Raw genomic sequence first — 56,194 nt, forward strand, 5'->3', positions numbered from 1 at the left:
GCCAGCGGCCGGCACTACCGGTCTGCAGGCAGCTTCGCGATCACCTTGATCTCGAACTGGAACCCATACAGCCAGGTCACGCCGATTCCGGTCAGGGTCGGATGCGGCGCCTCGCCCCAGTACTCGGGCACGATCGCCCACGCCTTCTCGAAGTTCTTCTCGGGGTCGACCAGGAACACGGTCACGTCGACCACGTCATCGAAGGTGCAGCCGGCGGCAGCCAGCACCGCGTTGAGATTCTCGAAGGCGCGGCGCACCTGGGTTTCGAAGTCCGGCTCGGGCGAGCCGTCCTCGCGGCTGCCGACCTGGCCGGAGACGAACAGGAAGCCATTGGATCGGATCGCCGGCGAGTAGCGGTTGCGCTCGTACAGGGCCTGGCGACCGGCGGGGAAAACGACATCACGCTGTGACATGGGGAAGATCCCGTGGGAGAGAACGCCCATCCTCCGCGCCAGCGCTGTCTGGATAAACCGCGATGATCGGCCTAAATTGATTGCCGATCCCAAACAATCATGGTCAGCCATGGACCGTTTCGAGGCGATGCGGGCCTTTGCCCGGGTGGTGGAAACCGGCAGCTTCACCCGCGCCGCGCAGACCCTGCAGATCAGCCGCACTACGGCCACCCAGCTGGTGCAGCAGCTGGAGGCGCACCTGCGGCTGCGCCTGCTCAACCGCACCACGCGCCGGGTCAGCGTCACCGCCGATGGCGCGGCCTACTACCCGCGCATCGCCCGCCTGCTGGCCGAGCTGGAAGAGGTGGAGGCCGGGCTGGGCGACGCGGCCACCCAGCCGCGCGGACGCCTGCGGGTCGATGTGCCCGGGCCGTACGCGCGCTTGCGGCTGGTGCCGGCGTTGCCGGATTTCCAGGCGCGCTACCCGGAGATCCAGCTGAACATCGGCGTGAGTGACCGCGAGGTCGATGTCATCGCCGACAACGTCGACTGCGTGATCCGCGGCGGCACCCCGGCCGATCCGGCACTGGTGGCGCGGCCGCTTGGCGCGCTGCCGATCGGCTTCCATGCCAGCCCGGGCTATGTGCAGCGTTTCGGGCTGCCAGCCGATCCGCGCGCGCTGGAAGGGCCCGATCACCACATGGTCGGCTTCCTCAGCCCGCGCAGTGGCCGGGCGCGGGTGTTCAGCGCACAGCGCGGCGATGAGCGCGTCGAGGTGCAGGGCCGCTACACGGTCGGCTTCGACGACGGCAACGCCTATCTGGCCGCTGCGTTGGCGGGTCTGGGCGTGGTGGCGTTGCCCAGCTACATGGCCGAACCGCACGTGGCGCGCGGCGAGCTGCTGCCGGTGCTGCCGGACTGGCAGCTGCCGCCGATGCCGATGCATGTGATGTTCCCGCCGAACCGGCACATGAGCCAGCGGCTGCGGGTGTTCATTGATTGGGTGGTGGAAGCGTTGGGGTGAGTGCATCGGTCGCGTGCGAAAATCCGGCTGCCCGTACTGGAGAACGCACACCCTGATGAGCCGCATCGTCGCACTGGATACCGAAACCACCGGCATCTCCCACCGCCTGGGGCACCGGGTGATCGAAATCGGTGCCGTCGAACTGATCGATGGCCAGCTCACCGGCCGCCAGTTCCACACCTACCTGCAGCCGCAGCGCAAGGTCGATTGGGGCGCACAGCGCGTGCATGGCATCAGCGATGCGATGCTGGTGGGCAAGCCACTGTTCTCCAGCAAGGCCGCCGAACTGCTGGACTTCCTGCGCGGCAGCGAAATGGTTGCGCACAACGCCACCTTCGACGTGGGTTTCCTGGACAACGAGCTGCGCCTGGCGGGCATCCCGGGCACGCTGGCCCAGCATTGCCGCATCACCTGCAGCCTGAAGCTGGCGCGCGGGCGCTGGCCGGGCCAGGGCAACAAGCTGGATGATGTGCTGCAGCGCCTGCGCATTCCCGGCAACCGGGGCCTGCACGGCGCGTTGAAGGATGCCCATCTGCTGGCCCAGGTGATTCCGCACCTGCGCTGAGCCAGTCCTTGCCGCTCCGGTAGAGCCGAGCCCACGCTCGGCTGCTGTGTCCCGGAATGCCTGAGCCGAGCATGGCTCGGCTCTACAGGGGGCGGCCGTCGCGTTCAGCCCCAGCCTGTGGGTAACTTGCGCAAGTGCTTGAACCCGTGCATAATGCGCGGCTCGCTGTGTCCGGTTTTCTACCGGGCGGCGCCCCCGGGAACACGTCCCCGGCCGCCCAAAGCCAGCGTAACCCTTTGATTCTCTTGACGTGTGGTGGGCAACCATCGAGGCCGCCGTCTCCCGGGCTACGGGCTGACAACTACTACTATCGAGGTGCGCAATGTCCCGCGTATGCCAGGTTTCCGGCAAGCGAGTGCAGACGGGTAACAACGTCTCGCACGCCAACAACAAGACCCGTCGTCGTTTCCTGCCGAATCTGCACGAGCGCCGTTTCTGGGTGGCCAGCGAGAACCGCTGGGTCAAGCTTCGTGTTTCCGCGCATGCACTGCGCACCATCGACAAGAACGGCATTGATTCCGTTCTGGCTGAGCTGCGTGCGCGCGGCGAAAAGGTCTGAGGAGTAAAGCATCATGGCAGGCAAGCGCGATAAGGTCCGTATGATTTCCTCGGCCGGTACCGGCCACTTCTACACGACCGACAAGAACAAGAAGAACACCCCGGGGAAGATGGAATTCCTGAAGTACGATCCGGTCGTGCGCAAGCACGTCCTGTACAAGGAAGGCAAGATCAAGTAATCCGCAAGGATTGCTGGTCCCCGCGAAGAAACCCGCCCTTGTGGCGGGTTTTTTCATGTCTGGCATCCAGGTGGTGGGTACTTCCTGCATTGCCGTGGTGGGTGCCGACCGTTGGTCGGCACTGCAACACTCCCCGCGCAGGCTGTCGCCAATGGCGCCCTGCCTGGTGTGAAGGGCCGAATGCGATAAGTGATTGTTCCTACCGGTTCCGGCGCCTCGCGCGGTTCAAATCGATTGGAACCACGAACGTTGCCATGCCCATGATGGCGAGCCGCTGCGGTTGCAGCGGTCGGGCTTGCAATCCCGTGAAGTCAATCAATCAGTAGACTCGCCCGCCGTCGCCGGAGATCCCTCCGGCGACGGTTGGTGACCTATCCGCCTCTATGGCGGACGGTGCGAGGGGGCCCTGCGCCCGCCGGTTCGTTTGCTGATTGATTGCTTCCCGGTATTGCAACCACGCATCGTCCGCCACCTTCACGGCGGCCAGATCCGTTGAAGGAGGTTGCATGAACACCCCATCACACCGGCAGGACCTGGAACTGGGCTGGCTGCGCCTGCAGCGCATGCTGCAAGGCATCGAGGGCATGGCGCTGCTGCTGTGCGACCACCACCTCGCGCTGGCCAACGGCGCGCCGTCGCCGCTTCCAGAGGCGCAGCTGGAACGGGCCGCGCAGGCGATCGCCTGCATGGCGCTCAACGGCCGCCGCCACGCCGAATCGGTGCGGCAGCTGTGCGAGGTGCCGGTGCGGCATTGAGCCGTCCTGTAGAGCCGAGCCCATGCACGGCTGCTCTGCCGTCGGAACGGAAGGCCGTCGAGCGCGGCTCGACTCTACAAGGGCCGGTGGGCAGAATGGCCCATCACCTCCCGACGGGCGACGCGATGCTGTTCGAGTGGTTGCTGGGTTCGTACCTGCTGCTGATCGACTGGCTGATCCGGCTGGTCGCGCTGTGCTGGATCCCCACCCGCACCACGCCGGGGGCGGCGCGCAGCTGGCTGCTGCTGGTCGGCTTCGTGCCGCTGCTGGGCCTGCCGCTGTACCTGCTGTTCGGCCACCCGTGGCTGTCGCGCGAGCGTATCCGCCGCCAGGCGGAGGCCTCGCAGGTGATCCGCGAGGAACAGGCGCTGCAGCATCGCCTGCGCTGGGCCCCGCAGCCGGACACCGCCAGCGCCGAGATCGTGCCGCTGGTGCAGCGCCAGGGCGACTTCATGCCGGTGCACGGCAACGCGGTGGACCTGCTGACCGACTACGACGAATCGCTGCACACGCTGATCGCCGACATCGACCAGGCCGAAGACCGCGTGCACCTGCTGTACTACCTGATGTTCGATGACGCGGTGGGCGAGGCGGTGGTCGAGGCGCTGCAGCGTGCAGCGGCGCGTGGCGTGCAGTGCCGCGTGCTGCTCGACGCGGTGGGTGCCAAGCGCGGCCTGCGCGCCTATCGCAAGCGCCTGGAAGCGCGCGACATCGAAGTGCGCGCGATGCTGCCCGGCGGCCTGCGCTGGCGCCGCAGCGGGCGCATGGACCTGCGCAACCACCGCAAGATCGCGGTGATCGACAACGAAGTGGCCTACGTCGGTTCGCAGAACCTGGCGGGCCCGCAGTTCGTGCCCGGCCACCCGAACCGAGAGCTGGTGGCGCGCGTGCGCGGCCCGGCGGTGGCGCATCTGGAAGCGGTGTTCGCCAGCGACTGGTACATGGAAACCGGCCAGCGCCTGGACGTGATCGCCGATGTGCCCGAGTGCAGCGACGACATCGCCACCCAGCTGCTGCCCAGCGGCCCGGCCTACCCGTACAGCAACGCACGCGACGCGGTGGCGGCGCTGATCCACCTCGCACGGCGCCGGCTGGTGATGGTCACCCCGTACTTCGTGCCCGACGAAGCCACGCTGAGCGCGCTGCGCATTGCGGCGCTGTCCGGTGTGGACGTGCAGCTGATCCTGTCGGCCAGCAACAACCAGCGGCTGACCTCGTGGGCGCAGGAGGCCTACTACGACGAGCTGCTGCGCTGTGGCGTGCGCATCGCGTTGTACGAACCGCAGTTCCTGCACGCCAAGCACATGAGCGTGGACGAAGACATTGCCGTGCTCGGCTCGATCAACATGGATATCCGCTCGTTCGCGCTGAATGCCGAAATCGGCCTGATCTGCTACGACCGCGCGCTGGTGCAGCAGCTGTGCGCGATCGAGGACGGCTACCTGCGCGAGTCGCGGCAGCTGGACCTGCAGCAGTGGCGCAGCCGCCCCACGTGGCGGCGCAGCCGCGAAGGCATCGCACGCTTGGCCGATGCGTTGATGTGAGGCAAGGCCGGCCGCCCATTTCGGCAATCCGGCCTGTCATCGCCGATGGCCTACAATCGGCACATGACTGACTCACCGCGTAATGGCGAACTGGACCTGGCAATCATCGGTGGTGGTGCGGCCGGCGTGCTGGTGGCGATCCAGGTACTGCGCCAGGCCAAGGCGCCGCTGGCGCTGGCCATTTTCGAACCGGCTTCGCAGCTGGCGCAGGGCATCGCCTATGCCACGCCGTGGCCGGAGCATCTGCTGAACGTGCCGGCGGCGAAGATGAGTGCGTTTGCCGACCAGCCCGGCGATTTCCTCGACTACCTGATGGACGCCGATGCCTACCCGGACGAGGCGCGCGAGGTGCTGGGCGAGCGTTACGTGTGCCGCCACTACTTCGCGGCCTACCTGCAGCAGCGCCTGCAGGACGCCGCCACAGCCAGCCCGGCGCAGCTGCAGGTGATCGCGCAGCCGGTGCTGGGCCTGCAGCCGGATGACCACGGTTACCGGCTGCAGCTGGGCGATGGCCAGACGCTGCACGCCGCACAGGCGGTGCTGGCTACCGGCAACAGCATGCGCCCGCTGCCGGTGGCCGGTGCCGACGCGCTGCCTGCCGACGATGTGATCGAGGCCTGGGACTACGACGGCGTACGCACCCTGGCTGGTGAACAGGCCGTGGCCATTGTCGGTTCCGGCCTGAGCATGGCCGACACCGTGCTGGCATTGGTCGCCGCCGGCCACACCGGACCGCTGCACGTGATCTCGCGCCACGGCCTGCTGCCGTTGCCGCACGCGCATGGCGGCCTGCCCACGTTCGACCCGGCCACGTTGCTGCCGATGAACCTGCGCCAGCGCCTGCACGCATTGCGCGGGTTCGCACGCCAGGCGCAGGCCGACGGCCTGCCGTGGCAGGGCGTGATGGACCGCATCCGCCCGCACGGGCAGGCGCTGTGGTGCAGCCTCGATGAGGCCGACCAGCGCCGCTTCCTGCGCCATGTGGTGCGCTACTGGGACGTGCATCGCCACCGCATCGCCGAAGAGGTCGACGCGCAGCTGCAGACGCTGCAGGACAGCGGCCAGCTGCGTATCCACCGGTCCCGCCTGCAGCGCGTCTGGCGCGACGGCGATGCGCTGCAGCTGTCCGGCCGCGATGCCTTGGGCAATGAACAGCAGTGGACGATCAGCGGGGTGATCAACGCCACCGGCGTGGAAACCCGTGCCAGCGCGTTGCGCAATCCGTTGCTGCAGCAGCTGCAGGCTGATGGTCTGGCGCGTCCCGGCCCACACGGGCTGGGCCGGGACAGCACGGTGCCGGGCGATCGCCTGTGTGCCGCCGGTGGCCAGCCGCAGGCACGGCTGGGCGTGCTCGGCAGCCTGCGCATCGGCAGCCTGTGGGAAAGCCTGGCGGTGCCTGAACTGCGTCAGCAGGCGCACGCACTGGCAACCCAGGTGGTCGCAGGAGCCGCGACGGCGATGCCGTAAAATGGGGGCATGGATGTCTCCCACCTGCTTGATGGCCTGAACCCGGCCCAGCGCGAAGCCGTCTCCGCTCCCCCCGGCCACCACCTGGTGCTGGCCGGTGCCGGTTCCGGCAAGACCCGCGTACTCACCCACCGCATCGCCTGGCTGCATGAAGTCGATGGCGTGCCGACCCACGGCATTTTCGCGGTGACCTTCACCAACAAGGCGGCCGGCGAAATGCGCCACCGCATCGACGCACAGCTTCCCAATGGCAGCCGTGGCATGTGGATCGGCACCTTCCACGGCCTGGCCAACCGCCTGCTGCGCCTGCACTGGCAGGACGCGAAGCTGCCGGAAGGCTTCCAGGTGATGGATTCGGACGACCAGCTGCGGCTGGTCAAGCGCGTGGTGCAGGCGCTGGAACTGGACGACGGCAAGTACCCGGCCAAGCAGATCGCGTGGTGGATCAACGCGCAGAAGGACGAAGGCCGCCGCCCGCAGCACATCCAGCCCGAGCCGCACGACGCCTGGCTGGAAACCATGCGCCAGGCCTACATCGAGTACCAGGCACGCTGCGACCGCGCCGGCCTGGTCGACTTCGCCGAGCTGCTGCTGCGCGCGCACGAACTGCTGCGCGACAACCCGGCCCTGCTGGCGCACTACCGCGCCCGCTTCCGCGAAATCCTGGTGGACGAGTTCCAGGACACCAATGCCATCCAGTACGCCTTCGTGCGCGTGCTGGCCGGCGATTCCGGCCACGTGTTCGTGGTCGGCGACGATGACCAGGCCATCTACGGCTGGCGCGGTGCCAAGGTCGAGAACGTGCAGGGCTTCCTGCGCGACTTCCCGGGCGCGCAGACCATCCGCCTGGAACAGAACTACCGCTCCACCGCCAACATCCTCGGCGCCGCCAATGCGGTGATCGCGCACAACCCCGACCGCATCGGCAAGCAGCTGTGGACCGACAGCGGCGACGGTGAGCCGATCGACCTGTACGCCGCGTACAACGAGATGGACGAGGCACGCTACATCGTCGAGCGCGCGCGCCAGTGGGTGCGCGACGGTGGCAGCTATACCGAAGTGGCCGTGCTCTACCGCAGCAATGCGCAGTCGCGCGCGCTGGAAGAAGCGCTGCTGAGCGAACAGGTGCCGTACCGCGTGTACGGCGGCATGCGCTTCTTCGAACGTGCCGAAATCAAGGACGCGCTGGCCTACCTGCGCCTGCTGTCCAACCGCAACGATGACGCGGCGTTCGAGCGCGCCGTCAACACGCCGACGCGTGGCATCGGCGACCGCACGCTGGACGAAGTGCGCCGCGAGGCGCGCGCGCAGGGTATTTCGCTGTGGGAAGCGACCATGCTGGTCACCCAGGGCAGCGCGCTGGCCGCACGTGCGCGCAATGCGCTGGCCGGCTTCCTGGTGCTGGTCAACGAGCTGCAGGCGCAGACCCTGCACATGACCCTGGCCGAGCGCGTGGACCACGTGCTGGTCCGCTCGCAGCTGCGCGAGCACTGGAGCAAGGAAAGCCGCAACGCGCTGGACTCCGAATCGCGCACCGACAACCTCGACGAACTGGTCTCGGTGGCCTCGCGCTTCGTGCGCCGCGCCGACGACATCGAGGAAGTGGGCGAGGACATGGACGAGCTGGTCGCGTTCCTGGCCTATGCCGCGCTGGAGGCCGGTGAGGGCCAGGCGCAGGCGGGCGAAGAGGGTGTGCAGCTGATGACCCTGCACTCGGCCAAGGGCCTGGAGTTCCCGCTGGTGTTCCTGGCCGGCCTGGAAGAAGGCCTGTTCCCCAGCGCACGCTCGCTGGAGGAAAGCGGGCGGCTGGAAGAAGAGCGCCGCCTGGCCTACGTCGGCATCACCCGCGCGCGCCAGAAGCTGGTGCTGAGCTACGCCGAATCGCGCCGCATCCACGGCCAGGACAACTACAGCCTGCCATCGCGCTTCCTGCGCGAGATCCCCCGTGAGCTGCTGCACGAAGTCCGCCCCAAGGTTCAGGTCTCGCGGCCGGCCTCGATGGGCGCCAGCCGGGTGATGGGCCATGCCTCGATCGAGGCACCGCCGATCAAGCTCGGCGCATTGGTCACCCATCCCAAGTTCGGCGAAGGCATGGTGACCGACTACGAAGGCAACGGTGCCCACGCCCGCGTGCAGGTCGAGTTCGCCGACGCCGGCAGCAAGTGGCTGGTGATGGCGTATGCCAACCTGACGGTGATCTGATCGCCGTCAGGGGGCGGGAATTCCTGTAGAGCCGAGCCATGCTCGGCTGCTTCAGGCGGGAAAACCAGCCGAGCATGGCTCGGCTCTACAACAGCGGTCGGCTATCAGCCGATGGTGAACTTCTCCACGGCTGCCACCAACCCGGCGCGATCCATCGCTTCTTCATCCTGGCGGTTGCGGATCAGCGCGTAGTGGCCTTCCGCCGGCGACAACACCTCGATCACTTCGCCGCGGTAGTTGGTGATCTCGATGAAACCGTTGCTCACTCCGCTAACGTTGTCGATCTCCGCTATCAATGTCTCCAGGCTCACAATGGCACCGTCCTTGTCCGTGCCGCCACCAGTGCGGGGATTGTCGAAGTACACGCTGATCTTCGGCTGCCTGGTCCTATGCCAGTTGTTGACGTCAACGATGTGATGTGTGGACCACCTGAAATCCTCTGCTGATTCGTTGCCGTTGAACTCACACCGGAAGATCGGCAGGCACAGGAACAGACCCGTGCGCTTCTCGATCCCATTCAGAAGCCCGTGATAAGTGCTGGGAACCGCCATCGCATGAGTGAACCCATAGGCGTTGGAAGGAATTTCAAAGATCGTTGGCCCATCATGTGAAAGGCGGGGCGGCGCGTTCAGCACAACGCTGGCGGCGAACTCCGGATCATCGACATTTTTGGACGCGATCGCGAGGTCATGTTCCTTGGCATTTCTGATGCAGCAATAGAGCACGTACGTCGCGACTACGTACTTGCTGAAGTAGCAGTCGTGCGCCTCGGCTACCTCTGCGAACGTCGTTAACAGGTCATCCTTGGTGATCATGGGCATCTGGACGGTGGAAAGGCCCATGATGGTCTTTCGAGTGTTTTCCGGCCATGCAACTTGTCCGAATGTACCTGAGTGGGGTCAGAGCCCTTTTCCGTTGGTAAAGGGATCCGACCCCGATTAGGCTGCGGGCATGACCCGCAACGTGCTCTTCCTCTGCAGCCAGAACCGCCTGCGCAGCCCCACGGCCGAGCAGGTGTTCGCCGATTGGCCAGGCATCGAGACCGCCTCGGCCGGGCTGCTGGCCGACGCCGAGGAAGTACTCAGCCCCGAGCTGCTGCGGTGGGCCGATATCGTGTTCGTGATGGAGCGCGCCCACCGCAACCGGCTGTCCAGCCGCTACAAGGCATGGCTGAACGGCAAGCGGGTGATCTGCCTGGATATTCCCGACGACTACGAGTACATGGACCCGGTGCTGGTGGAGTTGCTCAAGCGCAAGGTCACGCCGTTCCTGCGCTGAGCGCAAAGGGTATGTAGAGCCGAGCCCATGCTCGGCTGATTCTGGTGGGAAAGGCAGTCGAGCATGGCTATGCCGGTCGTCCTGACCGGCCCCTTCGGGCCGTCGCAAGCGACGTTGGCAGCGGCGCCTGCCGCTACCTTCGACTCTACAATGGGGCCTGACATCTTCCAGGAACGCCCTCATGACCGAACCCACGCTGCACGTCACCGTGAAGTTGAATGCCCGGCTGCAGCCGGAGCACCGCCACGAGCTGTTCGAGGATCCGCTCGATGCGCTGCTGCAGGCGGCCCAGGTGGGCGAGCTGACTGGTGGTGGTACCGCGATCTCCGACCTGGGTGAGGTCGAATACGGCGATATTGAAGTGGCGCTGGTCGATGCGGCCGGCGTGCCGAAGCTGATCGACCTGCTGGAGCAGCTGGGTGCGCCGAAGGGTTCGCAGCTGCAGGGTGCGGGCGGGGCCGACCGCAGCTTCGGCGTGACCGAAGGCCTGGGCATCTACCTGGATGGCCTGAACCTGCCGGACGACGTCTACGAACAGTGCGATTCCAACCACGTGTTCGAGCAGCTGTCGGAGAACATCGACGGCCTGGGCGAGATCTGCAGCTGGTGGCAGGGCCCGACCGAGACCGCGCTTTACATGTATGGCGAATCGTTCGAGGCGATGCGTGATGCGATCGCTGAATTCGTGGCCAGCTACCCGCTGTGCCAGAACGCGCGCGTGGTGCAGATCGCCTGAGCGACGTTGTTGTAGAGCCGAGCCCACGCTCGGCTCATGCACCCGAAGCCGAGCATGGGCTCGGCTCTACAGAAGAGGGCGGGCCGGGCCCGTCCCCCGGACCACGTGACGATGCGCACACGCCGCTGCGCGGCGCCGGATTGATCCTGCTCAAGGCGCGGCCTGCACATCCGGTGTGCAATGGTGTTGTTCCCATCTGGCAGACCGCCACGGAGCCCCACCATGTACAAGCGCATCCTGATTGCCACTGACGGGTCCGAGCTGGCCGACAAGGGCCTGGCCAAGGGCCTGGAGCTGGCCAAGGACCTCAATGCCGAGGTCGATATCGTCACTGTTTCCGAGCCGTGGGCCGTCGGGATGTACGACGCCATGGGCTGGAGCGTGGGCTACATGAACAGCCCCGAGTACAAGGCCGACCGCGAGGAAGGCGCACAGAAAGTGCTGCAGCCGGCGCTGGCCAAGGCCGCCGAGCAGGGCATCACCGCCAACCCTGTGCATGTGCTGGACCGCTACGCCGCCGACGGCATCATCGAGACAGCAGGGGAGCGCAACAGTGACCTGATCGTGATGACCTCGCACGGCCGCCGTGGCGTGACCCGCGTGCTGCTGGGCAGCCAGACCGCCGAGGTGCTGGCACGCAGCACGCTGCCGGTGCTGGTCATCCGCTGATCCATACCCGCTGATTCAAGCGTTCCCGGGGAGGGGACCCGACGCCGGCCGCAGGATGCGCGCCGGCGTTGTTTTTTGTGGGGGGATCGGGAGGCTCATATCCACGCATGGCGTGGATGGGCCGTGCCGATCGCCTTGATGGGGTCAGAGCCCTTTCCTGTGAAAAGGGATCCGACCCCGGCCACATCACCAGCTGTACAGCTTCCAGTACACCGGCGACACGCCGTCCTTGTCGTTGTCCATGCGGCCGTCGCCGTTCTTGTCGTACATGTAGAACGGGGCACCGCGCGACGGGGTCACCTTGACCATGCGCAGCTGGCCGGACACGCGGTATTCCTCGATGGTGTCACCGTTGTCCATGGTGCGCTTGGACACATCCGCGCCCTTGACGTCCACCGGGGGAGCGCCCGCGCCACCCATGCTGGCGCAGCCAGCGAGCAGGAGCAGGGAAGCCAGCATCAGGGTCTTCATCGGCGGGGGCCTTTGCCTGGAAAGAGCCCTGATTATGCCCCATCGCGGTGTACGGGCCGTGTCGCCGCGATGCAGGCACGGGCGCGTAGAATCGACCCATGAGCAGATTAGTCCTGATCGACGGGTCCAGTTACCTGTACCGCGCGTTCCACGCGCTGCCGCCCCTGTCCAATGCACAGGGTGAACCCACCGGCGCGCTGTTCGGCGTGGTCAACATGCTGCGCTCGACGCTGAAGGAGCGCCCGGCCTACGTGGCGTTCGTGGTCGACGCACCGGGCAAGACCTTCCGCGACGACCTGTACGAGCAGTACAAGGCCAACCGCCCGCCGATGCCCGATGAGCTGCGCAGCCAGGTCGAGCCGATGTGCCGCATCGTCGAGGCGCTGGGCATCAGCATCCTGCGCATCCCCGGCGTGGAAGCCGACGATGTGATCGGCACGCTGGCCCTGCAGGGCCTGGCGCAGGACCTGAAGGTGACCATTTCCACCGGCGACAAGGACTTCGCCCAGCTGGTGCGCCCGGGCATCGAGCTGGTCAACACCATGACCGGCAGCCGCATGGATTCGGACGCGGCGGTGATGGAGAAGTTCGGCGTGCGCGCCGACCAGATCATCGACCTGCTGGCGCTGATGGGCGACACCGTCGACAACGTGCCGGGCGTGGAGAAGTGCGGGCCGAAGACCGCTGCCAAGTGGCTGGCCGAGTACCAGCACCTGGATGGGGTGATGGCGGCCGCGCCGACCATGAAGGGCAAGATCGGCGAGAACCTGCGCGCCGCGCTGGAGCGCCTGCCGCTGAACCGCGAGCTGGTGACCATCCGCACCGACGTGGAGCTGGACGCCAGCCCGACCACGCTGGCCCTGCGCGAGCAGGACGTGCCGGCGCTGACCGAGCTGTATACGCGCTACGGCTTCACCCAGGCGCTGAAGGAACTGGGTGCGCCGCTGCCGGCACCGACGGCGGCCAGCGAAGCCACCCCGAGCCTGCGCGGCACCGCCGCCGGCTTCGCCCGTGGCAGTGCCGAGGCACCGGCCGCCGGCACGCTGGATCCGGCGCTGGCCGCACCGGGTGAATACGAGACCGTGCTGACCAGCGCGCAGCTGCAGGCCTGGGTCGAGCGCCTGCAGCAGGCCGATCTGATCAGCTTCGATACCGAAACCGATGCGCTGGACGCGATGCGCGCGCGCCTGGTCGGTGTCAGCCTGGCGGTCGAGCCGGGCAAGGCCGCCTACATTCCGGTCGGCCACGATTACCCGGGTGCGCCGGCCCAGCTGCCGATGCAGGAGGTGCTGGATGCGCTGCGCCCGGTGCTGCAGGACCCGGCGAAGAAGAAGCTGGGCCAGCATGGCAAGTACGACCTGCATGTGCTGCGCCGCCACGGCGTGGACGTGCAGGGCTACCACGACGACACCATGCTCGAGAGCTTCGTGCTCAATTCCACCGCCACCCGCCACGACATGGATTCGCTGGCCCTGCGTTACCTGGGCTACAGCACCATCAAGTTCGAGGACGTGGCCGGCAAGGGCGCCAAGCAGATTCCGTTCTCGCAGGTGGGCATCGACGAAGCCAGCCGCTATGCGGCCGAGGACGCCGACATCACCCTGCGCCTGCACCACGCGTTGCAGCCGCAGCTGCTGGCCGAGCCGGCGCTGGACAGCGTGTACCGCGACATCGAGATGCCGCTGGTGCCGGTGCTGACCACGATCGAAGCCAACGGCGTGCGGATCGACACCGACGAACTGCGCCGGCAGAGCCAGGACCTGTCCTCGCGCATGCTGGCCGCACAGCAGAAGGCCACCGAGCTGGCCGGCCGCAGCTTCAACCTGGATTCGCCCAAGCAGCTGCAGGCGGTGCTGTTCGACGAGCTGAAGCTGCCGGCGGTGGTGAAGACCCCGAAGGGCCAGCCCAGCACCAATGAAGAGGCACTGGAGGCGATTGCCGACCAGCACGAGCTGCCGCGGGTGATCCTGGACTACCGGGGCCTGGCCAAGCTGCGCAGCACCTACACCGACAAGCTGCCGGAGATGGTCAACCCGGACACCGGCCGGGTGCATACCAGCTACCACCAGTCCGGTGCCGCCACCGGCCGCCTGTCCTCGTCGGACCCGAACCTGCAGAACATCCCGATCCGCACCGAGGATGGCCGCCGCATCCGCCGCGCGTTCATCGCCCCGGAGGGCTTCCAGCTGCTGGCGGCCGACTATTCGCAGATCGAGCTGCGGATCATGGCCCACCTGTCCGAGGACCCGGGCCTGGTGCGTGCCTTCGAGCAGGGCGCCGACGTACACCGTGCCACCGCTGCCGAGGTGTTCGGGCGCACGCTGGAGGAGGTGACCCCGAACGAGCGCCGTGCCGCCAAGGCGATCAACTTCGGCCTGATGTACGGCATGAGCGCCTTCGGCCTGGCCCGCAACCTGGGCATCGACCGTGGCCAGGCGCAGGACTACGTGGCGCTGTACTTCAGCCGCTACCCGGGCGTGCGCGACTTCATGGAGCGGATGCGCCAGCAGGCCCGTGACCAGGGCTACGTGGAAACCCTGTTCGGCCGTCGCCTGTACCTGAACGACATCCACGCCCGCAACCAGGGCCTGCGTGCCGGTGCTGAACGCGCGGCGATCAACGCGCCGATGCAGGGCACCGCTGCCGACATCATCAAGCGCGCGATGGTGGACGTGGACCAGTGGCTGCGTGACAGCGGGGCACCGGCGCGGATGATCCTGCAGGTGCACGATGAACTGGTGTTCGAAACCGAAAGCAGTTTTGTTGAAGACTTGCGTTTGCAGGTGGTGGAGCGCATGTCGCAAGCGGCCAAACTGCGGGTGCCGCTGGTGGTCGATACCGGCATCGGCAACAACTGGGACGAAGCGCACTGACGGCATTTCAGGCCGAAAACGACGTGAATTTGTTCATGAGTCGGGGGTTTCTGACTCGACCATGAATGTTGCCCCGATTGAAATTCATTAAATGGGGCCCCTTCACGAACCGTTAGTGTTCGGAGTGCTTCTATAACTCTCGACAGGCGCAATGCCTGTTGTGGATCTCTCCCATCCCCTGGAGCAGATCTCGGAACGGGGACTCCTCCCCAAGTGCCCGTTCCCCGGCCCCGTTGACCTCCCCCTGGTCAGCGGGGCTTTTTATTTGTGCCGCCGGAACCTCTCGGATGGGGTCAGATCCCTTTGCCCGGTGGGCAAAGGGATCTGACCCCAGGTGCTAGGCTGGGCCACTGTCCAGCAGGGGAACCCGCAATGCCCGATCTGTTCGCACTGGCGATGCCGTGGTGGGAGTTCATCCTGCGCGCGGTGGTGGTGTATGTCGTGGTGCTGGGCATGGTCCGGCTGAGCGGCAAGCGCCCGCTGGGGCAGATCACCCCTTTCGACGTGCTGCTGGTGGTGCTGCTGGGCAATGCGGTGCAGAACGCGCTGCTGGGCACCGACACCTCGCTGGGCGGCGGCCTGCTGCTGGCCGCGACCCTGATCCTGCTCAACTACGGGGTGGGCTGGGTGAGTACCCGCAGCCGGAGGGTCGAGCGCCTGGTGGAGGGAGAACCGGTGGTGATCGCACGCAATGGGCGCCTGTTCGACGCCGTGCTGCGCCGCGAACAGGTCACCCGCGCCGATTTCGAAGCCGCCATGCGCCAGCAGGGCTGCCTGGGCGTGGAGGATGTCGAGCTGGCGCTGCTGGAGATCAACGGGCACATCACCATCATCCCCAGGAAGAGCACCTGATCCTGCAGAGCCGGGCCCATGCTCGGCTGCCTTGCGCCCGGCTCTACAGTTGGCGGGCGTCAGGGCGCGGCTTCGGCCTTCAGTGCCGGCCAGTTGCGGGTGGCGTCCACATCGCAGGCCACATGCGTGCCCTTGCCGTCCTTCGCGCAGATCGCCGCCATGGCCTGCGGTACCTTCGGGTCACCGGTATGCGCGTACAGCGCCGCCAGTGCCAGGCAGCCTTCGCGCACGCCCGTGCGGCACAGGGTCTCGAAATAGGGTTGCGACGCGGCCCATTGTTCGTCCTTGAACAGCGCTTCGCCGGCCACCTTGCAGCCAAGTAGTTTGCCCTCGGCACAGCACGCCTGGGCGCCGTCCTTGCGGGCCAGGGTCGGGCAGTCCAGCGGCAGCGGGATCTCCACGAAGGCCACCGGCGGCTTGCAGCTGGCCCCGCCGGCAGAGGGCTTGCGCTGGTAGTAGGCGAAGCGGTTGCCGCTGTCGATTCCGATCAGGTTGCCGTTCTGCAGCGCCTGCAGCACAAAGTCGCTGCCGACGTCGCGACGGATCAGGATGCGCCCGCCTTCCAGGCTGGCGCGCAGGCGCTGGCTGCGGCCCTCGACATCGACCACGCCGCCGTCGAGGAAGTTCAGCTGCGAGAGCACGCTGTGCTCGGCTTCGTAGCGGCCGCAGGGCAGGGTGATGGCCGGTACCGGTGCCAGCGACGTGGCCGGCACCGTGTCCAGCACCGCGAGACGTCTGGCGGTCTCGCACTCGGATGCCTCCGCGCGCTGTGCGCAGGCCAGCTGCACCGCGTCGCGGGCCTGCAGCGTACGCCCGGCACTCCACAGTACATCGGCGACCTTGCTGCAGAACGTCTCACCGTGCTGCTGCCGGCACAGCGCAGACAATTCATCGAGCTGCGCGGCCGGCAGCAGTGGCGCCATCGCGTGTTCCAGCCCGAACACCAGCTTGCCCATCTGCTCCCAGGCCACCACTGAGGCCATCGCCTCGCATCCTTCTGCGTCGAACGATGGGGAATCTTCCTTGCAGAGTTCAGGCATCGGTGGCTCTGCCCGCGCGGCCTTCGGGGCCGCGTCCTTGGCCTGCTGCTGGTAGGTTTCCAGCAACTGCACGCAGGCCGCGCCCACGCCTTCGGCGCACCAGGCGTGCAGCTTCGGCGGCGCGGCCTCGGGCAACGCCTCCAGGCAGTCGGAGGTATTCATCACGCAGCCGCCCTCGATCGGTTCCGGCATCGCCTTGCAGGCCGCGGAGCGCTGGCGGGTGAACTCGCCATAGGGAGTGACGATGTTGCGGTCGTCGTTCTCGAAGAACCAGTTTTCCAGGCGGCCGGTGCTCAGGTTGCCGGTGCCGAGCACCTCCTGCTCGCGGGCCACGCGCAGTTCTTCGGTCGCCTGGTAGGGACCGGACAGGTATCCGTGGCCCTCGCTCTCGAGGGTCAGCGTGGTGGTGCCGCTGCTGTTGGTGTAGGTACCACAGGCCATTGACTGCGCCGCTGCCGGCAGCGCGGCTGAGGCCAGTGCAAGCAACAGCAGGGAGCGCCAGCCCGCAGCGCGGGGACGGAAGGAAACAGCGACAGGCATTGGGGGATCATCCTTGAAGGAGGCAGAGCAGGACCTGTCCGGTGCTGGACGCACTACATGCGGTGAAGGCGCCACGCGTCAGGCGTGGCGTCGGAAGATCAGAGCCAGTCGCGCGGCACCAGGTAGTCGGCCAGGCGCGCCTCGGCGCTGCCGGCCTCCGGGCTGAAGCCGTATTCCCATCGCACCCGCGGCGGCAGGCTCATCAGGATGCTTTCGCTGCGGCCACCGCTCTGCAGCCCGAACAGGGTGCCGCGGTCGTAGACCAGGTTGAATTCCACGTAGCGGCCGCGACGGTACAGCTGGAACTCGCGTTCGCGCTCGCCATGGGCGGTGTCCTTGCGCTGCTGCACGATCGGCAGGTAGGCGTCGAGGAAGCCATCGCCGACCGCGCGCAGGTAATCGAAATCGCGTTCGAAGTCGCCGTGCAGGTCGTCGAAGAACAGGCCACCGACGCCGCGCGTTTCATTGCGATGGCGCAGGAAGAAATACTCATCGCACCAGCGCTTGTGCGCGGCGTAGCGTTCGTCGCCGAAGGGTGTGCACAGGTCGCGTGCGACCCGGTGCCAGTGCTGCACGTCTTCGTCGAACGGATAGAACGGGGTCAGGTCGAAGCCACCACCGAACCAGCTGGCCACCACTTCGCCGTCGCGCTGCGCCTGGAAGAAGCGCACGTTGGCATGGGTGGTCGGCACATAGGGGTTGAGTGGGTGGAACACCAGCGACACGCCGGTAGCGCGCCAGGAGGCGCCCGCCAGTTCCGGGCGGTTGGCCGAGGCCGACGGTGGCAGGCGGCTGCCGGCCACGTCGGAGAAGCCGATGCCGGCCTGCTCGAACACTGCGCCATCGCGCAGCACGCGGGTACGCCCGCCACCGCCCTCGGCACGCTGCCACAGGTCTTCCTGGAAGCGGGCCTGGCCATCGACGGCCTCGATCGCCGCACAGATGCGGTCCTGCAGGTCGGTGAGGTAGGCGCGCACGCGCTCGAATTCGTTCATGGCGCGTACTTTACCGCAGGGCTTGCCCGGGCCGTGCGTCGCACCGCGGTCAGCGTCGTGGTGGGCGGCACCGGCCCGCGCCGGTCACCGGCCGGTAACGCTGGTAGGCGGTCTGGATGTCCATGCCGAGCAGGTCGCCGTTGCCCAGCTGGCGCAGCACGAACGTTTCGCCGTTCTGCTGCAGCTGGACGGCACCTTCGTGCAGCCGGGCCTGCCTGCCATCACCGAAGTCGAACCTGTCGAACTGGCCGCCGTCGGCCTGGTAGCGGCCACACGGCACCTGCTGCAGCGGCACCAGGCGCAGATCGGCGCCGAGTTCACGCAGCGGCGCGGTACGTTCGCAGGCACTGACGCGGCCGCCATCGCAGGTGACCTGCAGGGCCTGCACCGCCAATGCGGGCTGCAGCGCGATCAGCTGCTGCGCGGCCACTTCGACACAGAAGCGGCCACCCCGGTGCTGCAGGCACAACTGCTGCAGGCGATCGCGCGCAGCGGCCGGAAGTGGCGAATCCAGCGTGTCTTCGTCTTCCTGTGCGAGCCGTTGATCCACCCGCCGCATGGCGGTGGCCAGTGCATCGTCGGTCATGGCTTCGCAGGCCTGCCGATCGTGCCCGACGGTGTGTTCGCGGCACGGCGGCGGGCGCTCGAAGACTGCCGGGGCTGCGTCATCGGCTGCATCCGCCGCACCGCCCTCACGCATCAGCCGCAGCAGCGTCGAGCAACCCGCACCCACGCCCTCGTCGCAGGCGCGCCGGGCCTGGCCGGGCGAGGCCGTTGGCAGCTGCACCATGCAGTAGCTGCCAGCAGCGCGGCAGCTGCCGGCCACAGCGCTGGGTTCGGCGGTGCAGGCCCGGGACTGGCGCAAGGTGTAGACCACCGTCACGCTGTCCTCGATGCGCTGCCCATCGGCGCTGATCCGGATCGGTTCCGCCACGCCATCGTCGAGCATGACCAGGCGGGTCTGTTCCGCACTGCGATCGACCCACAGCGGCTCCGGCTCACCGATGCCGTTGTGGCGGTAGCCGCTGCTGTGGGTGGTGAACACGAGGGCCATGCCGTCGTCGACACTGCGGTACTCGCCGCATTGCAGGGCATCGGCGCTGGCAGGCTGCGCGGCGAACAGCAACAGGGCAGGGAAAAGAGTCAGCAAGCGCATGCGACGGTCCTTGTCGGAGCAGATGGGAGGGCAGGCTCAGTGGAAGCGGGAGCGGATGTCCGGCCGCAGCAGGCGCCAGGCCAGCCAGCCCTGCAGGCCGAGGAACAGGATGGAGGTGCCGACCACGATGAAGGTGACCATCCAGCGCCGTGGCTGCAGCTCCTGCTGCAGGGCCGGGTCATCGGCCAGCAGCGCGATGAGATCGCGCATGCACGCGTCCAGCCACCAGGCGATCGCGAAGTTGGCCAGGGCGCCCAGCAACAACAGCGCCACGAAGCTCCACAGGCCCCAGCGGCGTTCGCGCAGCAGGCCCCAGCTGGCTGCGGTCGAGGCCAGGCAGACCAGCGCGGTGATCATCGAGGCGCCCACCGGGTGGGCCAGCAGCCAGGTGACGCTGTGCATCCGGTAGGCCTGCGCCATTCCGGCCAGTGACTGCCACAGCGCGGTACCGTGCAGCGGCCACAACAGCAGCGCCTGCAGCACGAAGTAGAGCGTCAGCAGCAGGCACAGCCAGAACGAAGCCTGCGCCATTGGCCGCACCCAGGCATGAGCGGCGGGTGCGGCGGGCGTGGGAAGTGGCGGGAGCGGCACTGACATCCGATGTCCTTGCAGTCGGCGCCCGCCTGCTCAGCGGGCCGTCACCCGGGTGGCGACCGCCGGCAGGATATGGTGTTCGCTCAAGGGTGCCAAGGGCAGGCCATGCGGCGGTTGCAGTGGAGCCCAGGCCAGTTCAGCGATCTCCGCGCGTGCCTGTGGCCTGCCGTCCACCTGCACCCACCAGGCCTGCGCCTGCACGCGGTGGCCGGGCTCATTCACTGCCCAGTCCTCGAATGTACCCAGCGCGATGGCCGAAGCGATGCGCAGCTGCACGCCCAGTTCCTCGTCCAGCTCACGGGCCAGTGCCTGCAGCGGTGCTTCGCCGGGTTCGGGCTTGCCACCGGGCTGGATGAAGCGGCGGGCGCCGTGCTTGCGCACCAGCAGCGCCCGGCCGCGGTCATCCAGGATGACCGCGGCCACGATCCGTATCGTGGCCGCGGCGTTGCTCACTTCAGGTTCTGCTCGAACAGCTTGAGGATGCGCTTGTACTGGTCCAGCCAGGAATCGGCGCGGACGTAGCCGTGGCGCTCCAGCGGGTACGGTGCGATCGACCAGTTGTCCTTGTGCAGTTCGATCAGGCGCTGGGTGAGGTGCACCGAGTCCTGGAAGAACACGTTGTCATCCATCATGCCGTGGGCGATCAGCAGGTTGTCCTGCAGGTTCTGCGCGTACTCGATCGGCGAGGACACGCGGTACGCCTCCGGATCGATGTCCGGGGTGTTGAGGATGTTGCTGGTGTAGCCGTGGTTGTAGTTGTGCCAGTCGACCACCGGGCGCAGCGCGGCGCCGGCCTTGAACGTGCCCGGTGCACGGAACAGCGCCATGAAGGTCATGAAGCCGCCGTAGGAACCGCCGTAGATGCCGGCGTGGTCACGGTCGCCCTGCTGGGTGTCGACCAGCCAGTCCAGGCCATCCTTGTAGTCTTCCAGTTCCGGGTGGCCCATGTTGCGGTAGATGGCCGTGCGCCAGTCGCGGCCGTAGCCCTCGCTGCCGCGGTAGTCCATGTCCAGCACGATGTAGCCCTTCTCCACCAGCAGGTTGTGGAACATCTGCTCGCGGAAATAGGCCGGGTAGCGCTGGTGCACGTTCTGCAGGTAGCCGGCGCCGTGCACGAACATCACGATCGGGTACTTCCTGCCCGGTTCCTTGTTTTCCGGTTCGTAGTACTTGGCCCAGACCACGCCGGCGCCATGCTTGGACGGCACTGCCACCAGCTTCGGCTGGATCCACTCACGCGCCTTGTAATCGGCGGTGCGGGTATCGGTCAGCACGCGTGCCTGGCCACCGGTGCTGGGCAGCACCGCCAGCTGCGGCGGCAGGTAGGCACCGGAGTAGCGCACCAGCAGCTGCTGGCCGTCCGGCGACAGCGAGAAGTCTTCCACGCCGTTGAGGCTGGTCAGCTCGCGCACCTGGCGGTTGCCGGTGTCGACCGCGCAGACTTCGTAGTCATGCGGCGCCTGCTGGTTGCACAGGAAGTAGAAGCCCTTGCCATCGGCCGACGGCACCGGCGCCGAGGTTTCCCATTTGCCGCTGGTCAGCGCCTGCGGCTTGGCGGTGCCGGCCTGGGTGTACAGGTGCGAGAAGCCCGATTCCTCGGACAGCAGCCACAGCGTGCGGCCATCGGCCATCCAGCCGAAATCGTTGAAGCCCCAGTTGATCCAGGCGTTGTCGGTCAGGCGGTGGCGGTTCTGCACGCGGCCGTCGGCGGCGTTGACGCTGATGATCCAGCGGTCCTTGTTGTCGTTGGCACGCAGCATCACCGCGGCCTGCTGGCCGTCGGCGCTCCAGCGGATGCCGCCGCCCATGAAGTCGCTCATCACCTGCACGCTGCGCTCGCCCTTCAGCGCATCCTTGCCGGCCTTGCGGCGCAGCTCGGCCAGCGGGTCGGTGCTGATGCCCGGCAAGCCGGACAGCGAGATCTTCTCGGCCTTGCCGGTGCGCACGTCCACGTACCACAGGGTGTGCGGTTCGAAGCCGTTGCGGCCGACGCGGGTGCGGGTGTCCTCGGTCTCCTCGTAACCCGATTCGGTCACGTACAGCGGCATCTTGCTGGTGCGGCCGTCGTCGAAGTCCTTCGGCTTGGTCACCACGATCAGGTGGGTCAGGTCGGGCGACAGCACGCTGTCACCGATCTCGACGTCGGCGCCCAGGTACACCGGGCCCGGCGCACGGGTCGGGTCGGCCTGGCGCCAGCGCTGGTCCTGGTCCTTCAGTGCCTCGCGCTGGTCGCGGTCGCGGCGCAGGGTTTCCAGCGTGCGCAGCTGCTGGTCGCGCAGCACGTCGGCCTTCGGCGGCGTGCGCGGATCCTTGTCGGCCTTCAGGCTGGCCACCTGCTGCACACCGCTGGCAGCGGTCCAGTGGAACCAGTTCTGGCCAACGCGCCAGATCACGCCATTGTCGGCAGCGAAGTTCACGTTGCCCGCGCGCTCGTTGCTGCGGGTCAGCTGGGTCAGCGCGCCGCTGCGCAGGTCGCGCACGAACACGTCGCCATTGCGGACGAAAGCGCTGCGGCTGCGGCTGCGGTCGTAGACCGGCTCGGCCACGTCCAGGGTGCCACGCTGGTCATCGGCCACCTGTGCGGCCACGCCACCGGCCACCGGCTGGCGGAAGGTATCGCGCACCGGGCTGCCGTTGCGCTTGAGCTGGTATTCCACCTGCTGGCTGTTCCACGACCACCAAGCCTTCTCGACCGGCGGACCGATCCAGTCCGGGTCGGCCATGGCCTGTTCGATGGTGATCGGCGTCGGCGCGGCATGCGCAGCCGGTGCGGCCAGCACGGCCGACAGCAGGAGGGACAGGGGCAGCACTCGGGACATGGGCGGACGGCACCAGAAGAGGAAACCGGGCAAGCGTAGCAGCCGCAAGGACCCGGGGCAGGGGCCACAGGTCATGGCAGCGGAATCGGCAAAATGGCCCCGCCCGGGTCGCTGCGGCGGCGTGTGCGGCATGATGGCCATTCCGTTCGGATGGAACCGATATGTACTGCTACGACTACAGGATCTCTCTGGGCGTGCAGCACCCCACAGAGGCCGGTGCCGGGATTGCCGCCCGGTTGGATCTGGAACCCGCGTTCTCCCGAGATGTCGGGACCGGATATAGGGATCGCGACGGCACCCTGATCAGGGTGCATACCGCGACCCGCGTGGTGTTCGTACTGGAGAGGGGCAAGGACGGCTGGCTGATGGATGCCTGGCCGGCGTTGATCGATCGCCTGCGGGCACGCGCCGACGTGATCAGGGAACTGCTGCAGGAGGGGGCCGGGATCGGCCTGCGTGTCGGCATCTTTGGAAAGACCGCATGGGCGGGTTTTGTGCTGGATCAGCAGTTGCTGCGACTCATGGCGGACCTGCAGCTGGATTTTCAGGTGGAGACCTATTTCCCGGACCCGGTGGATACGCCCGGCACCAGCGACGAGGTGGCAGACACCTAGTGCAACCGGTTGCCGTGGTCGCGCATCCATTCTCCTGAACCCGCATCATCCACCGAACAGGAGCCCGACCATGCAGGAACTGATCCCGATCACCCTCTTCATCTGCATCGCCTACGCGATCCATGCCATTGCCGATGCGCGCGCGCGTAGCAAGCTGGTGGCCCCGCACGTGCCGGAGGAAGTGATCCGCTCGCTGGCCGTGCTGGAAGAAGAGCGCCGCCGCCAGGGCGCGCTGCGCTGGGGCATCAGCCTGGTCTGCCTGGCCCTGGCCATGGCCCTGCTGGAAGCCATCGGTGCCCGTGACCTGACCTTCGGCGCCGCCGCCGCGCTGGTCGGCAGTGCTGGCCTGGGCCAGCTGCTGGCCTGGCACTTCACCCGCCCCGCCGCACGCAAGGGCTGAGCCGGCGCATGCCACGGGCACAGGGGGCGCCCCGCAGATGAGCCTGCTCGGCGAAGCATTGTCGGCACTGCGGGGCCGTCGCCGCCACGATGCAGCAGCGGCGGCACCGCCCGCCGAGCCGCTGGACGCGGACCAGGCCCTGGTGCGGGCCATCATCGATGGTTCGCAGGCGGCGTTTTCGCAGCTGGTGGAGACCCACCAGCGCACCTGCGCGCATGTGATCGGACGCATGGTCGGCGACCGCGACCAGGTCGCCGACCTGCTGCAGGAGACCTTCCTGGCCGTGTTCCGCCAGCTGCACCGGTTCCGCTTCGAATCCTCGCTGCGTACCTGGGTTTCGCGGGTGGCCTACACCACCGCGCTGCAGCACCTGCGCCGGCGGCGGCTGGAGGCGCAATGGATGGTGGCGGTGGAGGTGCCGGAAGAACTTGGCATCGGTGATGAGGGCCCGGGCCCGGCCGAGTTGAGCGAGGCGCTGCAGGCCGGACGCCAGCTCGGCGCGGCGCTGGAGCGACTGAGCGAACCGCAGCGCCTGATCGTCGGCCTGCATTACCTGGAGGATTTCGATCTGGCCGAGATCGAACAGGTGACCGGGCTGGCACGCGGTACCATCAAAAGCCACCTGCACCGCGCGCGCCAGGTCCTGAAGCAGGAACTGACGCGGCATGCCACCGCCGGAGAGCTGCTGTGAACCCACCGACCGACCCTCGCGATGCGGAAGCGCGCGCGCTGGCACAGGCGTTGCGTGAGCAAGCGCAGCAGGAAGACACGCCGGATGTAAGCGAGGCGCTGCAGAAGCGCATTTCCGCTGAGTCGCGCGACGGTGGCGTGGGCTATGTGGTGGTGCAGGTGCTGTTGTTTGGCGCCCTGCTGGCTGCCGCAGCCTGGTACTTCTGGAACTGAGGCGCCCTCCGGGTGGTGGGCCTGGTAGATGCCGACCTTGGTCGGCGTCTGGGCGTGTGTGCCCACCAAGGTTGGCAGCTACCAGAACGGTTGATCCCTGCGACAAAGTGAAGCAGCGCGTCACCCGGTCGCATCCCACCTTAACGAAATCCTCCTAAAGTGGTCCGGTATCCCACCGGTCGCAGGCAGGAGGCGTCCCTTGGACGCGTTGTTGTTGTCCCGGATCCAGTTCGGATTCGTCATCAGTTTCCACGTGCTGTTCCCTGCCTTCACCATCGGCACGGCCAGCTGGCTGGCCTTCATCGAATGGCGCTGGCTGCGCACGAAGCTGCCCGTGTGGCGCGAGCTGTATTTCTTCTGGCAGAAGATCTTCGCGGTGTCGTTCGGCATGGGCGTGGTCAGCGGCATCGTCATGGCCTTCCAGTTCGGTACCAACTGGCCGCGGCTGAGCGAGGTGGCCGGCACGGTCATCGGTCCGCTGCTGACCTATGAAGTGCTGACCGCGTTCTTCCTGGAAGCCAGCTTCCTCGGCGTGATGATGTTCGGCTGGGGCCGGGTTTCGCCGCGCCTGCATTTCCTGTCCACCTGCATGGTGGCGCTGGGCACGCTGTTCTCCACGTTCTGGATCCTGTCGTCGAACAGCTGGCTGCATACGCCGGCCGGCTACGAGATGGTCAACGGCATCGTGCATCCGGTGGACTGGTGGCAGGTGGTGTTCAACCCCTCGTTCCCGTACCGCTTGGCGCACATGGCGCTGGGCTCGTTCATCACTACCTGTTTCGTGATTGGTGGCGTGGGCGCGTGGTACCTGCGCAAGGGCACGCACGTCGAAGCGGGCCGGCGCATGCTGATCGCTGCCGTTGCATTCGCGGCATTGACCGTGCCGGTGCAGATCTTCGTCGGCGACATGCATGGCCTGAACACGCTCAAACATCAGCCGATGAAGATCGCGGCGATGGAAGCACACTGGCATGAAACCAGGGAAGGCGAGGGCGTGCCGCTGGTGGTGTTCGCGCTGCCCAACGAGAAGGAAGAGCGCAACGACTTCGAAGTGGCCATCCCGAAGCTGGGCAGCGTGATCCTCACCCACTCGCTGGATGGCACCTTCGATCCGCTCACCTCGGTACCGGCCAGCGAACGGCCGCCGGTGACGCCGGTGTTCTTCGCCTTCCGCATCATGGTCGGGCTGGGCACGCTGATGCTGTTGCTGACCTGGGTCTCGGCCTTCCAGCTGTGGCGCAGGAGGCTGCTGGATTCACCGTGGCTGCTGCGGGGCTGGAACTGGATGCTGCCGAGTGGCTTCATCGCGCTGCTGTCCGGTTGGTTCGTCACCGAGATGGGGCGCCAGCCGTGGGTGGTGTACGGCGTGCTGCGCACCGCCGATGCGGTCGGCCCGCAGAGCGCGTGGATGACCGCGCTGTCGCTGGGCGTCTACGTGGTTGGCTACGCCTTCGTGTTCGGCTGGGGCATCTGGTACCTGGTGAAGATCCTGCGCCACGGGCCGCAGCCGTATGCCGAGGGGCCGTCGCTGGACCATGGCAGCCACACTCCGGCACGCCCGCTGTCGGCGGCCGACGAACCGCTGGAGGACCGCTGACATGGACCTGATGACCTGGCTGCCGGTGGCGTGGTTCGCGGTGATCGGCTTCGGCGTGCTGATGTACGTGGTGCTGGATGGCTTCGTGCTAGGTATCGGCATCCTTGCTCCGTTCGCCGAGGACGAGGAACAGCTGGACCTGATGATGAACACCGCCGCGCCGATCTGGGACGGCAACGAGACCTGGCTGGTACTGGGTGGCGCTGGCCTGCTGGCGGCCTTCCCCAAGGCCTATGCGGTGCTGTTGTCGGCGCTCTACCTGCCGGTGCTGCTGTTGGTGGTGGCGCTGGTGTTCCGCGGTGTGGCCTTCGAGTTCCGCTTCAAGGCGCATCGTTCGCGCCGGCTGTGGAGCGTGGCGTTCGGGCTCGGTTCGTTGCTGGCGACTTTCGCCCAGGGCGTGATCCTGGGCACGCTGGTGCAGGGCATCCCGCTGGTGGACGGTGCCTACCAGGGCGGTGCGTTCGCCTGGTTCAGCCCGTTCGCGATGCTGACCGGCGCCGCGCTGGTGGCCGGCTATGCGCTGCTGGGCAGCACCTGGCTGATCCTGAAGACCGAAGGGCGCGTGCAGGCGCTGGCGCGACAGATGACCCGGCCGCTGGTGGTGGCGGTGATCGCGGCGATGGGCCTTGTGAGCAGCTGGCTGCCGTTCCTCGATTCGAGGTTGATGGATCGCTGGTTCAGCGACGGCAACTTCTGGTGGCTGTCGCCGGTGCCTTTGCTGACCCTGGCGGTGGCTGCCGCGCTGTGGCGCAGCGCGACCCATCCGCGCCGCGACCTGCCGCCGTTCCTGCTCAGCCTGGCCCTGTTCGTGCTCGGCTTCCTCGGCCTGGTGCTGGGCATGTGGCCCTACCTGCTGCCGCCGTCGATGACGCTGTGGCAGGCCGCCGCGCCGGCCTCCTCGCTGGGCTTCACCCTGGTCGGGCTGGTCGTTCTGCTGCCGGTCATCCTCGGCTACACGGCATGGTCGTACCGGGTGTTCCGCGGCAAGGTGCACGCCGACACCGGTTACCACTGATCGATTGAATGCAGGGGCCCGCCGGTGCCGGGTCCCGCGTTGGGGAATGTGAAACCTGCACACCCCGTGCAGGACGTGCTAGCGTGCGCTCCTTTCCGGCGGCCAGGGGGGCAGCCGGCGACGTCCTGGACGGACGCACGGCTGCAGGAATGGGGGGCCGCCGCGCGTCGCCTAATGGCTCGTGCCTATCGTTCTCCCGTTGAAGCACCATCGCTAAATGATCGAATTCTCCATCGTCGACTGGGCTGCCTGGGCGCCCGGCCTGAGCGAGCGTAGCCAGTGGCTGGGCTGGGCCGATGCGCCGTATCCGCCACAGGGCGAAGACACGCCGGCGCTGGCCGAGATACCGGCGATGCAGCGCCGCCGCATCGAGCGGCTGGGCCGGATGGCGATCCAGGCTGCCTGCTGGTGCGAGGATGGGCAGGGCGCTGACAGCCAGGTGCCGCTGGTGTTCGCCAGCCGCCATGGCGACGTGGCCCGTTCGATGGATCTGCTGGGGGCGCTGGTCGGCGAGCAGCCCCTGTCGCCGACCGGATTCGGCCTGTCGGTGCACAACGCGATCGCGGCGCTGTACTCGATCGCCCGCGGCCACCGCGGCAACTACCTGGCGCTGGCCGCCGGCCAGGCCACGGTCGAGACCGCCTGCCTGGAGGCGGCCGGGCTGTTGGCCGATGGTGCCCGCGAAGTGCGGGTGGTGGTCTATGAATCGCCACTTCCTGAAATTTACGCGACGTTCGCCGACGAACCTGACCCGTTCTTTGCCTGGTGCTGGCGTTTGATCGCGCCGACGCCGGGCCGGCCGACCCTCTCGCTGCAGTGGGAGGCGGCGCCGCATGCCGCAGCCACCGCACCGGGTACGCTGCCGCACGCGCTGGACCTGCACCGTTTCCTGTTGTCCGGCGCGCCGGCGCTGGAGCACGTGGCCCAGGGCCAGCGCTGGCGCTGGGGGCGCCGTGGCTGAGGCGCTGCGCCGCCTCGATCATGCCTGGCGGGTGTTCGGCACCGGCCTGAGCTTTGCCGCATTTGGCGTGGGCGGCCTGCTGCTGGGCGTGCTGGTGATGCCGGTGCTGCTGCTGATGCGCGACCCGGTGGTCCGCCGCCGCCGGGCCCGCCGAGTGGTCCAGGTCGCCTTTGCCAGCCATCTGCGCCTGATGCGTGCGCTGGGAGTGATGACCTACCAGATCGAGGGCGGGGAACGCCTGCAGCGCGACGGTTTGCTGGTTCTGGCCAATCACCCGACCCTGATCGACGTGGTCTGCCTGATCTCGCTGCTGCCCAACGCCGATTGCGTGGTGAAGCGGGCCGTGGCCTGCAACCCGTTCATGCGCGGCCCGGTGCGGGCGGCCGGCTACATCGCCAACGATGACGGGGCGGGCCTGGTCGACGACTGCGTGGCGGCGGTGCATGCCGGCGGTACCCTGGTGATCTTCCCGGAGGGCACCCGCAGCGTGCCGGGCCAGCCGCCGCGGCTGCAGCGCGGGGCTGCCAACATCGCCGTCCGCGGCCGGCTGGACATCACCCCGGTGCGGATCACCTGCACCCCGCCCACGTTGACCAAGGGACAGAAGTGGTATCGTGTCCCCTCACGTCGCTTTCACGTTCGGCTGCAGATCGGCGAAGATATCCCGATCGCGCCCTTCCTGGCCGATGACGACTCGCCAAGGGGGGATGCCTTGGCAGCACGCCGCGTCACCGAGCACCTTTCTCGTTATTTCGACCTGTCTGGAGATCCGCCCCGTGCAAGCACTTGAGCACGAGATCAAGGAATTGATCATTTCCTCCCTTTCGCTGGAGGACATCACGCCGGAGGACATCGATCCGACCGCGCCGCTGTTCGTCGAGGGCCTCGGCCTGGATTCGATCGACGCGCTGGAGCTGGGCCTGGCGCTGCAGAAGAAGTACGGTGTCAGCCTCTCGGCCGATTCGGAAGAAACCCGTCGCCATTTCTCCAGCGTGCGCGCGCTCGGCGAGTTCGTCGCCGCCCGCCAGTCGTAACGGCGCCAGGAATTGCCATGACCAAGAATGAACTGTTCGAACGCATCGTCAGCATCCTGACCGACAGCTTCGAGATCGAAACCGCCCGGATCACCCCCGAGGCCCGCCTGTACGACGACCTGGACATCGACAGCATCGATGCGGTCGACCTGATCGTGCAGCTCAAGCCGCTGCTCGGCCGCAATCTGCAGCCGGAAGCGTTCAAGGCCGTGCGCACCGTGCAGGACATCGTCGATGTCGTGCATGGACTGCTGCCGGACCAGGCAGCCGCCTGACCGCAGCGCCGGCGGCTTCGCCATGGCTCGCGCACGTATCGTCGTGGTGGCAGCGATTTCGCTTGCCTACCCGCTGCTGGTGTACCTGGCAATGGGCCGTTTCGAGCCGCGCTGGCTGTCGCTGCTGCTGTTCACCCTGGCCCTGCTGCGTGCGCTGAGCACGCGACAGCCACTGTGGTGGGCCGCCGCCGCTGGCACCGGCCTGCTGGCGGTGCTGGCCACCGTGCTCAACCAGGCCCTGCCGCTGAAGCTGTACCCGGCGCTGGTCAACGCGGTGATGCTGGCGGTGTTCGGCACCAGCCTGCGCTTCGGGCCGCCGCTGGTGGAGCGCCTGGCGCGGCTGCAGGAGCCGGACCTGCCCCCGTTCGCGGTGGCCTATACCCGCCGCGTCACCCAGGTGTGGTGCGGCTTTTTCGTTCTCAACGGCAGCCTGGCCCTGCTGACCGCGCTGTACGCGTCGGACCGGGTCTGGATGCTCTACAACGGATTGTTGGCGTACGTGATGATGGGCGTGTTGTTCGCAGGTGAGTGGCTGGTGCGGCGGCGGGTGAAGGCGGCGCACGCGCATGGCTGAGTGGATTGCCCTGGACCGGCTGCTGCTGGAGGCACGGCCACAGCGCGGCGTCGGCCTCTGCGACGGCGAGGTGATCGACCACGCCGGCTTCCGCCAGCGCGTACTGGCCTGGCGCGCCGCCTTTGCGGCGGCCGAAGGCCGCGACTGGGCCCTGTACTTTGATGATGCCGTGGCCTTCGCCGCGGCGCTGTTCGGTGCCTGGCATGCCGGCAAGCGGGTGTTCCTGGCCGCCGACAACCTGCCGGCCACGCTGCAGGCGCTGCAGCCGCAGGTGAGCGGCTTCGCAGGCGACGTGTCCGCCGACTACCGCCCGCTGGTGGCGCTGGACGCCGCGCTGGACGATGAACTGCGGGCGCTGGACGAGCGCGCCTGCGAACTGTGCGTGTTCACTTCCGGCAGCACCGGCCAGCCCAGCGCGATCGGCAAGCGCCTGGACCAGCTGGCGCGCGAGGTGGAGGCGCTGCAGGCCGCGTTCGGCGCGCAGATGGAAGGCGTGCAGGTTCATGGCACGGTGTCCCACCAGCACATCTACGGGCTGCTGTTCCGCGTGCTGTGGCCGCTGGCCGCCGGTCGCCTGATCCATCCGCGCCGGTTCTTCCACGAAGACCTGGTGGGTGCGCTGGCCGGTACCGATACAGTGCTGGTGGCGACGCCGGCCCACCTCAAGCGCCTGCCCGGGCAGCTCGACTGGGCCAGCCTGCATGGCCGCCTGCGCGCGGTGTTCTCCTCCGGTGGCCCGCTGCCGGAAGACGCGGCGCGGCAGGTGCGGCAGTGGCTGGGCGTGGCCCCGACCGAGGTCTACGGCAGCAGCGAAACCGGCGGCATCGCCTGGCGCCGCTGGGACACCGACCTGCCACCGTGGCAGCCGTTGCCGGGCGTGCAGTGGCGGATCGACGATGGCTGCCTGGCAGTGGCCTCGGCGCATCTGGAAACGCCCGACTGGTGGCGTACCCAGGACCGCGTTGAAGCGTTGGCCGATGGCCGCTTCCGGCTGCTGGGCCGCGCCGACCGCATCGTCAAGATCGAAGAACGCCGCGTGTCGCTGGATGCGCTGGAACGCGCGCTGCGCGAAGACGCCGAAGTGGAGGACGCGCGCGTGCTGGTGCTGCCCGGGCAGCGCGAGCAGCTGGCCGCCGTGGTGGTGCCGGCCGATCCGGCGCTGCTGGACGCGGGCGACGCTGCGCGTCGTGCGCTGGGCCAACGCCTCGGCGCCCGCCTGGCGCATGCGCATGACGCGGTGACCCGGCCGCGCCGTTGGCGCCTGGTGCAGGCGTTGCCGATCAACGCGCAGGGCAAGGTGACCCAGGCGGCATTGGCGGCGCTGTTCCAGCCACTGATGCCGGTGCCGGTCTGGGACCGCCGCGATGCTGCGAGTGCCACGCTGCGCATGACCCTCGACCCGGCGCTGCGTCCATTCCAGGGTCATTTCCCGCAGGCAGCGATCCTGCCCGGTGTGGCACAGCTGGACTGGGCAGTGCGTTTCGGCCGCCAGGCGTTCGCGATGCCGAGCGCTTTCCTGCGCATGGACGCAGTGAAGTTCCAGCATGTGGCCCGCCCGGGTGATGAATTGACCCTGCAGCTGGACTGGGATGCCGCACGCAACGTACTGGCCTTCCGCTACACATCCAGCCACGGTGTGCATGCCAGCGGCAAGGTGGTTTTCGCTGATGCGGACTGACCCGGCCGTTGCCGGTGCCGCGTTCGCGCCACTGGTGGTGATTCCCGTCTACGACCACGAGCACGCCATCGCGGCGGTGGTCGACGGCGTGCAGGCCGCCGGCCTGCCGTGCCTGCTGGTCGACGATGGTTCGCGGGCCTCCTGCGCGGCGGTGCTGCGTGCGCTGGCACAGCGCCAGGGGGTCGACCTGCTGCGCCTGGACATCAACCAGGGCAAGGGCGGGGCGATGCTGGCCGGTTTCGCCGAGGCGGCCGCGCGTGGCTACAGCCACGTGCTGCAGATCGATGCCGACGGCCAGCACGACACCCGCGATCTACCGCGCTTCATCGAGGCCGCGCGCGTGCATCCGGATGCGGTGATCTGCGGTATCCCCGCCTACGACGCCAGCGTGCCGAAGGCGCGTCTGTACGGCCGCTACGCCACCCACATCTGGGTCTGGATCAACACGCTGTCGCTGCACCTGCGCGACACCATGTGCGGCTTCCGCGTGTATCCGCTGCCGCCGGTACTGCGCCTGATCGGCGAGGAAACCATCGGCCGGCGCATGGATTTCGATACCGAAGTGATGGTGCGCCTGTACTGGCGGCAGCTGCCGGTCGAGCATCTGGCCACGCGCGTGACCTATCCATCCGATGGCGTGTCGCACTTCGATGTGTGGCGCGACAACGTGCGCATCAGCCGCATGCATACCCGCCTGTTCTTCGGCATGCTCTGGCGCGCACCGCGCCTGTTGTGGCGCCGCCTGCGGGGGCAGCGCTGAGATGGCGGCCGCGCAGGGTGCCCCGCACTGGGCCGACATCGGCGAATCGACGTCGGTGGCCGGCGTGCTGTTCCTGTGCTGGGTGCACCGCTGGTTCGGGCGCTGGCCGTTCCGCCTGTGCGTGTGGCCGGTGGTGGCCTGCCATTGGCTGGGCAACCGCGTCGGCCGCCAGGCCTCGATGCAGTACCTGCAGCGGCTGCAGGCATACAGCGGCGTGCTCGGCCGCACGCCGACCCGGCGTGACAGCCTGCGCCACTTCTTCGCGTTTGCCGACACGATGCTGGACAAGATCCTCGGCCTGGGCGGGCGCTATCCGGCCGAACGCATCCACCTGCATCGCGACCTGGTGCTGGAGAAGATCGCGCGCCGCGAAGGCGGGCTGATCCTCACTGCGCACATCGGCTGCCTGGAGCTGTGCCAGGTGCTGGCCGAACAGGTGCCGGGCTTCCGCATCACCGTGCTGGTGCATACGGCGCACGCGCAGCGCTTCAATCGCCTGCTGCAGCGGCTGGACCCGCTGGCCGCGGTGGAACTGGTGCAGGTGACCGAAATGGGGCCGGCCACCGCGGTGATGCTGGCCGAGCGCGTGGCGGCGGGTGGCTTCGTCGCCATCGTCGGTGACCGCACGCCGGTGCAGGGCGGCCGGAGCGTCACCGCCGATTTCCTTGGCCACCCCGCCCCGTTCCCGATCGGTGCCTATGTGCTCGCCGCCGCCCTCGGCTGCCCGGTCTACACCATGGCCTGCCTGCACCAGGGCGAGGGCTATCGCGTGGCATTCGAACAGTTCGCCGAACGCATCGTGCTGCCGCGTGGCTCGCGCGACGCCGCGCTGGCCGAACAGGCACAGCGCTTCGCGCGCTGGCTGGAACTCCAGGTCATCCAGTCCCCGTTGGACTGGTTCAATTTCTTCCCCTTCTGGGATCAGGCTCCGCATGACGACTGACGCCGTACCCGTGTGCCGCTTTGGCGATGCACCGTTGACCATTGAAGACGTGGTTGCCCTGGCCCAGCGCCAGTGCGAGGCCGCACTGAGCGACGCGCCGGCGTTCCGCGCGCACATCCAGCGCGGTGCCGACTTCCTCGACCGCCTGCTGCGCGAGGACGGCGTGATCTACGGCGTGACCACCGGCTACGGCGACTCGTGCACGGTGAACATCCCGCCGGCGCTGGTGGCGGAACTGCCGCACCACCTGTACACCTACCACGGCTGCGGCCTGGGGCGTTACCTGGACCCGGTCGAGACCCGCGCGGTGCTGGCCGCGCGCCTGGCCTCGCTGGTGCGTGGCATGTCCGGTGTCAGTGTGCCGTTGCTGGAAGGCCTGGCCACGCTGCTGCAGCACGACGTGCTGCCGATGATTCCGGCCGAAGGCTCGGTGGGTGCCAGTGGTGACCTGACGCCGCTGTCGTACGTGGCGGCGGTGCTGTGCGGCGAGCGCGAGGTGCTGCACGACGGTCGCGTGCAGCCGGCGGCGGAGGTGCTGGCGAAGATCGGCATGACCCCGCTGAAGCTGCGGCCGAAGGAAGGCCTGGCGATCATGAACGGCACCGCGGTGATGACCGGCCTGGCCTGCCTGGCCTGGCAGCGCGCCGATTACCTGGCGCGCATGGCCACGCGCCTGACCGCGTTCAACGTGCTGGCCAGCGACGGCAACGCGCACCACTTCGACGAAACCCTGTTCGCGGCCAAGCCGCACCCGGGCCAGGGCCGCATCGCCGCGCGCCTGCGCAGCGACCTGCACAGCGAGCGTCCGCCGCGCAATGAACAGCGCCTGCAGGACCGCTATTCGCTGCGCTGCGCGCCGCATGTGATCGGCGTGCTGGAGGACAGCCTGCCGTTCCTGCGCCAGCTGATCGAAACCGAACTGAACAGCGCCAACGACAACCCGCTGATCGATGCCGACGGCGAGCGCATCCTGCATGGCGGCCACTTCTACGGTGGCCACATCGCGCTGGCGATGGACACCCTGAAGAACACCGTGGCCAACGTTGCCGACCTGCTCGACCGGCAGCTGGCGCTGGTGGTCGATGCCCGTTACAACCATGGCCTGCCGGCCAACCTGTCGGCGGCCACCGGCCCGCGCGCAGCCATCAACCATGGCCTGAAGGCGCTGCAGATCAGCGTGTCGGCCTGGACTGCCGAAGCGCTGAAGCAGACCATGCCGGCCAGCGTGTTTTCGCGTTCCACCGAGTGCCACAACCAGGACAAGGTCAGCATGGGCACCATCGCCGCGCGCGACTGCCTGCGCGTGATCGAGCTGACTGAACAGGTGGTGGCCGCGATGCTGATCGCCGCCCGCCAGGGCCTGGCGCTGCGCGAACGGGTTGGCCTGAACGCGCAGCTGCATGGCAGTCTGGCCGACATGTACGCCGAACTGGGGCAGCGCATCGCCCTGGTTGAAGAAGACCGCGCGCTGGATCGCGAACTGCGGGAACTGCTGGTGGAGATCCGCGCGCAACGTTGGGAGCTGTATGCCGGTGAATGAGGCCATCGAACGGGTCGGCGAGATTGCGCTGACCCCCGCCTTCCATGACTGCGATCCGATGAACGTGGTCTGGCATGGCAACTACTTCAAGTACTTCGAGATCGCGCGCTGCGCGCTGCTCGGGCGCTACGACTACGACTACCCGCAGATGCTCGAATCGGGCTACCTGTGGCCGGTGGTCGATGCCCGGGTGAAGTACGTGCGCCCGCTGCTGTTCAACCAGGCCCTGCGCGTGATCGCGCGCATCGTGGAATGGGAGAACCGGCTGAAGATCGAGTACGAAATCGTCGATGCGCAGAGCGGCCAGGTGCTGACCCGCGCGATGACCATCCAGGTCGCGGTGGACGCGGCCAGCAAGGAAATGCTGTACCAGTGCCCGCCGGTACTGTGGGAACGCCTGGGAGTGCCTGCGCCGTGAACATGCTTGCCCGTCTTCCGAGCGTGCTGCTGTGCGCGCTGATGCTCATTGCCGCACCGCAGGTGCAGGCCGCCGACCCCGCCATCGATGCGATTACCCAGGCGGTGGCGCGGCCGGACGTGCTGCGCGGCCAGTTCAGCCAGGAAAAGCAGGTCAGCGGCTTCAAGAACCCGCTGCGCTCGCAGGGCCAGTTCGTGGTCGCGCGCCAGCACGGCGTGATCTGGACCACGCTCAAGCCGTTCCCTTCCGAAGTGGTGGTCACCGCCGACCGCATCCTCAGCCGCCAGCGCGATGGCAGCACCCGCGTCGAGCTGGATGCACGGCAGCAGCCGGCGATGCGTTCGGTGAACGCGATCATGTTCGCGCTGATGAGTGGCGACGTGCAGGCGCTGTCCAGCCAGTTCAACGTGGCGGCCAGCCGTGAAGGGCAGGGCTGGCGACTGCGGCTGACGCCGAAGTCGGCGATGCTGGCCAAGGCGTTCCAGTCGCTGACCCTGCAGGGTGACCGCTACGTGCGCCAGGTCGAGGTCGTCGAGGCCAACAAGGACCGCACGCAGATCCAGTTCAGCGCATTGAGCGAGGCACCGGCCACGCTCAACGCCGACGAGGCCCGCCGCTTTGAGTGAGGTCGTGGCATCGAACGCGCCGGACCGGTTGCGGCGTTGGTGGCACTGGCTGGGTATCGCCTGGCTGCTGGTGCTGCTGGTACTGGGCGCGCAGCAGTGGCGCCTGTGGAGCCAGGAGTCGCGGATCGACACCGATATCCTGGCGCTGTTGCCGCAGGATGCGCATGATCGCCTGTTGAGCGACGTCACCCGGCGCATCGCCGACGGCAGCTCGCGGCAGGTGGTGGTGCTGCTGGGCAGCAAGGACAGCGCCGTCGCCAAGCGCGCGCAGGCGGCCTTTGCCGCGGCCATGGCCAAGGACACCGACCACGCCTTGCTGGTGCCCAGTGGTTCGATCGAAGGTTGGTTCGATGACGCGCGCGCGTTCTACGCGCCGTACCGCGACCGCCTGCTGACGCCGGCCCAGCGCGAGCAGCTGCAGGGCAGCGAACCGGGCGCATTGGCCGAGCAGGCATTGGCCGCGCTGTACGGCCCGATGGGCGCGCCGCGCCTGACCGACTGGCGGCAAGACCCGTTGTCACTGTGGCCGCAGTGGTGGCAGCAGCAGGCACAGGGTTCGGGGTTGCGGCTGGGCGATGACGGCCTGCTCGAAGCCGAGGGCAAGCATTGGGCTGCGCTGCAGTTCGATACACCGGGTTCGGCATTCCAGCTCGATGGTGAGCGCCATCTCGATGGCCTGCTGGAACGTGCCGGGCAGGCCGCCAGGGCGGCGGCGCCCGAGCTGGAAATCCTGCATGCCGGTGTGCCGCTGCATGCCGAAGCGGCCGCTGTGCAGGCCAACCAGGAGATCAACACGATCGGTTGGGGCTCGCTGGCTGCGGTGCTGCTGCTGGTGTGGCTGGCGTTCCGTTCGCTGCGGCCGATCCTGCTGGTCGCCGCGTCGTTGCTGATCGGCTGCGGCGTGGCGCTGGCGGTGACCGTACTGGTGTTCGGCAAGGTGCACGTGCTCACCCTGGTGTTCGGTGCGTCGCTGGTGGGCGTGGCAGAGGACTATGGCATCCACTGGTTCGCCTCGCGCCAGGCCGAGCCGGCCGATCGCCGCTGGAAACTGCTGCGGCACCTGTTGCCGGGCCTGTGGCTGGCGTTGCTGACCAGCGCGCTGGCCTATCTGGCACTGGGCCTGGCCCCGTTCCCGGGCCTGCGCCAGATGGCGCTGTTCTCGGTGGTCGGCCTGGCTGCCGCCTTCCTCACGGTGATCTTCTGGTTCCCGTGGCTGGATGGCGGTGAGATCCGCCAGACCCGTTTCTCGCAGTGGCTGGGCAACACGCTGGAGCGCTTCCCGCGGTTGCATGGCCGCCGGCCGGTGACGGTGTTCGTGGTGATCACGCTGGCGCTGTCTGCCATCGGCATTGCCCGCCTGAACAGCAACGACGATCTGCGCAGCCTGCAGTCCTCGCCGCCGGCGTTGATGGCCCAGCAGATCCGCCTGAGCCAGCTGCTGGGCATGCCCAGCCCGGCGCAGTTCTACCTGGTGCAGGGCGGTGACGCCGCACAACTGCTGCAGCGCGAAGAAGCGCTGACCGAACGCCTGCGTGTACTGGCCAACGACAAGCGCATCGGCGGTTACCGCGCGATCAGCGACTGGCTGCCGTCGCCGGCGCGCCAGCAGGCCGATGCCGCGCTGACCGCCAAGGTGGAACCGGGCGTGCTGGACGCGGTGTCCGAGGCGGTCGGCGAACCGCTGCCGCGCCCGGACTTCGCCGCTACGCCGTTGACCGCGGAGGCGTTCCTGGCCTCGCCGGCCTCGCAGCCGTTCCGCCACCTGTGGGTGGGCGAGGTCGGCGGGCAGATGATCAGCGTGGTGATGGTCGATGACCTGTCGCGCGCTGATGCGCTGGCCACCCTGCGCGGGGCGGCGGAAGGCCTGCCGGGTGTGCGCTGGGTGGACCGCACCGCCGACTTCTCGCAGCTGCTGGGCCACTACCGCAAGCTGATGGGTGGGCTGCTGCTGGTCGGCATCGTGCTGGTGTTCGGCGCGCTGTGGCTGCGCTACCGACGCCAGGCCTGGCGCGTGTTCGCGCCGACCCTGATTGCCGGTGCGCTGACCCTGGGCCTGCTGGGCCTGTTCGGCCAGCCACTGCAGCTGTTCAACGTGCTGGCACTGATGCTGCTGCTGGGCATGGGCATCGACTACGGCATCTTCCTGATCGAGCACCGCGGCGATGCCAGTGCCTGGCTGGCGGTGTGCGTGGGCGCGGCCAGCACCTGGTTGTCGTTCGGCCTGCTGGGCCTGTCGCAGACCCCGGCGCTGCGCGCGTTCGGCCTGACCCTGCTGTTCGGCATCGGCCTGGTCTGGCTGATCTCGCCGCTGTTCCGGCCGCCGCCGCACGATCTGCCGCCGGCCTGAGCCTGTTTTCCGACTTCCTTCTTTCCACTTGATCGAGCAACAAGGACGCACCGATGAATACTGCTGTGGATGCTGTCGAACGTACTGAAATCCTGATCATCGGTGCCGGCCCGGCCGGCTCCGTGGCTGCGGCGATGCTGCGCCAGCAGGGCCGCCAGGTGCTGATGCTGGAGCGCCAGCAGTTCCCGCGTTTCTCCATCGGTGAAAGCCTGCTGCCGCAGAGCATGGAGTACATCGAGGCTGCCGGCCTGTTGCAGGACGTGGTCGAAGCGGGCTTCCAGCACAAGAACGGTGCCGCCTTCGTGCATGGGGAGGCGCGCACCGCGTTCGACTTCAGGAAGAAGTTCTCGCCGGGTTGGGGCACGACCTACCAGGTGCAGCGCGCCGACTTCGACAACGTGCTGGCGCGCGGCGCAGAACGCATGGGTACCACGCTGCGCTTCGGTGATGAAGTACTGTCGGTCGAAGCGGGCGAGCAGCCGGCGGTGACCGTGCGCCGCCCGGACGGCAGCGAGTACCGCATCGAGGCCGATTTCATCCTCGATGCATCCGGTTTCGCGCGCCTGCTGCCGCGCCTGCTGCAGCTGGAATCGCCGTCCAACTTCCCGGTGCGCGGGGCGATCTTCTGCCACGTGCGCGACAACATTCCGGCCGAAGCGGACTTCGACCGCAACAAGATCCTGATCACCACCCATCCCGAGCACATCGACGTCTGGTACTGGACGATCCCGTTCTCCAACGGCTGCTGCTCGTTGGGCGTGGTCGCCGAGCCGTCGTTCTTCGAGCGCTACGAAGGCGACGACCTGCAGAAACTGCAGGCCATCGTCGGCGAGGACCCCAACCTGACCCGGCTGCTGGCCAACGCCGAATGGGCGGTGCTGCCGGTGCGCCGGATCACCGGTTACTCGGCCAATGTCAGTTCGCTGTGGGGCCCGGGCTACGCCCTGCTGGGCAATGCCGGCGAGTTCCTCGACCCGGTGTTCTCCTCCGGCGTCACCATCGCCTTCAAGTCCGCGCAGCTGGCCAGCGAGTGCCTGGCGCGCCGCTATGCCGGCGAAACCGTTGACTGGGAAACCGAGTTCTCGGTTCCGCTGCGCGCCGGCGTGAAGACCTTCCGCCGCTTTGTCGAAAGCTGGTACGAAGGCGGTTTCCAGAAGATCATCTACCACCCGCAGCAGCAGCCTGAAGTGCGCGACATGATCAGCTCCATCCTGGCCGGCTACGCCTGGGACACCAACAACCCGTACGTGGCCGATGAAAGCGGCCGCCGCATGCGCGTGCTGGAGCAGCTGTGCAGCGCGTGATCGCCCGTACTGCAGCGCTGTTGCTGTGCCTGCTGCTGGCCGCCTGTGCCGGCCGCATGCCGAAGCCGCAGGTGGAACTGCCGCCGCTGCGCCTGTCGCCGGCCAGCCTGCCGGCGCCGCTGGCACTGCAGCAGCAGCTGCATTTCCGGTTCGGCACGCATGAGCGCGACCTGGATGCTCTGCTGGAAGCCGATGCGCAGCAGGTGCAGCTGGCGGTGCAGGCGATGGGTCAGACCGGCGTGCGCCTGCAGTGGGACGGCCAGCAGCTGACCCAGCAGCGCGCGCCGTGGCTGCCGCCGCAGGTGCGTGCCGAGCGCGTGCTGGATGACCTGCAGTTCGCGCTGTGGCCGACCGCGGCCATTGCCGCCGCGTTGCCGGCCGGTTGGCAGGTCAGCGATGACGGTCACCAGCGCAGCCTGTCGCGCGACGGCACGGTGTGGCTGCAGCTGCAGCGCCTGGACGATGGCAGCGTGCAGCTGGACAACCGCGCCGAAGGCTACGCCCTGCGCATCGAATCGATCGACATGGCCGGGCAGGACCGATGAGCGCACCGATCTACCTGAACGACCTGGGCGTGGTCTGTGCGCTTGGCGATGGCCGCGCCGCTGTGACGTCGGCCATGTTCGCCGACGCGGCGGGCGGGCTCAGTGACAACGACAGCCTGTTGCCGGGACGCACCCTGGCGCTGGGGGAAGTACGCACGCCACTGCCAACACTGGATGACCTGCCGGTGGCCCTGCGCGGGCGCAACAACGCGCTGCTGGACGTGGCACTGGCGCAGATCGCACCGGCCGTTGCCGCCGCGATCGCCCGCCATGGCGCCGAGCGCGTGGCGGTGGTGCTGGGTACCAGCACCTCGGGCATCGGTGAATCCGAGCAGGCCCTGCGCAGCCACGCCGAACAGGGCCAGTGGCCGCAGGGCTTCGACTACGCCCAGCAGGAAATGGGCACTGCCGCGCAGTTCGTGCGCCAGCGCAGTGGCGCACAGGGGCCGGCATGGACCCTGTCCACCGCCTGCTCGTCCAGCGCCAAGGCGCTGATGTCGGCGGCGCGCATGCTGCGCGCCGGCATCGTCGACGCGGTGATTGCCGGTGGCGCCGATTCGCTGTGCCGCTTCACCGTGGCCGGCTTCAGCGCGCTGGAATCAGTATCGGCGCTGCGCTGCAATCCGTTCTCGCAGCATCGCGCCGGCATCAACATCGGCGAGGGCGCTGCGTTGTTCCTGCTCACCCGCGAACCCGGTCCGGTGTGCCTGGCCGGGTGGGGCGAATCGGCCGACGCGCACCACATGTCCGCCCCGGACCCGCAGGGGCTGGGCGCCATCGATGCCCTGCAGCAGGCGTTGCTGCGTGCCGGATGGGCCGCCGACGAAGTGGACTACGTGAACCTGCATGGCACTGCTACCGGCCACAACGATGCGATGGAAAGCCTGGCGGTCTCGCAGGTGCTGGGCAACGGCGTGCCGGCCAGTTCAACCAAGCCGTTGACCGGCCATACGCTGGGCGCCTCGGGTGCGATCGAGGCGGCGCTGTGCTGGATCCTGCTGGCCGAGAACCCGCAGCAGCAGCTGCCGCCGCACTGGTGGGACGGCGTGGCCGATCCCGCGTTGCCGGTGCTGCCGCTGGTGGCCCCGGCCACCCGCCTGGCGCAGCCGCCGCGACGGGTGCTGAGCAATTCGTTCGCCTTCGGCGGCAGCAATGCCGTGCTGGCGCTGGAGCGTCGATGAACACGCTGTACGCGATCGAGGACGTGGTGCCGCACCGCCAAGACATGTGCCTGCTGGAGCGCATCACGCAGTGGGACCAGGACGCCATCGAGGCCGAACTGGTGGTGCCCGGGGCCGGGCTGTTCGTCGAGGATGGCCAGGTGCCGGCCTGGGTCGGCATCGAATACATGGCACAGGCCATCGCGGCCTGGGCCGGCTGCCGCGCACGCGCCGCCGGCAGGCCGCCGCAGTTGGGCTTCCTGCTCGGCAGCCGCCGCTACAGCAGCCTGCGCAGCAGCTTCCCCAGCGGTTCGCGGCTGCGCGTACAGGCGCGCTGCGAGCTGTTGGGTGACAATGGATTGGGGATGTTCGCCTGCCGCATCCTGGCAGGCGAGGAAGAATGGGCGACAGCCAACGTGTCGGTGTTCGAACCGGCCGACGCGATGGCCTATCTGGAGAGTGGACAGGCATGACAGGGAATCGAAGCGTGCTGGTGACCGGCGCCAGCCGGGGCATCGGCCGGGCCATCGCGCTGCGCATCGCGCGCGACGGCTTCGACGTGGTGGTGCATTGCCGCAGCCGCGTGGAAGAGGCGCAGGCGGTGGTGGCCGAGATCCAGGCACTGGGCCAGCAGGCCCGCGTGCTGGTGTTCGACGTGGCCGACCGCGAGGCCGCACGCGCCGCGCTGGAGGCCGATGTCGACGCGCATGGCGCGTACTACGGCGTGGTCTGCAATGCCGGCATCGCCCGTGATGGCGCCTTCCCGGCGCTGTCGGCGGAGGATTGGGACCAGGTCATCCACACCAACCTGGATGGCTTCTACAACGTGCTGCATCCGTTGATCATGCCGATGGTGCGCCGGCGCAAGCCGGGCCGCATCGTCACCCTGTCGTCGGTGTCCGGGCTGGCCGGCAACCGCGGGCAGGTCAACTACAGCGCCGCCAAGGCCGGCATCATCGGTGCCACCAAGGCGCTGGCGCTGGAACTGGCCAGCCGCCAGATCACCGTGAACTGCGTGGCCCCGGGCCTGATCGAGACCGAAATGCTCAACGATGAAGTGGTTGAACACGCGCTCAAGCTGATTCCCGCTGGCCGCGTCGGTCGTCCCGACGAAGTGGCGGCGACGGTGGCGTTCCTGCTGTCCGAACCGGCCGGCTACATCACCCGCCAGGTGATCTCGGTGAACGGGGGCATGCTCTGATGGCCGCCGATCGTCGCGTGGTGGTCACCGGTGCCGCCGCCATCAGTCCGCTCGGCCACGACTGGCCGACCATCGAGGCGCACCTGCGCAGCTGCCGCAATGCGGTGCGCGCGATGCCCGAGTGGGATGTCTATGCCGGGCTGAACACCAAGCTGGCCGCGCCGGCGCAGGACTTCGAGCTGCCGCCGAACTACAACCGCAAGACCACCCGCTCGATGGGCAAGGTCGCGATCATGTCGGTGCGCGCCACCGAAGTGGCGCTGCGCGAAGCTGGCCTGCACGAGCACCCGGTGCTGCGCAGTGGCCGTACCGGCGTGGCCTACGGCTCGTCCTCGGGCAGCCATGAGGCTACCGGTGAATTCGGGCGCATGCTCAACGAATTCACCACCGAAGGCATCAGTGCCACCACCTACCTGAAGATGATGAGCCACACCGCGCCGGTCAACATCGGCGTGTTCTTCGGCCTGTCCGGGCGCGTCTACACCACCTCCAGCGCCTGTACGTCGGGCAGCCAGGGCGTGGGCGCGGCCTATGAGGCCATCCGCAGCGGCAAGCAGACGGTGATGGTGGCCGGCGGTGCCGAGCAGCTCGATGCCACCGCCGCGGCGGTGTTCGACACCCTGTTCGCCACCAGCGTGCGCAACGATGCGCCGCAGACCACCCCGCGCCCGTTCGATGCCGGCCGTGATGGCCTGGTGCTGGGCGAGGGCGCCTGCACGCTGATCCTGGAAGACCTGGAGCACGCGCAGGCGCGCGGCGCCACCATCCTGGCCGAGGTGGTCGGCTACGGCACCAACAGCGATGGCCAGCACGTCACCCAGCCCAGCGCCGACACCATGGCCCAGGCCATGCGCCTGGCGCTGGAGGATGCCGGCCTGGACGCGGCGCAGATCGACTACGTCAACGCCCACGGCACCGCCACCGACCACGGTGACATCGCCGAAACCCAGGCGACCGCGCAGGTGTTCGGCAACCGCGTGCCGATCAGCTCGCTGAAGAGCTATGTCGGCCACATGCTGGGTGCCTGTGGTGCGTTCGAGGCCTGGCTGAGCATCCAGATGATGCGCGCCGGCTGGTTCGCACCGACCCTGAACCTGGCCGAGGTCGATCCACGCTGTGGCCAGCTCGACTTCATCACCGGGGAAGGTCGCGAACTGCAGGCCGAATACGTGATGAGCAACAACTTTGCCTTCGGCGGCATCAACACCTCGCTGGTGTTCCGCCGCTGGAGCGAGTGATCCACCGCCCCACCGCACTGTTTCCGCTATCCACCCGCACCCTCGACAAGGAGATGTTCCGATGCGCCGCACCCTGATGATCGCCACGGCCACCGCGCTGCTGGCCCTGACCTCCACCGCCTCCGCCCGCGATACCCGCGTCGAGCAGTCCCTGCAGGAGCTGGTCAGCTCGCAGGCTGCCAAGGACGCCGGCATCGACGGCAGCGTGCGCTTCTACCTGGCCGGACAGCCGGTGAGCGTGCAGCAGCGCCTGGGCGAAGACGTGACCAACAAGAAGACCAACGCCGCCAACAAGAGCGACGCCGAGGCCTGCCGCTGGGTTGCGCTGTCGGCGCTGCGCGCGCTGCAGGACGGCGCCAGGTCGCGCGGCGCCAACGCGGTGGTCGACATCGTCAGCTATTACAAGAAGAACGAGTTCAAGAGCACGACCAACTACGAGTGCTGGGCCGGCACCTTCGTCGCCGGTGTCGCGCTGAAGGGCACCTACGCCAAGGTCAAGTAAGCGCCCGTGTGGCGGCGGCACTGCCTGAACGCCGCCGCCACATTGCTGAACCTCGCTGGGGAAACGCCGCCGATCGCGCCGCCATCGTCGGCTGACGGCTTTCCCCGGTGTCGGCTTTCCGACACAATCATGGCTCTTCCCGGGTTATCGTCCCGCGGACATGCACGCCTACGTCTATAAAAGCCAACTCAAGCCGGACACCTACGTCTACGTTCCCCGACGCGATGATTTCAGCGCGCTGCCCGCGCCGCTGCTCACCTCGCTGGGAACGCTCACCTTCGTCCTGGAGGTGGCCCTGGATGCCCAGCGCCGCCTGGCCCAGGCCGATCCTGAAAAGGTCCGCAGCGAAATGAGCGAACGCGGGTTCTACCTGCAGGTGCCGCCATCGGTGGCCAGCCTGATGCCGCGACACTATGACTGACATCTCCCGTCCGCGCGCCCTGTCGATCGCCTTCGCCGTGGGTGCCGTGCTGGCGCTGGGCGCCGCCGTGGGGGGTGTGCCGGGTGCCATCCTTGCCGCACTGGCGCAGCCGGCGTTTGCGCTGGGTGTGTCGTGGTGGCGTCGCAGCCGTGCGCTGCTGCCGCTGAAGGTGGTCGCACGCCAGGACCTGCCCGCGCTGCTGGCATTGTGGGCGGCCGCGCCGCTGTTGCTGGCGCTGCTGCTGGCCTGGCCGCTGGCGGCACTGCGTGACAGCGGCAGCCTGGCGGCAGTGCTGGGCCTGAGCGTGCTGGTCAGCGCCGGCCTGCTGGCGGCCTGGCGCACCTGGCCGTTGTGGAACGATGTCGAGCGCCTCGATGGCAGCCTTGCCCAGCACTGGCAGGCGCTGGCCGGGCGCGACCTGACCGCCTGGCGTGGCCTTGGCGTGGCCGCGCTGGTGATCGCGCTGTCCGCACTGGTGGTGCTGCCGGCCTGGCCGGGCCTGTTGCCGGAAAGCGCACGCTGGCCCGCCGCACTGGCGGTCGTGCTGCTGTCGCCGGTGCTGCACCTGCTGCTGCAGCGGGTCGCGCCCGCGCCGCTGGTGTCGCTGCGTCCCAGCCCGTTCGCAGCGGCCAGCAGCGAACAGGAACCGATGTTCCCCGCTGCGGCCGAAACCGCGCCGCTGGAGGCGATGGCGCCGCAGGAACTGACACCTGCGCTGTATGAAGCCGCGCGCCAGGGTCGCATCGACCGCGGCCTGCAGCTGCTGCAGGCCGGTGCCGATCCGTATGCGCTGCCGGACCCGAACTGGCGTGACCAGCGCAGCCTGGCGGTGCTGGCCGCGGTACTGCCGGACCTGCGCCTGCTGCGCGAACTGATTGCCCGCGGCGTCGATGTGAATGCGCCGCACCGGGGCATGACCCCGCTGCTGGCCGCGACCCGCGACAGCTGGCATGGCCGCCCCGAAGCGGTGATGACCCTGCTCGCCAACGGCGCCGATTCGCGCGCCACCGACAGTGATGGCAACACCCCGCTGCACCATGCCGCACGCAGTTCCGACCCGGGCGTGGCCGCGCTGCTGCGCGATGCCGCCGCCGAAGTCGATGCGCTGAACCGCGAGGGCTGGTCGCCGCTGGCGGTGGCCTGCCAGGTCGGCAACTGGCGCCTGGCCCGCTTCCTGCTCGAACGTGGTGCACGCAGCGAACCGGCCGAAGGCACCCCAGTGCTGCTGGCCGCCGCCGCCACCGAGGACGACGATCCGGCCGGTGTGCAGCTGCTGCTCAAGCACAAGGCGCGGGCCGATGCGCGTGATCGCCAGCGCCGCAGTGCGTTGCACGAGGCGGCCCTGGCTGGCCACGTGGAGATCATCGGCGTGCTGCTCGGCGCGGGCGCCAATCTGGAAGCGCGCGATGCGCTGGGTCGTACACCGTGGCTGGAAGCGGCCCGTGCCGGTCGTGCCGCCGTGGTCGAGCACCTGCTGCCGCACAAGCCGGACCTGGTCGCGGTGGACGGCGAAGGCCGCAATGCGGTGCAGCTGGCAGCGATGGCCGAGGATGTCTCGCCGCTGCTGATCAAGCGCCTGGTCGAGCTGGGCATCGCCGCCGATGCGGCTGATCCGGTCGGCCGCCGCGCGGTGGACTACGCCGCTGAAGCCGGTCGCTGGGCGATCGTCGCCCTGCTGGACCCGTCCTATCCGTTGCCGGCCGCCGTCAGTGATGGCCTGGCCGAGCGCGGCGAAGCCGCCAGCGCCAGCGGCCTGCTGCCGGACCGTCCGCCGCTGACCCTGCTGCGCGAAGCACTGGGCTTCGGCAATACCGAGGGCATGGCCGCGCTGGCCAAGCTGTGCCAGCCGGAAGAACTGGGCGGCCTGCTGCTCGATCCGGAGCTGGCACTGGAGCCGCGCGCGGTCGATTGGCTGCTGGGCCACGGTGCGGATCCTTATGTGCGCGACGCCTGCGCCGACACCCCGATGTTCGCGCTGCTGTCGCGCGGCATCGATGCGGTGCCTGCGCTGCAGGTGATGCTGCAGCGTGGCCTGTCGCCGGCCGGCCGCGGCGGCCTGGCGCGTTTCCTCGCTGCCTGCGCGCAGCACGACCAGGCCGCCCGTGGCCTGGAACAGCTGGCGCTGGAACTGCTGGAGCGTGGCGCCGATCCATTCGCCGCCTCGCCGGCGGGTGACCCGCCGTTGTCGCTGGCAGTGCGCCTGGGCTGGCTGCGGCTGCAGCAGGCCCTGCTCAAGGCCGGTGTCGATCGCGAAGCGCGTGACAGCCATGGCATGACCGCATTGCACCTGGCCACCGCATTGGCCCGCGAAGGCGCGCTGAAGCTGCTGGTGCAGCACGGCGCCTCGCCGGAAGCACGTGCCGCCGACGGCCAGACGCCGCTGGGCGTCGCGCTGTCGATCGGTCGCCGTGACCTGGCCGACTGGCTGGATTGGCGGGTGTGGCCGTTGCCGCGCCGTACCCTGCGCGAGGCCGATCTGCCGGCCGCCGCGATGGCCGGTGATGTGGATGCGGTGCGCCGCCTGATCGATCTGGGGTTCGCCGTCGACGCGGTCGATGCACAGGGCTGCACCGCGCTGCTGCGTGCGGCCGGTGGTGGTCACCTGGCGGTGACCGACCTGCTGCTGGCGCGTGGCGCCGATCCGCAGCACGCCGCGGCCAGTGGTGCGACGCCGCTGTCGGCGGCGGTCAGCATGCGCCAGGTGGATATCGTGTCGGCACTGCTCGATGCCGGCGCCAAGCTGGAACACCGCCTGCCGGGTGGGGTGACCGTGCTGATGCTGGCCTCCGCGCTTGGCCTGCCGGACATCGTCGCGCGCCTGCTCACTGCCGGTGCCGATGTGCATGCCGGTGACGCGCAGCAGCTGGGGCCGCTGCACTGTGCCGCGCTGTACGGCTTCAGTGCCCGCGACCGCTCGCGCCTGCTGGCCCTGCTCGACACCCTGCTGCTGGCCGGCGCCGAGCCGGACCAGGCTGCTGCCGGTTCGGTCACGCCGCTGCTGCTGCTGCTGGGCGCACGCGCCGAGCCGGGCACCGCCTGCGACGAGCAGGTGGTGATGGCAGCGGTAGAGCGCCTGCTGGATGAGGACGTCAGCCTGGACGTGCGCGATCCGCGCGGCTTCGGCCCGCTGCATCTGGCCGCGCTGCATGGACTGCCGCTGCTGGTGCAGCGCCTGCTGCGCGCCGGTGCCGATCCGGAAGTGCGCGACAGCCTCAACCGCAGCCCGCGCGAGATCGCAGTGATGCGCGGCTTCATCGACGTGGCCGGCGAGTTCGAACCGCGCGTGCCGGGCGTTTCGTCGATGGCGCGGTTCCTGCGCGACAACGGCTGACAGGCCGGGGTCGGATCCCTTTCCAACGGAAAGGGCTCTGACCCCAACATCGCGCCATCCACGCATGGCGTGGATCTACTGCCGGAATCCGCTGTGGGTAGTGCCGGCCGCTGGCCGGCAACCTCATGAAGCCTCCAGAATCCCGGGATTGCCGGCCAGCGGCCGGCACTACCGCATTCTGTGGTGGGTGCCGACCGTTGGTCGGCACGCCTATTTGCCGTCGCTCTCCGCGTCGGCCTCGAACAGGTGCATCAGGTCGTTGCGTGCATCGCGCGAGGTCTGGATCACCGCGGCCTCGTCGTCGTACACCAGGTACTGGTCGCGCAGCAGTTGTTCGTCATGCTCGCGGAAGCGCTGCACATGGCGTTCGGCCACGTCCGGTGCCACGCCCAGCGCGGTCAGCACGCGGCCGCTCATCTCCAGGCTGGTGCCGAACACTTCGCGGAACGGCTCGGCCGACATGTCCATCAGGCGCCACGCATGCTGGCGGTTGCGTGCACGCGCCAGCACCTTCGCGTCCGGGTACAGCCGGCGCACCATGCGCACGGCGCGCAGGTTGGTCTCCGGGTCATCCACGGTGATCACGAACACGTCGATGTGCTCGCCACCCGCCGCACGCAGCATCTCCGGCCGGGTCGGGTCGCCGTAGTACAACTGGTTGCCGAAGCGGCGCAGGTCGGCCACGGTGTCCGGGTTCGCCTCCAGCGCCACGAATGGCACCTTCTGTGCCGTCAGCAGTCGCGCGATCACCTGGCCGAAGCGGCCCATGCCGGCGATCAGCACCTTGGGCCGGTTGTCCGGCGCTACCTTGTCAGCCTCGGCCGCCTGGCGCGGTGCGGCCTTTTCCTGGCCGAGCAGCCTGAGCAGCGCGATCATCAGCAGCGGCGTGATCGCCATCGACAGGCCAACGATCGCCACCAGCCGGTCATGGTTGGCGTTGCCCAGCAGGTGCGCGCGCTGCGCTTCGTTGAACACCACGAAGGCGAATTCGCCGCCCAGCCACAGCACGCTGCCCAGCAGCAGCGACTGCCGTGAACTGAGCTTTGCAATACGGCCAATCACATACAGCAGGCTGAACTTGACCACCAGCAGGATCGCCACGCCGGCCGCGATCAGCCACGGCTCGGCGGCGATGCGGTCGAGGTCGATGCCCATGCCCACCGCGATGAAGAACAGGCCCAGCAGCAGGCCCTTGAACGGCTCGATCTGCGCTTCCAGCTCGTGCCGGAACTCCGAATCGGACAGCAGCACGCCGGCCAGGAACGCGCCCAGGCTGGGGCTGAGGCCGGCTTCCTGCATGAACCAGGCGGTGCCGAGCACCACCAGCAGGGCGGTGGCGGTGAACACTTCCGGGCTGCGGGTGCGCGCGATGATGCTGAACACCTTGCGCAGCACCGGTCGCCCGCACAGGATCACCAGCGCCAGCGCGCCCAACGCCACCATCGCATCCTCGATGCGCAGGGTCTCGTTCTTCACCCCGCCCAGCAGCGGGATGGCCGCCAGCAAGGGGATCGCGATCAGGTCCTGGAACAGCAGGATGGCAAAGCCCAGCCGGCCATGGTCGCTGTTGATCGCCTTGTGCTCGGACAGCAGCTGCAGGCCGACCGCGGTGGACGACAGTGCCAGTGCCACACCCACCACCAGTGCGCTCTTCCACTGGAAATGGTCGAGCAGCAGCAGGCCGCCCAGCACCAGCCCGGACAGCGCCACCTGCGCCGCACCGGCACCGAACACCGAGCGCCGCATCACCTTCAGGCGTGCCGGCGACAGTTCCAGGCCGATCACGAACAGCAGCATCACCACGCCGATTTCGGCGGCGCCGAGGATGCGGTCGGCGTCCTGCACGAAGCCCAGTCCGTCCGGGCCCAGCACCACGCCGGCCGCCAGGTAGCCCAGCACCGCGCCGAAGCCGAACTTCTTGAACACCGGCACGGCGATGACCGCCGCCAGCAGCAGCACCAGGGCCAGTTCCAGACCACCGCTATGCATGGGAATACCTGGTCATCGGGGGAGCCCGCTGTGCGTCCGTTCGGGTGGGGGAGGGCGTGGCGAGCGCCACCACGACATTATGCGCGCCGGTCTGTGTACGCACGAGAACAACCGGTCGGGCGTCGGTGCGGGGCGGCCGGGTTGACCTGCATGGCCCACGGGTCCAGACTGCCCGCCGCTGGCGGCGCGTCCGTCGGCATACGCATCCCGGAGTCCCCAACCCATGTCCAGCGACAGTAGAAGTCGACCTCGTTCGACGCCAGCGATGGCCACCGCCTGACATCGGGACGGTTTGCCTGCGTTGGCGTTGCGCGAGGTCGCACCCCCACAAGGCAAAACCGATGAACCAGAAGCAATTGCTGCGCCCGGTGGCCGATGCCGCCGCACTGGCCGCACCGCTGGCGAACTACAACACCGCCGACGCGGTGGAATTCCTCAACACGCTGGAACTGACCCGCGCCGCGGAAACGCTGGCTGCGCTGCCGTTGCCGCGTGCAGTGAAGATGCTCGAAGCACCGGAGCTGCACCGCAGCGGTGAACTGGTGGCCGCGCTGCCACCAGCGCGGGCTGCGGCTCTGCTGGGTCTGATGGCCGACGACCGCGCCACCGACATCGTCCACGAGCTGGACGAAGAAGAGCGCGCGCGGCTGATTCCACTGCTGGGCACCGACGCCCGCCAGGCCATCCAGAAGCTGCTCAGCTACCCGCCGAACACGGCCGGTGCGCTGATGACCACCGAGTACGTGGCGGTGCCTGCCAGCTGGACCGTGGCGCAGACCCTGCAGCACATCCGCCAGGTCGAGCGCACCCGCGAGACGGTGTACGCGATCTACGTGCTGGAACCGGCCAGCCAGCAGCTGCAGCAGGTGGTGACCATGCGCCGGCTGATCACCGGCCTGCCCGAGGAATCGATCCTGGACGTGGCCCAGGTCAATCCGCCGGTGACGGTGGATGCGCTGATGGACCAGGAAGAGGTGGCGCGGCTGATCCGCCGCCACGACCTGCTGGCGATCCCGGTGGTCGACGCGCAGCAGCAGATGCTCGGCATCGTCACCGTGGACGACGTGCTCGATGCGCTGATCGAGGAATCCACCGAGGACGCGCACAAGTTCGGTGGCATGGAGGCACTGGACAAGCCGTACATGCAGATCGGCTTCTTCGAGATGCTGCGCAAGCGCGCCGGCTGGCTGAGCGTGCTGTTCCTGGGTGAGATGCTGACCGCCAGCGCGATGCAGCACTACGAAGACGAACTGGCACGCGCGGTGGTGCTGACCCTGTTCATCCCACTGATCATGAGCTCGGGTGGCAACTCCGGCTCGCAGGCCACCTCGCTGCTGATCCGCAGCCTGGCGCTGCGCGAACTGCGCCTGCGCGACTGGTGGAAAGTGGCCCTGCGCGAGATCCCGACCGGCATGGTGCTGGGCGCCATCCTTGGCTGCCTGGCCATCGTGCGCATCGTCATCTGGCAGCTGGGCGGCCTGCACGACTACGGCGAACACTGGATCCTGCTGGCGATCACCATCGGCGCCGCGCTGGTCGGCATCGTCACCTTCGGTTCGCTGTCCGGCTCGATGCTGCCCTTCATTCTGAAGCGGCTCGGCTTCGACCCGGCCAGCGCCTCGGCCCCGTTCGTGGCCACCCTGGTGGACGTGACCGGCCTGGTGATCTACTTCAGCATCGCCGCGATGATCTTGCACGGCACGCTGCTGTAACAAAAAAGGGGACGGAGGGGATCAAGTCGTTTGTGCACAAACGACTTGATCCCCTCCGTCCCCTTTTTTGGGTACCGTAGGCGCATGAGTACCTACCACCTGCAGTCCGTGTTCCGTCCGCAGTCGGTCGCGGTGATCGGCGGCAGCCCGCGCGAGCGCTCGGCCGGGCGCGCGGTGATGCGCAACCTGCGCGGCACCGGCTTCCCCGGCAAGGTGGCGTGGATCAATCCGCGGCATGCCGAGATCGATGGCATCCGCACGGTCAAGCGGCTGAAGGACCTGGACTGGGTGCCCGACCTGGTGGTGATCACCGCACCGGCGGCGATCGTGCCGCAGGTGGTGCGCACTGCCGCCGAACGTGGCGTGCAGGCGGCGATCATCCTCACCGCGCACCTGGGCGAAGGCCCGGGTTCGCCGTCGGCACAGGTGGAAGCGGTGGCCCGCAAGCATGGCCTGCGCATCCTCGGCCCGCACTGCCTGGGCGTGATCGCACCGCATGCACGGCTCAACGCGAGCATCGCCGCGCACTTCCCGCAGGCCGGTGACCTCGCGCTGATCTCCGAATCCTCGGCCATTGCCGCTGCGCTGGTGGAATGGGGCGTGGCGCGCTCGGTTGGCTTCTCCGCCGTGGTCTCGCTGGGCGACACCATGGATGTCGACTTCGGCGACCTGCTCGACTACTTCGCCACCGACTATCGCACCCGCGCCATCCTGCTCTACGTCGAGCAGATCAAGGACGCGCGCAAGTTCATGTCGGCCGCGCGTGCCGCCGCCCGCGCCAAGCCGGTGGTGGTGGTGAAGTCCGGCCGCGCCGAGCGCGTGCAGCCGGGCAGCCGCGATACCCATGTGCAGGCCCTGGCCCGTGCAGATGATGTGTACGGTGCGGCCTTCAACCGCGCTGGCCTGCTGCGCGTGGGAGCGCTGGACGAACTGTTCACTGCCGCCGAGTCGCTGGGGCGGCTGGGCACCTTCCCCGGTCGGCGCCTGGCCATTCTCAGCAATGGCGGCGGCGTTGGTCGACTCGCCGTGGACCAGCTGATCGCATTGCGTGGCACGCTGGCCAACCTGTCCGACAGCACGGTCGAGAAGCTCGATGCGGTGCTGCCGCAGGGCTGGTCGCGCAGCAATCCGGTCGACATCGTGGTCGACGCCGATGGTGACCGCTATGCCGCGGCCATCGAAGCGCTGCTGGCCGACAACGAGAACGACGCGGTGATGGTGGTCAACGTGCCGACCGCGTTCACCTCATCGGCGGACGCCGCGCAGGCGCTCACCCGCACGCTCGGGCTGCGCCCGCGCCATCATCGCGACAAGCCGGTGTTCGCGGTGTGGCTGGGCAACGATGACCAGGCTACCGCCACGCTCAACGCGGCACGCGTGCCGACCTACCCGACCGAGGCCGAAGCCGTCCGTGGCTTCCAGCACCTGGTGCGTTATCGCGAAGCGCAGAACGCCTTGATGGAAACGCCGCCCAGCCTGCCGCAGGACTTCAGCGTCGACACGGCCGCCGCGCGCACGCTGGTCGATGCCGCACTGGCCAACGGCCAGCAGTGGCTGGACCCGCTGGCCACGCATGAACTGCTCAAGGCCTATGGCATTCCCTCCGCGCCGGTGATGCACGCGCGTGATGCGCACGAGGCGATGGACCTGGCGCAGCCGCTGCTGGAGCGCGGTGCCACGGTCGCACTGAAGATCCTCTCGCCGGATATTCCGCACAAGTCGGAAGTGGATGGCGTGCGCCTGAACCTGTCCACGCTGCCGGCGGTGCAGAGCGCGGCCAACGCGATCCTGTCGCGTGCACGCCAGCTGCGGCCGGATGCACGCATCGATGGCCTGCTGGTACAGCCGACCATCGTCCGCCCGAAGGCGCGTGAGCTGATTGTCGGCATCGCCGATGACGCGACGTTCGGTCCGGTGATCGTGGTCGGTCGCGGCGGCACTGCCGTCGAAGTGATCAACGACAAGGCACTGGCGCTGCCGCCGCTGGACCTGCGCCTGGCCCACGAGCTGATCGGCCAGACCCGCGCCTCGCGCATCCTCAAGGCTTACGGCGACGTGCCGGCGGCTGACGAGCGCGCACTGGCACTGGCGCTGGTCAAGCTGGCACAGCTGGCCGCCGACATTCCCGAAGTGCGCACGCTGGACATCAATCCGCTGCTGGTCGATGGCAAGGGCATCCTCGCTCTCGACGCCCGCGTGGCGGTGGCGCCGTCGCGCATCCTGCACAAGGGCCGCGGCCATCCGCGTTTCTCGGTGTTCCCATACCCGAAGGAGTGGGAGCGCACCATTGAACTGTCCGATGGCGGCCGTGCCTTCGTACGCCCGGTGCGGCCGGAGGACGACGCACTGTTCCGCGCGTTCTTCGCTCGTGTCAGCGACGAGGACCTGCGCCTGCGCTTCTTCCAGTCGGTGAAGCACTTCAGCCACGAGTTCATCGCGCGCCTGACCCAGCTCGACTACGCACGCTCGATCGCGTTGGTGGCGATCGAACCGCGCAGCGGCGAAATGCTGGGCGCGGTGCGCCTGCACGCCGATGCCGATTACCACCGTGGCGAGTACGGCATCCTGATCCGCTCGGACCTGAAGGGCCACGGCATCGGCTGGCGGTTGATGGCGATCATGATCGAGTACGCCAAGTGGCTGGGCCTGGACGTGGTCGAAGGCCAGGTACTGCGCGAGAACAGCACCATGCTGGCGATGTGCCAGAGCCTGGGCTTCAAGACGAAGCTGGACCCGGACGACCCGACGGTGATGATGGTGACCCTGCCGGTGCAGCAGGTCGAGGTGCCCGACGTCCCGCCGGTGGCGTGATTCCTGTAGAGCCGAGCCTACGCTCGGCTGCTCCTGCGTGCGCTTGGCGCCTGCGTCATCGCAACGGCTCCACCACCACCGCCGTGCCATAGCACAGCACTTCGGTCAGACCGGTCATCACATCGGTGGCGTCGTAGCGCATGCCGATGATCGCGTTGGCACCCAGCTGCCGCGCGTGCTTGACCATGTCGCGGTAGGTCTCCTCGCGGGCTTGTTCGCACAGCTCGGTGTAGATGGTGATGTTGCCACCGAAGAGCGTCTGGATGCCGCCCAGGAAGTTGCCGACGATCGAACGCGAGCGCACGGTGATGCCACGCACCACGCCGAGGTTGCGTACGACGCGATGGCCGGGCAGTTCGAAGGCGGTGGTGACCAGCGCATCGTCGAAGCGCAGTGCCGGCGGGGAAGGGGTGCCGCTGTTGTAGGGGTCTGCCATGGTCGCGTCCGTGTCGCTGCCTTCTGTAGAGTCGAGCCATGCTCGACTGGCTGTGCTCGACTCTACAACGCAATCGCCCGTTGCGGCATGGTTCCGTCACCGTGCTGGCGCGACAATAGCCCCATGACCGACCGTATCCCCCTGTTGCTGCTGCCCGGCCTGCTCAACGATGCCGAGCTGTGGCGCGCGCAGCTGGCCGACCTGGCCGATATCGCCGACTGCACCGTGGGCGACCAGACCCGTGGCGAGACCCTGCAGGCGGTGGCCGAGGACGTGCTGGCGCAGGCACCGGAGCGCTTTGCGCTGGCCGGGTTCTCGCTGGGTGGCTTCGTGGCCCAGCAGATCCTGCGCATCGCGCCGGAGCGGGTGCTGCAGCTGGCGATGATCGACACCTCGATCCACGCCGACTCACCCGAGCGGGCCGACCAGCGCCGCAGCCAACGTGCCAGCGTACGCCTGCCGGGAAAATTCCACGGCTTCGGTGACGTGCTGATGCGCAGCTACATCGATGCTTCGCGGCTGGACGACTACGTGCTGGTGCAGCGCGTGCGCGACATGACCGCCCGCCTGGGCGCGGACGTGTTCCTGCGCCAGAGCGCGCTGGAGCGCCGCGATGGCCATGATGTGCTGGCCGATTACCGCGATCCGCTGCTGATCGTGTGCGGCGCGAACGATCGCATCACGCCGCTGGCGGTGAGCGAGGAAATGCACGCGATGGTGCCGCACTCGCAGCTGGTGGTGGTGCCCGACTGCGGGCACCTGGCGCCGATGGAGAAGCCGGACGAGGTCAGTGCGGCGATGCGTGGGTGGTTGCTGCAAGGCGAGGGATAGCTCTGCCTTTGGTAGGTGCCGACCTTGGTCGGCACGATGTGCCATCGACCGACCAGAGGCCAACGCCGACCAAGGTCAGCGCCGACCAGGGCAGGTGCACGCCGTCGCTGGAATCAATCCCAGGCCGGGGCAATCCCTTCCGGGTTGGCCAGGCGATGGCCGCGATCGAGCTTGGCGATCTGTGCCATGTCTTCGTCGGTCAGGCGGATCGCTGCCGCTTCCAGGTTGCTCGACAGGTTCTCGCGCTTGGTCGACGACGGGATCACCGAGAAGCCCTGTTGCAGCGCCCAGGCCAGTGCGATCTGCGCCGGCGTGGCCT

General features: G+C 68.2%; 55 protein-coding genes (1 of these 55 running past the window's edge). 43 read left to right on the top strand and 12 right to left on the bottom strand.

The annotated features are described in order from the left end of the window. Positions 1 to 14: 14 nt before the first annotated feature. Positions 15 to 413: a RidA family protein gene (locus tag BKE09_RS11635; RefSeq protein ID WP_075675834.1), complete on the bottom strand. Its 399-nt coding sequence runs from the start codon at positions 411 to 413 to the stop codon at positions 15 to 17. 109 nt (positions 414 to 522) lie between these two features. On the opposite strand from BKE09_RS11635, the gene BKE09_RS11640 reads away from it, so the two are divergent. The 8 genes from BKE09_RS11640 to uvrD all read left to right on the top strand — a co-directional run bounded on the left by BKE09_RS11640 (position 523) and on the right by uvrD (position 8,686). Next, entirely contained in the window at positions 523 to 1,416 is an 894-nt protein-coding gene (locus tag BKE09_RS11640; protein WP_075675835.1) for a LysR family transcriptional regulator, read from the top strand. Between the two features lie 55 nt (positions 1,417 to 1,471). Continuing rightward, positions 1,472 to 1,981 (top strand): DNA polymerase III subunit epsilon, encoded by a 510-nt coding sequence (gene dnaQ, locus BKE09_RS11645; protein WP_006402525.1) that lies wholly within the window; start codon positions 1,472 to 1,474, stop codon positions 1,979 to 1,981. A 322-nt stretch (positions 1,982 to 2,303) separates the two neighbouring features. After that, a complete protein-coding gene (rpmB, locus tag BKE09_RS11650) occupies positions 2,304 to 2,540 on the top strand; it encodes a 50S ribosomal protein L28 (RefSeq protein ID WP_005411638.1) in 237 nt (78 codons plus the stop codon). Positions 2,541 to 2,550: 10 nt separating this feature from the next. After that, positions 2,551 to 2,718: a 50S ribosomal protein L33 gene (rpmG, locus tag BKE09_RS11655; protein WP_169411268.1), complete on the top strand. Its 168-nt coding sequence runs from the start codon at positions 2,551 to 2,553 to the stop codon at positions 2,716 to 2,718. Between the two features lie 506 nt (positions 2,719 to 3,224). Then, on the top strand, positions 3,225 to 3,473 hold the full coding sequence (locus BKE09_RS11660) for a hypothetical protein (RefSeq protein WP_014038959.1): 249 nt from the start codon (positions 3,225 to 3,227) through the stop codon (positions 3,471 to 3,473). A gap of 125 nt (positions 3,474 to 3,598) precedes the next feature. Continuing rightward, on the top strand, positions 3,599 to 5,017 hold the full coding sequence (cls, locus tag BKE09_RS11665; protein ID WP_014038958.1) for a cardiolipin synthase: 1,419 nt from the start codon (positions 3,599 to 3,601) through the stop codon (positions 5,015 to 5,017). Between the two features lie 45 nt (positions 5,018 to 5,062). Continuing rightward, positions 5,063 to 6,484, top strand: coding sequence for an FAD/NAD(P)-binding protein (locus tag BKE09_RS11670; protein ID WP_075675836.1), 1,422 nt, complete (start codon positions 5,063 to 5,065; stop codon positions 6,482 to 6,484). Positions 6,485 to 6,493: 9 nt separating this feature from the next. Then, positions 6,494 to 8,686 (top strand): DNA helicase II, encoded by a 2,193-nt coding sequence (gene uvrD / locus BKE09_RS11675; RefSeq protein ID WP_075675837.1) that lies wholly within the window; start codon positions 6,494 to 6,496, stop codon positions 8,684 to 8,686. A gap of 104 nt (positions 8,687 to 8,790) precedes the next feature. Here the strand turns inward: uvrD and BKE09_RS11680 are convergent, their stop codons facing one another. Further along, positions 8,791 to 9,528 (bottom strand): hypothetical protein, encoded by a 738-nt coding sequence (locus BKE09_RS11680; protein ID WP_240502902.1) that lies wholly within the window; start codon positions 9,526 to 9,528, stop codon positions 8,791 to 8,793. A gap of 109 nt (positions 9,529 to 9,637) precedes the next feature. On the opposite strand from BKE09_RS11680, the gene BKE09_RS11685 reads away from it, so the two are divergent. The 3 genes from BKE09_RS11685 to BKE09_RS11695 all read left to right on the top strand — a co-directional run bounded on the left by BKE09_RS11685 (position 9,638) and on the right by BKE09_RS11695 (position 11,369). Next, positions 9,638 to 9,964, top strand: a complete 327-nt coding sequence (locus BKE09_RS11685) for a low molecular weight protein tyrosine phosphatase family protein (protein WP_075675838.1) — start codon at positions 9,638 to 9,640, stop codon at positions 9,962 to 9,964. 181 nt (positions 9,965 to 10,145) lie between these two features. Then, on the top strand, positions 10,146 to 10,700 hold the full coding sequence (locus BKE09_RS11690) for a hypothetical protein (RefSeq protein ID WP_075675839.1): 555 nt from the start codon (positions 10,146 to 10,148) through the stop codon (positions 10,698 to 10,700). A 222-nt stretch (positions 10,701 to 10,922) separates the two neighbouring features. Then, positions 10,923 to 11,369, top strand: a complete 447-nt coding sequence (locus tag BKE09_RS11695; RefSeq protein WP_005411629.1) for a universal stress protein — start codon at positions 10,923 to 10,925, stop codon at positions 11,367 to 11,369. Between the two features lie 186 nt (positions 11,370 to 11,555). Here the strand turns inward: BKE09_RS11695 and BKE09_RS11700 are convergent, their stop codons facing one another. Then, a complete protein-coding gene (locus BKE09_RS11700; protein WP_014038952.1) occupies positions 11,556 to 11,840 on the bottom strand; it encodes a DUF2782 domain-containing protein in 285 nt (94 codons plus the stop codon). A gap of 98 nt (positions 11,841 to 11,938) precedes the next feature. On the opposite strand from BKE09_RS11700, the gene polA reads away from it, so the two are divergent. Together polA and BKE09_RS11710 are read left to right on the top strand one after the other, a co-directional pair. Next, positions 11,939 to 14,713, top strand: coding sequence for a DNA polymerase I (gene polA, locus BKE09_RS11705; RefSeq protein WP_075675840.1), 2,775 nt, complete (start codon positions 11,939 to 11,941; stop codon positions 14,711 to 14,713). A 372-nt stretch (positions 14,714 to 15,085) separates the two neighbouring features. Beyond that, positions 15,086 to 15,565 carry a YetF domain-containing protein gene (locus BKE09_RS11710; RefSeq protein ID WP_075675841.1) on the top strand — a complete coding sequence of 160 codons (480 nt, stop codon included), beginning with the start codon at positions 15,086 to 15,088 and terminating at the stop codon, positions 15,563 to 15,565. A 59-nt stretch (positions 15,566 to 15,624) separates the two neighbouring features. On the opposite strand, the gene BKE09_RS11715 is transcribed toward BKE09_RS11710, so the two are convergent. The 6 genes from BKE09_RS11715 to BKE09_RS11740 all read right to left on the bottom strand — a co-directional run bounded on the left by BKE09_RS11715 (position 15,625) and on the right by BKE09_RS11740 (position 22,709). After that, the gene (locus tag BKE09_RS11715) at positions 15,625 to 17,145 is read right to left on the bottom strand and encodes a hypothetical protein (protein WP_075675842.1); all 1,521 of its coding nucleotides are present in this window, start codon (positions 17,143 to 17,145) and stop codon (positions 15,625 to 15,627) included. A 98-nt stretch (positions 17,146 to 17,243) separates the two neighbouring features. Then, positions 17,244 to 18,140 (bottom strand): oxygen-dependent coproporphyrinogen oxidase, encoded by an 897-nt coding sequence (hemF, locus tag BKE09_RS11720; protein WP_049446973.1) that lies wholly within the window; start codon positions 18,138 to 18,140, stop codon positions 17,244 to 17,246. Positions 18,141 to 18,189: 49 nt separating this feature from the next. After that, entirely contained in the window at positions 18,190 to 19,296 is a 1,107-nt protein-coding gene (locus BKE09_RS11725; RefSeq protein WP_075675843.1) for a hypothetical protein, read from the bottom strand. A gap of 36 nt (positions 19,297 to 19,332) precedes the next feature. Beyond that, positions 19,333 to 19,893, bottom strand: coding sequence for a hypothetical protein (locus BKE09_RS11730; protein WP_075675844.1), 561 nt, complete (start codon positions 19,891 to 19,893; stop codon positions 19,333 to 19,335). Between the two features lie 30 nt (positions 19,894 to 19,923). Beyond that, positions 19,924 to 20,343, bottom strand: coding sequence for an NUDIX domain-containing protein (locus BKE09_RS11735; RefSeq protein WP_075675845.1), 420 nt, complete (start codon positions 20,341 to 20,343; stop codon positions 19,924 to 19,926). Continuing rightward, on the bottom strand, positions 20,340 to 22,709 hold the full coding sequence (locus BKE09_RS11740) for a S9 family peptidase (protein WP_075675846.1): 2,370 nt from the start codon (positions 22,707 to 22,709) through the stop codon (positions 20,340 to 20,342). The genes BKE09_RS11735 and BKE09_RS11740 overlap by 4 nt, the downstream gene beginning before the upstream one ends. Positions 22,710 to 22,870: 161 nt before the next feature. Between BKE09_RS11740 and BKE09_RS11745 the strand changes: the two genes are divergently transcribed. The 27 genes from BKE09_RS11745 (at position 22,871) to BKE09_RS11875 (ending at position 48,096) form a co-directional block, all read left to right on the top strand. Next, on the top strand, positions 22,871 to 23,323 hold the full coding sequence (locus BKE09_RS11745) for a hypothetical protein (RefSeq protein ID WP_075675847.1): 453 nt from the start codon (positions 22,871 to 22,873) through the stop codon (positions 23,321 to 23,323). A gap of 70 nt (positions 23,324 to 23,393) precedes the next feature. After that, positions 23,394 to 23,723, top strand: a complete 330-nt coding sequence (locus BKE09_RS11750) for a hypothetical protein (RefSeq protein ID WP_005414880.1) — start codon at positions 23,394 to 23,396, stop codon at positions 23,721 to 23,723. 37 nt (positions 23,724 to 23,760) lie between these two features. Further along, complete coding sequence (locus tag BKE09_RS11755; protein ID WP_075675848.1) at positions 23,761 to 24,414, top strand: sigma-70 family RNA polymerase sigma factor; 654 nt, start codon at positions 23,761 to 23,763, stop codon at positions 24,412 to 24,414. Then, positions 24,411 to 24,626, top strand: a complete 216-nt coding sequence (locus tag BKE09_RS11760; RefSeq protein WP_075675849.1) for a hypothetical protein — start codon at positions 24,411 to 24,413, stop codon at positions 24,624 to 24,626. The genes BKE09_RS11755 and BKE09_RS11760 overlap by 4 nt, the downstream gene beginning before the upstream one ends. Positions 24,627 to 24,825: 199 nt before the next feature. Beyond that, the gene (locus BKE09_RS11765; protein ID WP_075675850.1) at positions 24,826 to 26,223 is read left to right on the top strand and encodes a cytochrome ubiquinol oxidase subunit I; all 1,398 of its coding nucleotides are present in this window, start codon (positions 24,826 to 24,828) and stop codon (positions 26,221 to 26,223) included. Position 26,224: 1 nt separating this feature from the next. After that, on the top strand, positions 26,225 to 27,238 hold the full coding sequence (gene cydB, locus BKE09_RS11770) for a cytochrome d ubiquinol oxidase subunit II (RefSeq protein WP_075675851.1): 1,014 nt from the start codon (positions 26,225 to 26,227) through the stop codon (positions 27,236 to 27,238). A 217-nt stretch (positions 27,239 to 27,455) separates the two neighbouring features. Then, entirely contained in the window at positions 27,456 to 28,199 is a 744-nt protein-coding gene (locus tag BKE09_RS11775) for a beta-ketoacyl synthase chain length factor (RefSeq protein ID WP_075675852.1), read from the top strand. Further along, positions 28,192 to 28,989: a lysophospholipid acyltransferase family protein gene (locus BKE09_RS11780; RefSeq protein WP_014038937.1), complete on the top strand. Its 798-nt coding sequence runs from the start codon at positions 28,192 to 28,194 to the stop codon at positions 28,987 to 28,989. The genes BKE09_RS11775 and BKE09_RS11780 overlap by 8 nt, the downstream gene beginning before the upstream one ends. Next, entirely contained in the window at positions 28,976 to 29,233 is a 258-nt protein-coding gene (locus tag BKE09_RS11785) for a phosphopantetheine-binding protein (RefSeq protein ID WP_005411610.1), read from the top strand. Before BKE09_RS11780 ends, BKE09_RS11785 begins: the two co-directional genes overlap by 14 nt. 17 nt (positions 29,234 to 29,250) lie before the next feature. Beyond that, positions 29,251 to 29,508, top strand: coding sequence for an acyl carrier protein (locus tag BKE09_RS11790; protein ID WP_005411609.1), 258 nt, complete (start codon positions 29,251 to 29,253; stop codon positions 29,506 to 29,508). 22 nt (positions 29,509 to 29,530) lie between these two features. Continuing rightward, positions 29,531 to 30,082: a hypothetical protein gene (locus BKE09_RS11795; protein ID WP_075676711.1), complete on the top strand. Its 552-nt coding sequence runs from the start codon at positions 29,531 to 29,533 to the stop codon at positions 30,080 to 30,082. Continuing rightward, complete coding sequence (locus tag BKE09_RS11800; protein ID WP_075675853.1) at positions 30,075 to 31,760, top strand: AMP-binding protein; 1,686 nt, start codon at positions 30,075 to 30,077, stop codon at positions 31,758 to 31,760. Before BKE09_RS11795 ends, BKE09_RS11800 begins: the two co-directional genes overlap by 8 nt. Continuing rightward, positions 31,750 to 32,520: a glycosyltransferase family 2 protein gene (locus BKE09_RS11805; RefSeq protein ID WP_075675854.1), complete on the top strand. Its 771-nt coding sequence runs from the start codon at positions 31,750 to 31,752 to the stop codon at positions 32,518 to 32,520. Before BKE09_RS11800 ends, BKE09_RS11805 begins: the two co-directional genes overlap by 11 nt. A 1-nt stretch (position 32,521) precedes the next feature. Then, entirely contained in the window at positions 32,522 to 33,463 is a 942-nt protein-coding gene (locus BKE09_RS11810) for an acyltransferase (protein ID WP_075675855.1), read from the top strand. Continuing rightward, positions 33,453 to 35,003, top strand: coding sequence for an aromatic amino acid ammonia-lyase (locus tag BKE09_RS11815; protein ID WP_075675856.1), 1,551 nt, complete (start codon positions 33,453 to 33,455; stop codon positions 35,001 to 35,003). Before BKE09_RS11810 ends, BKE09_RS11815 begins: the two co-directional genes overlap by 11 nt. After that, positions 34,990 to 35,421, top strand: coding sequence for an acyl-CoA thioesterase (locus BKE09_RS11820; RefSeq protein WP_014038931.1), 432 nt, complete (start codon positions 34,990 to 34,992; stop codon positions 35,419 to 35,421). Before BKE09_RS11815 ends, BKE09_RS11820 begins: the two co-directional genes overlap by 14 nt. Before the next feature lie 2 nt (positions 35,422 to 35,423). After that, positions 35,424 to 36,047 (top strand): outer membrane lipoprotein carrier protein LolA, encoded by a 624-nt coding sequence (locus BKE09_RS11825; RefSeq protein ID WP_170871743.1) that lies wholly within the window; start codon positions 35,424 to 35,426, stop codon positions 36,045 to 36,047. Next, positions 36,040 to 38,394 (top strand): hypothetical protein, encoded by a 2,355-nt coding sequence (locus BKE09_RS11830; RefSeq protein ID WP_075675858.1) that lies wholly within the window; start codon positions 36,040 to 36,042, stop codon positions 38,392 to 38,394. The genes BKE09_RS11825 and BKE09_RS11830 overlap by 8 nt, the downstream gene beginning before the upstream one ends. A gap of 53 nt (positions 38,395 to 38,447) precedes the next feature. Further along, positions 38,448 to 39,698 carry an NAD(P)/FAD-dependent oxidoreductase gene (locus BKE09_RS11835; RefSeq protein WP_075675859.1) on the top strand — a complete coding sequence of 417 codons (1,251 nt, stop codon included), beginning with the start codon at positions 38,448 to 38,450 and terminating at the stop codon, positions 39,696 to 39,698. Further along, a complete protein-coding gene (locus BKE09_RS11840; protein WP_075675860.1) occupies positions 39,686 to 40,243 on the top strand; it encodes a DUF3261 domain-containing protein in 558 nt (185 codons plus the stop codon). Before BKE09_RS11835 ends, BKE09_RS11840 begins: the two co-directional genes overlap by 13 nt. Beyond that, positions 40,240 to 41,424 carry a beta-ketoacyl-ACP synthase gene (locus BKE09_RS11845; protein ID WP_075675861.1) on the top strand — a complete coding sequence of 395 codons (1,185 nt, stop codon included), beginning with the start codon at positions 40,240 to 40,242 and terminating at the stop codon, positions 41,422 to 41,424. The genes BKE09_RS11840 and BKE09_RS11845 overlap by 4 nt, the downstream gene beginning before the upstream one ends. Continuing rightward, the gene (locus BKE09_RS11850; protein ID WP_014038925.1) at positions 41,421 to 41,876 is read left to right on the top strand and encodes a hypothetical protein; all 456 of its coding nucleotides are present in this window, start codon (positions 41,421 to 41,423) and stop codon (positions 41,874 to 41,876) included. Before BKE09_RS11845 ends, BKE09_RS11850 begins: the two co-directional genes overlap by 4 nt. After that, positions 41,873 to 42,604, top strand: coding sequence for a 3-ketoacyl-ACP reductase FabG2 (locus BKE09_RS11855; RefSeq protein WP_014038924.1), 732 nt, complete (start codon positions 41,873 to 41,875; stop codon positions 42,602 to 42,604). The genes BKE09_RS11850 and BKE09_RS11855 overlap by 4 nt, the downstream gene beginning before the upstream one ends. Continuing rightward, positions 42,604 to 43,842, top strand: a complete 1,239-nt coding sequence (locus BKE09_RS11860; protein ID WP_075675862.1) for a beta-ketoacyl-ACP synthase — start codon at positions 42,604 to 42,606, stop codon at positions 43,840 to 43,842. Before BKE09_RS11855 ends, BKE09_RS11860 begins: the two co-directional genes overlap by 1 nt. Before the next feature lie 61 nt (positions 43,843 to 43,903). Further along, on the top strand, positions 43,904 to 44,344 hold the full coding sequence (locus BKE09_RS11865; protein ID WP_014038922.1) for a hypothetical protein: 441 nt from the start codon (positions 43,904 to 43,906) through the stop codon (positions 44,342 to 44,344). Between the two features lie 160 nt (positions 44,345 to 44,504). Beyond that, positions 44,505 to 44,765: a YcgL domain-containing protein gene (locus tag BKE09_RS11870; RefSeq protein ID WP_014038920.1), complete on the top strand. Its 261-nt coding sequence runs from the start codon at positions 44,505 to 44,507 to the stop codon at positions 44,763 to 44,765. Further along, positions 44,758 to 48,096 (top strand): ankyrin repeat domain-containing protein, encoded by a 3,339-nt coding sequence (locus tag BKE09_RS11875; RefSeq protein ID WP_075675863.1) that lies wholly within the window; start codon positions 44,758 to 44,760, stop codon positions 48,094 to 48,096. The genes BKE09_RS11870 and BKE09_RS11875 overlap by 8 nt, the downstream gene beginning before the upstream one ends. Before the next feature lie 210 nt (positions 48,097 to 48,306). On the opposite strand, the gene BKE09_RS11880 is transcribed toward BKE09_RS11875, so the two are convergent. Beyond that, positions 48,307 to 50,085 (bottom strand): monovalent cation:proton antiporter-2 (CPA2) family protein, encoded by a 1,779-nt coding sequence (locus BKE09_RS11880; protein ID WP_075675864.1) that lies wholly within the window; start codon positions 50,083 to 50,085, stop codon positions 48,307 to 48,309. A 341-nt stretch (positions 50,086 to 50,426) separates the two neighbouring features. Here BKE09_RS11880 and mgtE point away from each other — a divergent pair, with 341 nt between their 5' ends. Next, on the top strand, positions 50,427 to 51,797 hold the full coding sequence (gene mgtE / locus BKE09_RS11890) for a magnesium transporter (protein ID WP_014038917.1): 1,371 nt from the start codon (positions 50,427 to 50,429) through the stop codon (positions 51,795 to 51,797). A gap of 84 nt (positions 51,798 to 51,881) precedes the next feature. After that, the gene (locus BKE09_RS11895) at positions 51,882 to 54,608 is read left to right on the top strand and encodes a bifunctional acetate--CoA ligase family protein/GNAT family N-acetyltransferase (RefSeq protein ID WP_075675865.1); all 2,727 of its coding nucleotides are present in this window, start codon (positions 51,882 to 51,884) and stop codon (positions 54,606 to 54,608) included. A 55-nt stretch (positions 54,609 to 54,663) separates the two neighbouring features. Here BKE09_RS11895 and BKE09_RS11900 read toward each other — a convergent pair whose 3' ends face one another. Beyond that, complete coding sequence (locus tag BKE09_RS11900; protein ID WP_075675866.1) at positions 54,664 to 55,044, bottom strand: YbjQ family protein; 381 nt, start codon at positions 55,042 to 55,044, stop codon at positions 54,664 to 54,666. A 123-nt stretch (positions 55,045 to 55,167) separates the two neighbouring features. Here BKE09_RS11900 and BKE09_RS11905 point away from each other — a divergent pair, with 123 nt between their 5' ends. Beyond that, positions 55,168 to 55,875 carry an alpha/beta hydrolase gene (locus BKE09_RS11905; RefSeq protein WP_075675867.1) on the top strand — a complete coding sequence of 236 codons (708 nt, stop codon included), beginning with the start codon at positions 55,168 to 55,170 and terminating at the stop codon, positions 55,873 to 55,875. Positions 55,876 to 55,988: 113 nt separating this feature from the next. Here BKE09_RS11905 and dkgB read toward each other — a convergent pair whose 3' ends face one another. Beyond that, positions 55,989 to 56,194, bottom strand: the end of a protein-coding gene (gene dkgB / locus BKE09_RS11910; protein ID WP_075675868.1) for a 2,5-didehydrogluconate reductase DkgB. The gene runs 604 nt beyond the window's last position; 206 of the gene's 810 nt are visible here — the last part of the coding sequence; its start codon lies off the right edge, out of view; it ends in the stop codon at positions 55,989 to 55,991.

The organism is Stenotrophomonas sp. TD3 (assembly GCF_001939825.1).
GTDB lineage: Bacteria > Pseudomonadota > Gammaproteobacteria > Xanthomonadales > Xanthomonadaceae > Stenotrophomonas.

Coding starts and splice junctions, on each gene's coding strand:
- BKE09_RS11635 (WP_075675834.1), bottom strand. CDS start 413: ATGTCACAGCGTGATGTCGTTTTCCCCGCCGGTCGCCAGGCCCTGTAC.
- BKE09_RS11640 (WP_075675835.1), top strand. CDS start 523: ATGGACCGTTTCGAGGCGATGCGGGCCTTTGCCCGGGTGGTGGAAACC.
- dnaQ (WP_006402525.1), top strand. CDS start 1,472: ATGAGCCGCATCGTCGCACTGGATACCGAAACCACCGGCATCTCCCAC.
- rpmB (WP_005411638.1), top strand. CDS start 2,304: ATGTCCCGCGTATGCCAGGTTTCCGGCAAGCGAGTGCAGACGGGTAAC.
- BKE09_RS11660 (WP_014038959.1), top strand. CDS start 3,225: ATGAACACCCCATCACACCGGCAGGACCTGGAACTGGGCTGGCTGCGC.
- cls (WP_014038958.1), top strand. CDS start 3,599: ATGCTGTTCGAGTGGTTGCTGGGTTCGTACCTGCTGCTGATCGACTGG.
- BKE09_RS11670 (WP_075675836.1), top strand. CDS start 5,063: ATGGCCTACAATCGGCACATGACTGACTCACCGCGTAATGGCGAACTG.
- uvrD (WP_075675837.1), top strand. CDS start 6,494: ATGGATGTCTCCCACCTGCTTGATGGCCTGAACCCGGCCCAGCGCGAA.
- BKE09_RS11680 (WP_240502902.1), bottom strand. CDS start 9,528: ATGGGCCTTTCCACCGTCCAGATGCCCATGATCACCAAGGATGACCTG.
- BKE09_RS11685 (WP_075675838.1), top strand. CDS start 9,638: ATGACCCGCAACGTGCTCTTCCTCTGCAGCCAGAACCGCCTGCGCAGC.
- BKE09_RS11690 (WP_075675839.1), top strand. CDS start 10,146: ATGACCGAACCCACGCTGCACGTCACCGTGAAGTTGAATGCCCGGCTG.
- BKE09_RS11695 (WP_005411629.1), top strand. CDS start 10,923: ATGTACAAGCGCATCCTGATTGCCACTGACGGGTCCGAGCTGGCCGAC.
- BKE09_RS11700 (WP_014038952.1), bottom strand. CDS start 11,840: ATGAAGACCCTGATGCTGGCTTCCCTGCTCCTGCTCGCTGGCTGCGCC.
- polA (WP_075675840.1), top strand. CDS start 11,939: ATGAGCAGATTAGTCCTGATCGACGGGTCCAGTTACCTGTACCGCGCG.
- BKE09_RS11710 (WP_075675841.1), top strand. CDS start 15,086: ATGCCCGATCTGTTCGCACTGGCGATGCCGTGGTGGGAGTTCATCCTG.
- BKE09_RS11715 (WP_075675842.1), bottom strand. CDS start 17,145: ATGCCTGTCGCTGTTTCCTTCCGTCCCCGCGCTGCGGGCTGGCGCTCC.
- hemF (WP_049446973.1), bottom strand. CDS start 18,140: ATGAACGAATTCGAGCGCGTGCGCGCCTACCTCACCGACCTGCAGGAC.
- BKE09_RS11725 (WP_075675843.1), bottom strand. CDS start 19,296: ATGCGCTTGCTGACTCTTTTCCCTGCCCTGTTGCTGTTCGCCGCGCAG.
- BKE09_RS11730 (WP_075675844.1), bottom strand. CDS start 19,893: ATGTCAGTGCCGCTCCCGCCACTTCCCACGCCCGCCGCACCCGCCGCT.
- BKE09_RS11740 (WP_075675846.1), bottom strand. CDS start 22,709: ATGTCCCGAGTGCTGCCCCTGTCCCTCCTGCTGTCGGCCGTGCTGGCC.
- BKE09_RS11745 (WP_075675847.1), top strand. CDS start 22,871: ATGTACTGCTACGACTACAGGATCTCTCTGGGCGTGCAGCACCCCACA.
- BKE09_RS11750 (WP_005414880.1), top strand. CDS start 23,394: ATGCAGGAACTGATCCCGATCACCCTCTTCATCTGCATCGCCTACGCG.
- BKE09_RS11755 (WP_075675848.1), top strand. CDS start 23,761: ATGAGCCTGCTCGGCGAAGCATTGTCGGCACTGCGGGGCCGTCGCCGC.
- cydB (WP_075675851.1), top strand. CDS start 26,225: ATGGACCTGATGACCTGGCTGCCGGTGGCGTGGTTCGCGGTGATCGGC.
- BKE09_RS11775 (WP_075675852.1), top strand. CDS start 27,456: ATGATCGAATTCTCCATCGTCGACTGGGCTGCCTGGGCGCCCGGCCTG.
- BKE09_RS11790 (WP_005411609.1), top strand. CDS start 29,251: ATGACCAAGAATGAACTGTTCGAACGCATCGTCAGCATCCTGACCGAC.
- BKE09_RS11795 (WP_075676711.1), top strand. CDS start 29,531: ATGGCTCGCGCACGTATCGTCGTGGTGGCAGCGATTTCGCTTGCCTAC.
- BKE09_RS11800 (WP_075675853.1), top strand. CDS start 30,075: ATGGCTGAGTGGATTGCCCTGGACCGGCTGCTGCTGGAGGCACGGCCA.
- BKE09_RS11805 (WP_075675854.1), top strand. CDS start 31,750: ATGCGGACTGACCCGGCCGTTGCCGGTGCCGCGTTCGCGCCACTGGTG.
- BKE09_RS11810 (WP_075675855.1), top strand. CDS start 32,522: ATGGCGGCCGCGCAGGGTGCCCCGCACTGGGCCGACATCGGCGAATCG.
- BKE09_RS11815 (WP_075675856.1), top strand. CDS start 33,453: ATGACGACTGACGCCGTACCCGTGTGCCGCTTTGGCGATGCACCGTTG.
- BKE09_RS11820 (WP_014038931.1), top strand. CDS start 34,990: ATGCCGGTGAATGAGGCCATCGAACGGGTCGGCGAGATTGCGCTGACC.
- BKE09_RS11825 (WP_170871743.1), top strand. CDS start 35,424: ATGCTTGCCCGTCTTCCGAGCGTGCTGCTGTGCGCGCTGATGCTCATT.
- BKE09_RS11835 (WP_075675859.1), top strand. CDS start 38,448: ATGAATACTGCTGTGGATGCTGTCGAACGTACTGAAATCCTGATCATC.
- BKE09_RS11845 (WP_075675861.1), top strand. CDS start 40,240: ATGAGCGCACCGATCTACCTGAACGACCTGGGCGTGGTCTGTGCGCTT.
- BKE09_RS11850 (WP_014038925.1), top strand. CDS start 41,421: ATGAACACGCTGTACGCGATCGAGGACGTGGTGCCGCACCGCCAAGAC.
- BKE09_RS11855 (WP_014038924.1), top strand. CDS start 41,873: ATGACAGGGAATCGAAGCGTGCTGGTGACCGGCGCCAGCCGGGGCATC.
- BKE09_RS11860 (WP_075675862.1), top strand. CDS start 42,604: ATGGCCGCCGATCGTCGCGTGGTGGTCACCGGTGCCGCCGCCATCAGT.
- BKE09_RS11865 (WP_014038922.1), top strand. CDS start 43,904: ATGCGCCGCACCCTGATGATCGCCACGGCCACCGCGCTGCTGGCCCTG.
- BKE09_RS11870 (WP_014038920.1), top strand. CDS start 44,505: ATGCACGCCTACGTCTATAAAAGCCAACTCAAGCCGGACACCTACGTC.
- BKE09_RS11875 (WP_075675863.1), top strand. CDS start 44,758: ATGACTGACATCTCCCGTCCGCGCGCCCTGTCGATCGCCTTCGCCGTG.
- BKE09_RS11880 (WP_075675864.1), bottom strand. CDS start 50,085: ATGCATAGCGGTGGTCTGGAACTGGCCCTGGTGCTGCTGCTGGCGGCG.
- mgtE (WP_014038917.1), top strand. CDS start 50,427: ATGAACCAGAAGCAATTGCTGCGCCCGGTGGCCGATGCCGCCGCACTG.
- BKE09_RS11895 (WP_075675865.1), top strand. CDS start 51,882: ATGAGTACCTACCACCTGCAGTCCGTGTTCCGTCCGCAGTCGGTCGCG.
- BKE09_RS11900 (WP_075675866.1), bottom strand. CDS start 55,044: ATGGCAGACCCCTACAACAGCGGCACCCCTTCCCCGCCGGCACTGCGC.
- BKE09_RS11905 (WP_075675867.1), top strand. CDS start 55,168: ATGACCGACCGTATCCCCCTGTTGCTGCTGCCCGGCCTGCTCAACGAT.